General features: G+C 39.7%; 60 protein-coding genes and 1 pseudogene (1 of these 61 running past the window's edge). 11 read left to right on the plus strand and 50 right to left on the minus strand.

The features are described 5' to 3' along the window. Positions 1-432, plus strand: a 432-nt coding sequence (locus PaeCFBP13512_RS16480; protein WP_342671986.1) for a helix-turn-helix domain-containing protein, incomplete at its 5' end; no start/stop codon positions are given. A 157-nt stretch (positions 433-589) separates the two neighbouring features. Here the strand turns inward: PaeCFBP13512_RS16480 and PaeCFBP13512_RS16485 are convergent. From PaeCFBP13512_RS16485 to PaeCFBP13512_RS16495, 3 genes are all read right to left on the minus strand, one after another. Then, positions 590-1,093 carry a GyrI-like domain-containing protein gene (locus PaeCFBP13512_RS16485; protein ID WP_137224656.1) on the minus strand — a complete coding sequence of 168 codons (504 nt, stop codon included), beginning with the start codon at positions 1,091-1,093 and terminating at the stop codon, positions 590-592. A 63-nt stretch (positions 1,094-1,156) separates the two neighbouring features. Further along, entirely contained in the window at positions 1,157-2,098 is a 942-nt protein-coding gene (locus PaeCFBP13512_RS16490) for a helix-turn-helix transcriptional regulator (RefSeq protein WP_137224658.1), read from the minus strand. An 86-nt stretch (positions 2,099-2,184) separates the two neighbouring features. After that, positions 2,185-2,760, minus strand: coding sequence for a GNAT family N-acetyltransferase (locus tag PaeCFBP13512_RS16495; protein ID WP_069326507.1), 576 nt, complete (start codon positions 2,758-2,760; stop codon positions 2,185-2,187). Positions 2,761-2,951: 191 nt separating this feature from the next. Here PaeCFBP13512_RS16495 and PaeCFBP13512_RS16500 point away from each other — a divergent pair, with 191 nt between their 5' ends. After that, positions 2,952-3,833 carry an arylamine N-acetyltransferase family protein gene (locus PaeCFBP13512_RS16500; protein WP_069326506.1) on the plus strand — a complete coding sequence of 294 codons (882 nt, stop codon included), beginning with the start codon at positions 2,952-2,954 and terminating at the stop codon, positions 3,831-3,833. Between the two features lie 96 nt (positions 3,834-3,929). Here PaeCFBP13512_RS16500 and PaeCFBP13512_RS16505 read toward each other — a convergent pair whose 3' ends face one another. After that, on the minus strand, positions 3,930-4,727 hold the full coding sequence (locus PaeCFBP13512_RS16505; RefSeq protein WP_137224660.1) for a class I SAM-dependent methyltransferase: 798 nt from the start codon (positions 4,725-4,727) through the stop codon (positions 3,930-3,932). A 252-nt stretch (positions 4,728-4,979) separates the two neighbouring features. Between PaeCFBP13512_RS16505 and PaeCFBP13512_RS16510 the strand changes: the two genes are divergently transcribed. Then, positions 4,980-5,792, plus strand: a complete 813-nt coding sequence (locus tag PaeCFBP13512_RS16510; protein ID WP_137224662.1) for an SEC-C motif-containing protein — start codon at positions 4,980-4,982, stop codon at positions 5,790-5,792. 42 nt (positions 5,793-5,834) lie between these two features. On the opposite strand, the gene PaeCFBP13512_RS16515 is transcribed toward PaeCFBP13512_RS16510, so the two are convergent. The 5 genes from PaeCFBP13512_RS16515 to PaeCFBP13512_RS16535 form a co-directional block, all read right to left on the minus strand. Continuing rightward, positions 5,835-6,122, minus strand: a complete 288-nt coding sequence (locus PaeCFBP13512_RS16515) for a hypothetical protein (protein WP_137224824.1) — start codon at positions 6,120-6,122, stop codon at positions 5,835-5,837. Between the two features lie 334 nt (positions 6,123-6,456). Beyond that, complete coding sequence (locus PaeCFBP13512_RS16520; protein WP_069326504.1) at positions 6,457-7,509, minus strand: LLM class flavin-dependent oxidoreductase; 1,053 nt, start codon at positions 7,507-7,509, stop codon at positions 6,457-6,459. A 160-nt stretch (positions 7,510-7,669) separates the two neighbouring features. Beyond that, positions 7,670-8,452, minus strand: a complete 783-nt coding sequence (locus PaeCFBP13512_RS16525) for an isocitrate lyase/PEP mutase family protein (RefSeq protein ID WP_137224664.1) — start codon at positions 8,450-8,452, stop codon at positions 7,670-7,672. Positions 8,453-8,478: 26 nt separating this feature from the next. Next, positions 8,479-9,549, minus strand: coding sequence for a bifunctional transcriptional activator/DNA repair enzyme AdaA (locus tag PaeCFBP13512_RS16530; protein ID WP_137224666.1), 1,071 nt, complete (start codon positions 9,547-9,549; stop codon positions 8,479-8,481). Between the two features lie 165 nt (positions 9,550-9,714). After that, entirely contained in the window at positions 9,715-10,056 is a 342-nt protein-coding gene (locus PaeCFBP13512_RS16535; RefSeq protein WP_137224668.1) for a zinc ribbon domain-containing protein YjdM, read from the minus strand. Positions 10,057-10,229: 173 nt separating this feature from the next. On the opposite strand from PaeCFBP13512_RS16535, the gene PaeCFBP13512_RS16540 reads away from it, so the two are divergent. Next, on the plus strand, positions 10,230-10,991 hold the full coding sequence (locus PaeCFBP13512_RS16540) for an AIM24 family protein (protein WP_137224669.1): 762 nt from the start codon (positions 10,230-10,232) through the stop codon (positions 10,989-10,991). A gap of 107 nt (positions 10,992-11,098) precedes the next feature. Here PaeCFBP13512_RS16540 and PaeCFBP13512_RS16545 read toward each other — a convergent pair whose 3' ends face one another. From PaeCFBP13512_RS16545 to PaeCFBP13512_RS16560, 4 genes are all read right to left on the minus strand, one after another. After that, on the minus strand, positions 11,099-12,367 hold the full coding sequence (locus PaeCFBP13512_RS16545) for a PTS ascorbate transporter subunit IIC (RefSeq protein ID WP_137224671.1): 1,269 nt from the start codon (positions 12,365-12,367) through the stop codon (positions 11,099-11,101). A gap of 25 nt (positions 12,368-12,392) precedes the next feature. Then, positions 12,393-12,659 carry a PTS sugar transporter subunit IIB gene (locus tag PaeCFBP13512_RS16550; RefSeq protein WP_069326492.1) on the minus strand — a complete coding sequence of 89 codons (267 nt, stop codon included), beginning with the start codon at positions 12,657-12,659 and terminating at the stop codon, positions 12,393-12,395. Continuing rightward, the gene (locus tag PaeCFBP13512_RS16555; protein ID WP_137224673.1) at positions 12,656-14,722 is read right to left on the minus strand and encodes a BglG family transcription antiterminator; all 2,067 of its coding nucleotides are present in this window, start codon (positions 14,720-14,722) and stop codon (positions 12,656-12,658) included. Before PaeCFBP13512_RS16555 ends, PaeCFBP13512_RS16550 begins: the two co-directional genes overlap by 4 nt. Before the next feature lie 417 nt (positions 14,723-15,139). Beyond that, on the minus strand, positions 15,140-16,285 hold the full coding sequence (locus PaeCFBP13512_RS16560; RefSeq protein ID WP_137224675.1) for a glycerate kinase family protein: 1,146 nt from the start codon (positions 16,283-16,285) through the stop codon (positions 15,140-15,142). A gap of 272 nt (positions 16,286-16,557) precedes the next feature. Between PaeCFBP13512_RS16560 and PaeCFBP13512_RS16565 the strand changes: the two genes are divergently transcribed. After that, on the plus strand, positions 16,558-17,484 hold the full coding sequence (locus PaeCFBP13512_RS16565; RefSeq protein ID WP_241669415.1) for a prenyltransferase: 927 nt from the start codon (positions 16,558-16,560) through the stop codon (positions 17,482-17,484). 80 nt (positions 17,485-17,564) lie between these two features. On the opposite strand, the gene PaeCFBP13512_RS16570 is transcribed toward PaeCFBP13512_RS16565, so the two are convergent. The 5 genes from PaeCFBP13512_RS16570 to PaeCFBP13512_RS16590 form a co-directional block, all read right to left on the minus strand. Then, positions 17,565-18,647 (minus strand): type II asparaginase, encoded by a 1,083-nt coding sequence (locus PaeCFBP13512_RS16570; protein ID WP_441343339.1) that lies wholly within the window; start codon positions 18,645-18,647, stop codon positions 17,565-17,567. Positions 18,648-18,928: 281 nt separating this feature from the next. Beyond that, positions 18,929-21,070 carry a carbohydrate-binding domain-containing protein gene (locus PaeCFBP13512_RS16575; RefSeq protein ID WP_137224679.1) on the minus strand — a complete coding sequence of 714 codons (2,142 nt, stop codon included), beginning with the start codon at positions 21,068-21,070 and terminating at the stop codon, positions 18,929-18,931. A gap of 40 nt (positions 21,071-21,110) precedes the next feature. Continuing rightward, positions 21,111-21,797, minus strand: a complete 687-nt coding sequence (locus tag PaeCFBP13512_RS16580) for a DUF4956 domain-containing protein (protein ID WP_137224681.1) — start codon at positions 21,795-21,797, stop codon at positions 21,111-21,113. After that, positions 21,790-22,557 (minus strand): polyphosphate polymerase domain-containing protein, encoded by a 768-nt coding sequence (locus tag PaeCFBP13512_RS16585; protein ID WP_137224683.1) that lies wholly within the window; start codon positions 22,555-22,557, stop codon positions 21,790-21,792. The genes PaeCFBP13512_RS16580 and PaeCFBP13512_RS16585 overlap by 8 nt, the downstream gene beginning before the upstream one ends. A gap of 235 nt (positions 22,558-22,792) precedes the next feature. Beyond that, the gene (locus PaeCFBP13512_RS16590) at positions 22,793-23,980 is read right to left on the minus strand and encodes a hypothetical protein (protein WP_137224685.1); all 1,188 of its coding nucleotides are present in this window, start codon (positions 23,978-23,980) and stop codon (positions 22,793-22,795) included. A gap of 135 nt (positions 23,981-24,115) precedes the next feature. Here PaeCFBP13512_RS16590 and PaeCFBP13512_RS16595 point away from each other — a divergent pair, with 135 nt between their 5' ends. Both PaeCFBP13512_RS16595 and PaeCFBP13512_RS16600 read left to right on the plus strand, forming a co-directional pair. Next, the gene (locus tag PaeCFBP13512_RS16595) at positions 24,116-24,796 is read left to right on the plus strand and encodes a response regulator transcription factor (RefSeq protein ID WP_137224687.1); all 681 of its coding nucleotides are present in this window, start codon (positions 24,116-24,118) and stop codon (positions 24,794-24,796) included. Further along, the gene (locus PaeCFBP13512_RS16600; RefSeq protein ID WP_137224689.1) at positions 24,796-26,076 is read left to right on the plus strand and encodes a sensor histidine kinase; all 1,281 of its coding nucleotides are present in this window, start codon (positions 24,796-24,798) and stop codon (positions 26,074-26,076) included. The genes PaeCFBP13512_RS16595 and PaeCFBP13512_RS16600 overlap by 1 nt, the downstream gene beginning before the upstream one ends. A gap of 92 nt (positions 26,077-26,168) precedes the next feature. On the opposite strand, the gene PaeCFBP13512_RS16605 is transcribed toward PaeCFBP13512_RS16600, so the two are convergent. From PaeCFBP13512_RS16605 to PaeCFBP13512_RS16635, 7 genes are all read right to left on the minus strand, one after another. Then, positions 26,169-27,971, minus strand: a complete 1,803-nt coding sequence (locus tag PaeCFBP13512_RS16605) for an ABC transporter ATP-binding protein (RefSeq protein WP_137224691.1) — start codon at positions 27,969-27,971, stop codon at positions 26,169-26,171. A gap of 3 nt (positions 27,972-27,974) precedes the next feature. Next, positions 27,975-29,759, minus strand: a complete 1,785-nt coding sequence (locus PaeCFBP13512_RS16610) for a sensor histidine kinase (RefSeq protein WP_137224693.1) — start codon at positions 29,757-29,759, stop codon at positions 27,975-27,977. Continuing rightward, positions 29,756-30,433 carry a response regulator transcription factor gene (locus PaeCFBP13512_RS16615; protein WP_069326481.1) on the minus strand — a complete coding sequence of 226 codons (678 nt, stop codon included), beginning with the start codon at positions 30,431-30,433 and terminating at the stop codon, positions 29,756-29,758. Before PaeCFBP13512_RS16615 ends, PaeCFBP13512_RS16610 begins: the two co-directional genes overlap by 4 nt. A 68-nt stretch (positions 30,434-30,501) precedes the next feature. Then, positions 30,502-30,993, minus strand: coding sequence for a DedA family protein (locus PaeCFBP13512_RS16620; protein WP_137224695.1), 492 nt, complete (start codon positions 30,991-30,993; stop codon positions 30,502-30,504). Beyond that, a complete protein-coding gene (gene pssA / locus PaeCFBP13512_RS16625) occupies positions 30,993-31,520 on the minus strand; it encodes a CDP-diacylglycerol--serine O-phosphatidyltransferase (RefSeq protein WP_137224697.1) in 528 nt (175 codons plus the stop codon). Before pssA ends, PaeCFBP13512_RS16620 begins: the two co-directional genes overlap by 1 nt. Positions 31,521-31,743: 223 nt before the next feature. Next, the gene (locus PaeCFBP13512_RS16630) at positions 31,744-32,769 is read right to left on the minus strand and encodes an endo-1,4-beta-xylanase (protein WP_083243357.1); all 1,026 of its coding nucleotides are present in this window, start codon (positions 32,767-32,769) and stop codon (positions 31,744-31,746) included. A gap of 212 nt (positions 32,770-32,981) precedes the next feature. Next, entirely contained in the window at positions 32,982-33,998 is a 1,017-nt protein-coding gene (locus tag PaeCFBP13512_RS16635) for an SDR family oxidoreductase (RefSeq protein ID WP_137224699.1), read from the minus strand. A gap of 259 nt (positions 33,999-34,257) precedes the next feature. Here PaeCFBP13512_RS16635 and PaeCFBP13512_RS16640 point away from each other — a divergent pair, with 259 nt between their 5' ends. After that, a complete protein-coding gene (locus PaeCFBP13512_RS16640) occupies positions 34,258-35,145 on the plus strand; it encodes a diacylglycerol/lipid kinase family protein (protein ID WP_069326477.1) in 888 nt (295 codons plus the stop codon). A gap of 140 nt (positions 35,146-35,285) precedes the next feature. Here the strand turns inward: PaeCFBP13512_RS16640 and PaeCFBP13512_RS23505 are convergent, their stop codons facing one another. From PaeCFBP13512_RS23505 to PaeCFBP13512_RS16660, 4 genes are all read right to left on the minus strand, one after another. Further along, positions 35,286-35,813: a WGxxGxxG-CTERM domain-containing protein gene (locus tag PaeCFBP13512_RS23505; RefSeq protein WP_137224701.1), complete on the minus strand. Its 528-nt coding sequence runs from the start codon at positions 35,811-35,813 to the stop codon at positions 35,286-35,288. Positions 35,814-35,949: 136 nt separating this feature from the next. After that, positions 35,950-36,495, minus strand: coding sequence for a DUF2812 domain-containing protein (locus PaeCFBP13512_RS16650; RefSeq protein WP_161594291.1), 546 nt, complete (start codon positions 36,493-36,495; stop codon positions 35,950-35,952). Further along, the gene (locus PaeCFBP13512_RS16655; RefSeq protein WP_069326475.1) at positions 36,488-36,814 is read right to left on the minus strand and encodes a PadR family transcriptional regulator; all 327 of its coding nucleotides are present in this window, start codon (positions 36,812-36,814) and stop codon (positions 36,488-36,490) included. The genes PaeCFBP13512_RS16650 and PaeCFBP13512_RS16655 overlap by 8 nt, the downstream gene beginning before the upstream one ends. 249 nt (positions 36,815-37,063) lie before the next feature. Further along, on the minus strand, positions 37,064-37,618 hold the full coding sequence (locus PaeCFBP13512_RS16660) for a hypothetical protein (RefSeq protein WP_137224707.1): 555 nt from the start codon (positions 37,616-37,618) through the stop codon (positions 37,064-37,066). Between the two features lie 96 nt (positions 37,619-37,714). Here PaeCFBP13512_RS16660 and PaeCFBP13512_RS16665 point away from each other — a divergent pair, with 96 nt between their 5' ends. Next, on the plus strand, positions 37,715-38,629 hold the full coding sequence (locus PaeCFBP13512_RS16665; RefSeq protein ID WP_069326473.1) for a phosphatidate cytidylyltransferase: 915 nt from the start codon (positions 37,715-37,717) through the stop codon (positions 38,627-38,629). 86 nt (positions 38,630-38,715) lie between these two features. On the opposite strand, the gene PaeCFBP13512_RS16670 is transcribed toward PaeCFBP13512_RS16665, so the two are convergent. The 6 genes from PaeCFBP13512_RS16670 to PaeCFBP13512_RS16695 form a co-directional block, all read right to left on the minus strand. After that, positions 38,716-39,471, minus strand: coding sequence for a class I SAM-dependent methyltransferase (locus PaeCFBP13512_RS16670; protein WP_137224709.1), 756 nt, complete (start codon positions 39,469-39,471; stop codon positions 38,716-38,718). 148 nt (positions 39,472-39,619) lie between these two features. Next, positions 39,620-40,516: an alpha/beta hydrolase gene (locus PaeCFBP13512_RS16675; protein ID WP_137224711.1), complete on the minus strand. Its 897-nt coding sequence runs from the start codon at positions 40,514-40,516 to the stop codon at positions 39,620-39,622. A 166-nt stretch (positions 40,517-40,682) separates the two neighbouring features. Next, on the minus strand, positions 40,683-40,973 hold the full coding sequence (locus PaeCFBP13512_RS16680; protein WP_069326470.1) for a putative quinol monooxygenase: 291 nt from the start codon (positions 40,971-40,973) through the stop codon (positions 40,683-40,685). A gap of 99 nt (positions 40,974-41,072) precedes the next feature. Next, positions 41,073-41,267 (minus strand): DHCW motif cupin fold protein, encoded by a 195-nt coding sequence (locus tag PaeCFBP13512_RS16685; RefSeq protein WP_193555962.1) that lies wholly within the window; start codon positions 41,265-41,267, stop codon positions 41,073-41,075. Between the two features lie 6 nt (positions 41,268-41,273). Then, positions 41,274-41,768, minus strand: coding sequence for a hypothetical protein (locus PaeCFBP13512_RS16690; protein ID WP_137224713.1), 495 nt, complete (start codon positions 41,766-41,768; stop codon positions 41,274-41,276). A gap of 13 nt (positions 41,769-41,781) precedes the next feature. Then, positions 41,782-42,063 carry a hypothetical protein gene (locus PaeCFBP13512_RS16695; protein WP_137224715.1) on the minus strand — a complete coding sequence of 94 codons (282 nt, stop codon included), beginning with the start codon at positions 42,061-42,063 and terminating at the stop codon, positions 41,782-41,784. A 107-nt stretch (positions 42,064-42,170) separates the two neighbouring features. Here PaeCFBP13512_RS16695 and PaeCFBP13512_RS16700 point away from each other — a divergent pair, with 107 nt between their 5' ends. Next, positions 42,171-42,458 carry a hypothetical protein gene (locus tag PaeCFBP13512_RS16700; protein WP_137224717.1) on the plus strand — a complete coding sequence of 96 codons (288 nt, stop codon included), beginning with the start codon at positions 42,171-42,173 and terminating at the stop codon, positions 42,456-42,458. Positions 42,459-42,553: 95 nt separating this feature from the next. On the opposite strand, the gene PaeCFBP13512_RS16705 is transcribed toward PaeCFBP13512_RS16700, so the two are convergent. The 3 genes from PaeCFBP13512_RS16705 to PaeCFBP13512_RS16715 are packed head-to-tail and all read right to left on the minus strand — an operon-like array spanning position 42,554 to position 43,785. Next, on the minus strand, positions 42,554-42,727 hold the full coding sequence (locus PaeCFBP13512_RS16705; RefSeq protein WP_161594292.1) for a hypothetical protein: 174 nt from the start codon (positions 42,725-42,727) through the stop codon (positions 42,554-42,556). Next, positions 42,688-43,158, minus strand: a complete 471-nt coding sequence (locus PaeCFBP13512_RS16710; protein ID WP_137224721.1) for a VOC family protein — start codon at positions 43,156-43,158, stop codon at positions 42,688-42,690. Before PaeCFBP13512_RS16710 ends, PaeCFBP13512_RS16705 begins: the two co-directional genes overlap by 40 nt. Positions 43,159-43,188: 30 nt before the next feature. Further along, positions 43,189-43,785: a histidine phosphatase family protein gene (locus PaeCFBP13512_RS16715; protein WP_137224722.1), complete on the minus strand. Its 597-nt coding sequence runs from the start codon at positions 43,783-43,785 to the stop codon at positions 43,189-43,191. A 220-nt stretch (positions 43,786-44,005) separates the two neighbouring features. Here PaeCFBP13512_RS16715 and PaeCFBP13512_RS16720 point away from each other — a divergent pair, with 220 nt between their 5' ends. Continuing rightward, positions 44,006-44,488, plus strand: a complete 483-nt coding sequence (locus PaeCFBP13512_RS16720) for a hypothetical protein (RefSeq protein WP_137224724.1) — start codon at positions 44,006-44,008, stop codon at positions 44,486-44,488. 144 nt (positions 44,489-44,632) lie between these two features. Here the strand turns inward: PaeCFBP13512_RS16720 and PaeCFBP13512_RS16725 are convergent, their stop codons facing one another. The 12 genes and pseudogenes from PaeCFBP13512_RS16725 to PaeCFBP13512_RS16775 form a co-directional block, all read right to left on the minus strand. After that, positions 44,633-46,285: a rhamnogalacturonan lyase B N-terminal domain-containing protein gene (locus PaeCFBP13512_RS16725; RefSeq protein WP_137224726.1), complete on the minus strand. Its 1,653-nt coding sequence runs from the start codon at positions 46,283-46,285 to the stop codon at positions 44,633-44,635. Between the two features lie 454 nt (positions 46,286-46,739). Beyond that, entirely contained in the window at positions 46,740-47,636 is an 897-nt protein-coding gene (locus PaeCFBP13512_RS16730; protein WP_137224728.1) for an ABC transporter substrate-binding protein, read from the minus strand. Between the two features lie 210 nt (positions 47,637-47,846). Next, positions 47,847-48,401: a HupE/UreJ family protein gene (locus PaeCFBP13512_RS16735; protein WP_161594293.1), complete on the minus strand. Its 555-nt coding sequence runs from the start codon at positions 48,399-48,401 to the stop codon at positions 47,847-47,849. A gap of 1 nt (position 48,402) precedes the next feature. Further along, positions 48,403-49,605 carry a hypothetical protein gene (locus tag PaeCFBP13512_RS16740; protein ID WP_137224731.1) on the minus strand — a complete coding sequence of 401 codons (1,203 nt, stop codon included), beginning with the start codon at positions 49,603-49,605 and terminating at the stop codon, positions 48,403-48,405. A gap of 246 nt (positions 49,606-49,851) precedes the next feature. Continuing rightward, on the minus strand, positions 49,852-50,454 hold the full coding sequence (locus tag PaeCFBP13512_RS16745) for a TetR/AcrR family transcriptional regulator (RefSeq protein ID WP_137224733.1): 603 nt from the start codon (positions 50,452-50,454) through the stop codon (positions 49,852-49,854). Between the two features lie 241 nt (positions 50,455-50,695). Further along, positions 50,696-52,204 carry an efflux RND transporter periplasmic adaptor subunit gene (locus PaeCFBP13512_RS16750; protein ID WP_137224735.1) on the minus strand — a complete coding sequence of 503 codons (1,509 nt, stop codon included), beginning with the start codon at positions 52,202-52,204 and terminating at the stop codon, positions 50,696-50,698. Positions 52,205-52,255: 51 nt separating this feature from the next. Next, complete coding sequence (locus PaeCFBP13512_RS16755) at positions 52,256-53,794, minus strand: DHA2 family efflux MFS transporter permease subunit (RefSeq protein WP_137224737.1); 1,539 nt, start codon at positions 53,792-53,794, stop codon at positions 52,256-52,258. A gap of 14 nt (positions 53,795-53,808) precedes the next feature. Then, positions 53,809-54,462, minus strand: coding sequence for an HlyD family secretion protein (locus PaeCFBP13512_RS16760; RefSeq protein WP_069326446.1), 654 nt, complete (start codon positions 54,460-54,462; stop codon positions 53,809-53,811). Positions 54,463-54,553: 91 nt separating this feature from the next. After that, on the minus strand, positions 54,554-55,096 hold the full coding sequence (locus tag PaeCFBP13512_RS16765; RefSeq protein ID WP_137224739.1) for a PadR family transcriptional regulator: 543 nt from the start codon (positions 55,094-55,096) through the stop codon (positions 54,554-54,556). Between the two features lie 292 nt (positions 55,097-55,388). Next, a complete protein-coding gene (locus tag PaeCFBP13512_RS23645; RefSeq protein ID WP_441343340.1) occupies positions 55,389-56,558 on the minus strand; it encodes a PTS fructose transporter subunit IIC in 1,170 nt (389 codons plus the stop codon). Continuing rightward, positions 56,559-57,317: pseudogene (locus PaeCFBP13512_RS23650) on the minus strand (fructose PTS transporter subunit IIA); the annotation flags it as partial. A gap of 15 nt (positions 57,318-57,332) precedes the next feature. Further along, positions 57,333-57,671: the final stretch of a ketose-bisphosphate aldolase gene (locus PaeCFBP13512_RS16775; protein WP_137224741.1), read on the minus strand. 540 nt of this gene lie beyond the right edge of the window; only the last 339 of its 879 coding nucleotides appear in the window; its start codon lies beyond the right edge, outside the window — the gene reads right to left on this strand; its stop codon occupies positions 57,333-57,335.

Consider the following 57,671-nt stretch of genomic DNA (forward strand, 5'->3'; position numbering starts at 1 on the left):
AAAACTATAATAAAGAATAGAATAAAAGATTTGAAAAAAAAATCAATAAGTGGGTGGTGTTTAAATATGAGTATGAAAAATATAAATTTTGAAAGTTTTCTTGAAGAAAGTGTTAATCAATTGAATGAGTATACTCAGGGAAATACAGAACATGTCGAGGTTGTCACTTATAAACTACGTGATTTACCCGAAATTGATTTTGCCTTAGTTAAAGAGTTAAGAAAAGATCTAAATGCTACGCAAAAAACATTCGGTGATGTGCTTGGTGTATCTACACGTACAGTAGAGTCTTGGGAGATCGGACGTTCTCTTCCTAATGGATCTGCTACTCGGTTAATGCAACTCATGTTAGCTAACCCTTCTATCAAACAATCTTTTAAACAAACGATTGAGAATGAGAATCTAACAAAAAGAGAAAAATCATTCAGTTAAACAAATTTAAATATTTTCTAAAAATAAGGTTTCAGTGTACTAAATTTATATCTATATAAGTTAACCCCAGTAATGGAAATGTTTAAATATCCTTTACTGGGGTTTTATAATACGAATTGTAGTGGTACAGGCAACTTTTTTACTTATTACATACTTTCTAGGATTGAATTGCAATATAAATCTTCACTTCCGCTTGCTCTGGATTTGCTGTCGATTCATACACTTCAAAATCTCCTGTATATGTCCGCACTTCAGAAGCATGTTCAAAATAATTCCAGATCGTGCCCCATGTCTGAGCTACTGTCTCAAATACAGGCCCTTTCGATGTCGTAAATACCATATACCGGCTAGCAGGGACGGTGATCTCTAATTGCCGTTGTCTGGTGATCGGTTGCTCCAAATGATCGTCTGCTTGTTGCCCGATCACCACCGTATACGCCCCATTAGCATCACTTTCATAATCGGTATACAGCGCATAGGTTGGAGCATGCTGCGAAGATGCCGAAGGATGCTGGGCTTTATCATGTAAGTAGGATGCCCATAACTGCGGTAAGCGAGCATTAGCAATTCCTAATTCATCTACATTCGTAGTGCGTGTACCCATCCCATGTACGACAAAAGCAGGTAAGTCGATAATCGTCGTTGTCGCTACTGTATTCATTATTCATCCCTCTTTCTGTTCTTTGATCTCAAGTATACAGAGGGAATATAGACAACAGTCTGTCTAGTTAGAATAACTGTCGATGACTTTTTGCGCTCGTCCAATTAATTCTGGAATCAGTTCCGTAGGAGTCTGAATACGAACCTGATCTCCAAAGCTCAATAACATATTATAGAACCAATCATCGATTATAAAAGCACCTTGAACTTCAATACGTCCATCCGATTGCAACGAAATCCAATCAGGATCAAACATATCATTTAGACGATAGCGCACTTGAGCGCCAAATAATAACGTTACGTTTTGCCGTTGTTCTTCATAAGTGTTGCTATTGTTCCATTGATACTGATCCCAATCAGGAATCGCCCGTGGATTAAACGAATCCTGTGTACATTCTAATTCTAATATACGAGACAGGCGGAATAAGCGAAATTCTTCGCGTAATGTACAATAAGCATGCAGATACCAGACATATCCTTTTAAAATCAAAGCAAACGGTTCGACAGCTCGTTCACTTTCAATGCCATTTGTATTGAGATAGTGTAGATGTACTTTGTATGTATTCGTGATCGCTTCGCGCAATAGATTCACTTTGTCACGTGTTGCTGGATTTTGCCCCCACGGATTGAAGTCAAACACAATGCCTGCATGTTGAATCGGTGTCTGCATCCGATCTGTCGGTCGAAGTAACGCCTGCACTTTATCCAGTAAAGTCGCAAACATCTGATCATTAAATACAGTAGTCATGCCTTTTACCGCAGAGATCATCGCATCAATCTCGCTTAAGGTTAGAAATTGACGAGCAATCGTATACTGCTCCATAATCTCAAATCCACCTGTTGTTCCTTGATGAGCAACGATTGGAATACCTGCTTGACTGAGCGTATCAATATCTCGATAAATGGTTTTGGTCGATACTTCAAAGCGTGTGGCTAATTCTTTGGCACTGATTCGTTGTCGATTCAGTAACAGTACAGTGATCGCAAGTAATCGATCTATTTTCATAATGTCTCCTTACCTCTTAGCGCTTGGCAATTAAAGCGCGACATCTTCTAGTGCAGTCAAAAGTGATTTTTGCAAAGCAAAATATCTTACGATTTTGTCTTCGCTACATATTCACTTTGTAATAGAGCAAATACTGCAAGATCCACATACTTCCCATTTTCATATTCATGTTGTCTAAGTAGACCTTCTTGTACAAATTCTAACTTTTCCATCAGACGGATCGAGGCTTGATTCTTCGGTTCGATTTTGGCTTCAATTTTATTCAGTTCCATCTGTTCAAATCCGAACTGAATAATACGCAAAGCAACTTCTTTCATAATCCCTTTGCCCCAATACGCAGAAGATAGATCATAACCTAGTTCAGCCCGATGATGCTCTTGTTCATATCCTAGAAATCCGCATGTTCCGATCACTTTGGTATGCTCACGATCTTCAATCATCCAGCGTAACCCTGATTGTTCTGCAAAAATACGTGTATACCATTTCATCTCATCCAGTGCTTCATCCACCGATGTAAATGGAGTAAATGGCATATATTCAACTACAGCTTCATCCGCATACAATTCGTATAGATCATGACTATCTTCAGGCTGTGCTTGTCTTAATACAAAACGTGATGTCTCTAACTGGGGAAACTGTTCAAATGCAAATAAGTCGCTCATAATGATCGGTATACTCCTTTTAGGTGATGTATTGTGTTGGACAAATGCTTCTATGTGTTATCTGTACCGTTACAGTTAGGGGATTTAGGCCGCCCAAGGTATCTCATCTTCTCGTATACTACATATAGTTCTACTCTTCCTATTTTACCATTCTAATTCCATTACATTTAATATAATTGAGGTGAGTATCTATGTACACATTATCTACAGCAGAAATTCAAATGTATCTAAAGCAATTAGGTATCGAAGACATTCAACCCCCTACGTTAACCTATCTCTTCCAACTGCATCAAGCTCATATACGACGCTTTTCCTGGCAAACCGTCGATATTTTCACAGGGCATCCGGCAAGTATAGATCTTGAGCAATCGATTCCTTTACTGTTAAGCGGACGAAGTGGATATTGTTTTCATCTTAACGGAGCATTTAGTACATTGTTACGTTCTCTAGGTTATCAGGTAGACTGGCATCGTGCAGGGGTACAACCTTTAGGGACAGAGCCACGTATTAATTCGTTTCATCTGGGGCTAACTGTTCATATCGAAGATGAGCAAGGCATAACTCAACCATGGATTATTGATGTAGGACTAGGTGATATGCCATATACGCCACTGCCTTTGAGTTATGGTGCTTACGCTCAATCTCCTTTTCAATATCAAGTGGCTGCTTCCAGTATTGATCCCAAAGGATGGCGGTTAGAGCATGATGCTCGTGCTTCGATTGTCGGTGTGGATATTGATCATCAAGTGGTATCCGATCTCGAACCTTTTCAAGCGAATCATGAATTCTACAGTCGCTCTGCGCAGTCTCCATGGTTTGATGTATTTCTTTTGCGCCAGCGTGATGAACATGCCAGTCACGAATTACGTGGATGTATGCTCAAAACAATTGATGTTACAGGGGTTCAGCATACTGAAATTACCAATCAAAAAGACTGGATAGATCAATTACATGATGTGTTCGGTGAGTCATTGAGCCGCTATAGTGCTGTTGAAAAAGATGATATCTGGAAACGAGTACAGCAAGCACATGAACAATGGAAACAGACCAAAGGGTTACCAAGCTATTCGTAAATCATTATCTACAAACGTAGATACTATATCTAAAAAAGACTAAAAAGCCACTCCTGTATCGGGAGTGGCTTTGCTGTTTGTATACATGTATTTTGATTACGAATGCAATTGCTCTGCAACTACGGTAAATGTTTTGGGAATCCCTTTGTCAAACACTTCTGATGATTGATTAGGCAATTCTTCGAGTACTTTGATCATCAGACCGGATGTCGCTACTGCTGTCACAATCTCACCAATCGTCCACTGACGTAAATACACTTTTTGCTCGTCTTTGTCCGCTTGATCGGATTCGGCATACTTGGAATACGAGACCGCTTTTTCTGTTAATGAAGTATCAAAGTAATCGCCTGTTACTTTGTGCTTACGGATATTAGCGGTTGTGCCTTTAGACGTAATCAGCTTGGTTGAGATCGGATGGAAATCTTGTAATACCAATCGTCCACCTGAAGCAAGCAAGCTGGATACCACATGGAATAATGGCTGTAAGTCAGTAAAATAATGCAAAATTCCAAATTCCATAAAGACAATATCATATTGATGGTTAAGCTCATTTAATGGCAATTGCAACACATCCGACACGATATACTGCAAAGGTACGCCTGCGGCACGTGCCAAATCTTGAGCATACTGCTCATTTTCAGCCGAGAAATCAACGATTGTTAGTTCAGCACCAAGTAGCGCTAAAGCCACCGCTTTATTGCCATTAGAACCAAGTAAATTGATGATTTTTTTGCCTTGTATATGTTCTTCCATATGTTTAAAAGCAGTACCGATCCGTTTTTGCGGATCTTGTTTGATTTTCTCAGCCGCTTCTTCAGGTGTACCAAAGCGGTTAACCCATGATTGATACGTACCGTTGTTCCATGCATTCTTATTCTGTTGCGATGATTCCATAACAAACCCTCCATAATAGGCATAACGCGCAAAAATATTATTTTACCTATCGTACCATCTTATTGATGGGTGTAGTTATTTTTATCGCTTTTTATTGAATTTAGATCTAGCGGTGCTGGATGTATATCATCTGTATCATGACTCATTGGCATCGATAACTAGAACTTCATTTCCAATTAGCGATATAATAGTCTATATGTATACCGAACGTTAGCAACAGGAAAGGACGTGACTTCATCTGTGTCCGATACAATGTCTTATTCATTTTCTCGAAATCAACTCTGCTTTTGTGGAAGCGGGCAAAAGCTGAAACATTGCCATAAAACAGCTGCACCGGATAGTCGTGCTGCTCATCTGTATCACCTGTACCAAGAAGTCGATCAGACGATCGAAGATTATCGGACGACAAGTGTACAGCAACCTCCTTGTTCGGCTGGTTGCCGGGCTTGTTGTTCAGATTATGTGCCGATCTCCCAAGTGGAATTTGAATTGTTATTGATCTATATGAAGCGCAATTGGAGTCAGGCTGATATTCAACAAGCTTTTGCCAAAGCCGCTACCGATTGGGAAACATTTCGTATCGAGAATCCACCGATGTATGCTTCATTAGCCCATCCTACCAGTACAACTGAAGAATTGGATGCGATTCGTCATTATGCTACACGTAATAGTTTTGCTTGTCCTTTATTAGATGCGGAAAAAGGGACTTGTCGTGTGTATCCTGTACGTCCCTTTATTTGCCGAACACATGGAAGTTCGCATACCTTTTATGGCACATGGAAAGAGCGTCTTCGTCCTGAAAAAATATGCGAATATATTCCCGGTGGCAAGCCTCATCGCAAAATCACGCCTAATATTGCAGATCGTTGGAGCGAATATGAACGCGTTGCTGATGTGATGATTGGACCGAAGCGCCGTCCGCTACGCCAATATCCGATTATGTACTGGTTAGTGTTATACGCCAAGCATGGTGGCGGTGTCACAACAGATATTGGTAATCTGGATAACTTTGAACTTTCGTTGCAAGATCATAATGATAAAATGGCTCAATATACAGGCAAATAAAAAAAGAGCAACGATAATTAGCTATCGTTGCTCTTTTTTCAATTATTTCTTGTGCGTATACTCTGCGTTAGCTTTGTTTAACATGGATTTCCAATCGCTAAAATCAGTCTCACGATTCACATGGCGATCAAATAGTTCGCCTTCGACATTCTGAATTTCATCTAGCGTATCCGCTTGGAAGTTACCTTTTTTCAAAAATTCTTCAAAGCTTTTCAAACTAGAGTATTTGCTCATAAACGTTGGATTAAACAACATATCTAAAGATACATATCCTTCGCCCTGTGCTTCTTTTTGCCCTTGCAAATCTTTCAACAAATCTTCCATTGACATCGGTTTTTGCTTTTTCAAATGACCACTCCTATATTGGGTTTTAGCAATAGATAACTTTCGTTCGATTGCAAACATCTTGTTATTGTAAGCTATTCCAACAGAAAGCACCATACTTCTACATCTAAAATAGAATGTAGATACTTACTATGACTTCTTCTATAACATACTTCTTCTTATTATACCATTAACCGCTGTAGATACCCAGAAACAGATCGCAGAAATTATCCATCGCTCATTGTACAATAGATAAAGATGATGGTGACAAATAGGAAAAAACCTTCAGCGTCACATATACGGTTACGTATAGATGCTTTACTGAAGGTGATAGGGATCTTTATTTATTGCTTGCTTCCCACTCTGCCACTTCGGCACGAACCAGTGGAGCTACTTCTTTACCTAACAATTCGATTCCATGCATAACTTGATCATGTGGCATCGTGCCGACGGGTGCATGTAAAAAGAATCGAGTAATCCCAACCTGTTTACGCAAATTAATAATTTTGCGAGCGACTGTAGCTGGATCACCTACATAAAGCGCACCTTGCTCACTACGTGCAGCATCAAAGCTATTGCGTGTATAAGGACCCCATCCACGCTCTTTACCAAGTTTATTCATACTTTGTTGTGTAGAAGGGAAAAATTGCTCTACAGCGAGTTCTGTTGTATCTGCAATAAATCCATGGGAGTGACAAGCAACAGACAATGTTGAAGCATCATGTCCAGCGTGCGCTGCTGCTTTGTAATACAGCTCAACCAATGGAGCGAATTGAGCAGGTTGTCCGCCAATAATGGCTAGGACTAACGGTAAGCCTAACATACCTGCACGGATCACAGACTCTGTATTACCTCCACTACCTATCCATACTGGCAATAACTCTTGTACAGGACGTGGATAGACACCTAGATTATGAATAGCAGCACGATGCTGTCCCTGCCAGCTTACTTTTTCAGAAGCTCTAATTTTTAATAGCAAATCTAACTTCTCATCAAACAATTCATTATAATCATCCAGATCATAGCCGAATAATGGGAACGATTCGATAAAAGAACCCCGTCCTGCCATAATCTCAGCTCGTCCATTCGAGATACCATCCAATGTCGCAAAATCTTGAAATACACGCACAGGATCCGCTGAAGAAAGAACGGTAACTGCACTCGATAAACGAATACGCTCAGTTTGCGAAGCCGCAGCAGCTAAAATAACCGCTGGTGAAGAAGCCGCATAATCTTCCCGATGATGCTCCCCTACTCCATATACATCCAATCCCACTTGATCAGCGAGTACGATCTCTTCTACTACTTCACGAATACGTTGTGCATGACTCATCACTTCACCAGTTTGTGCATCGGGTGAAGTTTCTACAAATGTGCTTATGCCTATTTCCATGGAAAAATTCCCTGCTTTCTTATTCTATTTATTTTTATCTATATCGCTATAAATTTGTTATTTACTAACTTTACAAGTAATATCTTTATATTGAACCTTTTTTAGATGAATATCAAGTCTTTTATAACAAATATAGATAAAAAGAAGAATAAAAAAGCAATCATTCATAGGATAATGCGTCCTGACCTATTTTTTGTAACGTATGCATCACTTGCTGATAGGGCGAAGGTCCATAACTAATTCGGGATACTCCCCATGATGATAATTCTTTCAATGAAGGGGTGTCTGTAGTAAACATAATATTGATCGGTAATGGAGAGTGAGTACATAACATTTGAATCGAAGAAGGATCGCTTAATCCGGGTACAAAAAATCCATTAGCCCCAGCATTCGCATACGCTGTAGCACGCATTAAAGCATGTTCTGTATGTTCCTTTTGCATAGAAACTGAAGATAGTGGATCGGCTTGTAAAAAAATATCGGTACGTGCATTAATGAATAAAGGAATCCCTAACTGATCCGCCGCCTGACGTGCAGATACTATACGTGCACATTGCTCTTCTACCGAATATAATCGTTGTTCACCAATAATCTGATCTTCGATATTGATGCCTACAGCGCCTGCTTCGATAATCATTTGTACCGATTGAGAGACGTGTTCAGGTGTATCCCCGTATCCACTTTCGATATCAATCGTGATAGGCAACTGTACGTTGTCCTTGATCTGTTTAAGATTCGCGATCACTTGTGCAAAAGGTACCGCTTGCCCATCTTCATACCCGTGTGCAGTAGCTACTGACCAACTACCTGTTGCAATCACTTTAGCGCCTGTACGTTCAATCACAGCTGCGCTACCTGCATCCCAGATATTGACCAGAATGAGCGGATTTCCTTTCACATGTAGATCATGTAATTGTTGTGCTTGCTGTATTTGCGTAGACATTCAGCAGACTCTCCTTCTATGTTGGTTTATTGTTCTTTACGTTGAGCTTGTGTGACTTGAGTTTGTTCATTTTGCAATAACCATGCTTTACGTGTGAGTCCACCGCCATAGCCACCCAGTTCTCCATTAGAATTAATCACTCGATGACAAGGAACTACAAGTGCCAATGGATTCGCTCCATTCGCTTGAGCAACCGCGCGAAAAGCAGATGGTCTACCTAGCGCTATCGCAATCTGAGCATAAGAACGTGTTTCCCCTGCTGGAATCTTCATTAATTGCTCCCATACTTGTTGTTGAAAAGGAGAACCTAATAACGCTAACGGTGCTGTAAATGTAGTACGTGCTCCTGCAAAATACTCATTCAACTGTTGTCCGATCAAGCGAATCGGTTCGGTCATACCCGGAATAATCGCCGATCGGGTCTTGATGCGTAATCGTTCGACTTCACGTTCTAGTCCTCTACGATCTACAAATTCTAATAGATATAATGCTTCTTCACTTGCTATAGCGATCATTGGCCCGAGTGTCGTATCGATCCAAGAAGCTTTGAGTATACGATCTTCTGTTAGTAAAGTCGGTGCTGCACCCATAATGCGTGCAAAAGCATCTCGAAATCCACTGCTCGACTCATAACCTGCGGATAATTGTGTATCAATAACAGTCTGTCCGGCACGAATATGTTTGAGTGCTAACCCCATACGACGAGCCCGTGCATATTCAACAAATGTCATTCCAAAACGCTTTTTAAATTGGCGACGAGCTGTAGATTCATCTACAGATAATTGGCGAAAATCTTCTTCACGCCAGCGCTTTTCGGGTTCTTTTTCGACGGCTTCAACCAGTAAACGCACCACATCAGACACATGGTTGGGATGCGATAACGGGCGACAACGCTGGCATGGGCGATAGGAAGCGAGTAATGCTTGTTGCGCTGTTGCATAGAACTCACAGTTTTCAAATTTCGGCTTACGCGCTGGACACGTCGGACGACAAAATACACCTGTCGTTTTGACACCGACATAGAACAATCCTTCGTATTCTGTCTTTTTTTCAAGTAATGCTTGGTAATACTCTTGCTGGTATTCAGGTGAGATCATAGAGAGGCTCCTTTACAAGAAGTGGATACGTTGATTATAATTTCCCGACTGTATCTTCATCGCCGAAATTCAGGCATTGATTTTTTTATACGAAAAAAGCTAAGCACAATGCTTAGCTTGATTGCTGTTAAAAGACGACTGTATAATCCTTTTTAAATCAGTAGATTAAATCTTTTTCACAAATTCAGACTTCAATTTCATCGCACCAAAGCCATCGATTTTGCAGTCGATATCATGATCACCATCAACCAGACGGATATTTTTGACTTTTGTACCGATTTTGAGTGTAGAAGAACTGCCTTTAACTTTTAAGTCTTTGATAATCGTGATCGAATCGCCATCTTGTAAAATATTGCCGTTAGCATCTTTAACGACTTTTTCCTCGTCAGCTGGATTAGCTTCAGCGGTTGGATTCCATTCATACGCACATTCAGGGCAGATTAACATATCACCATCTTCATATGTATATTCAGAATGACATTTAGGACAATTAGGCAAGCTTGACATCTTTTCATTTCTCCATTCGTTCGGTTCATTTGACAACCTGTTTATGCTTATATTTTGCCATAGAGTTGGAAGTTGTACAAATCTTTATTCAAGAGTAACTATTATTTCCTTATTGCGCTTTATTTAGTTAAACTAGAGGTATCCTTTTACTATATGAACAGGAGGCGTTACATATGGCTTTTACGATTAATAACCTTACCGATAACAGCAATACGGTGATCAAAGACAAAGTGGGTAGCTTCACAGTCTTGGAGTATATCAAAGATCTCAGTTGTACCTCGGTGGGCGAAGCGACTGCTCAATATTATATGTCCAAAAGCAACATGCACCGCAAACAATTAATGATCGAGATTAACAATAGTGAAATTATGATGCGTGCTGGAGCGATGCAATATACGGTCGGTAATATGGAAATGACGACAGGCGTCAAAGGCGCTGGTGGAGCAGTACGTGGTTTCCTTAGTGGAGCGGCAACAGGTACAGGTTCGATCAAGCCACTCTATAACGGAACAGGTACGATTCTATTAGAACCAACTTACAAATATATCTGGTTAATTGATGTTGATAACGATGAAATTGTCATGGATGATGGATTGTTTCTGGCTTGTGAGACGACACTCAAAATCGGCGTTGTCGCCCGTAGTAACTTTTCTTCTGCTGTACTTGGTGGTGAAGGATTATTTAACATGAGCGCTAGTGGTAAAGGTGTTATTGCTCTCGAAGCACCTGTTCCTGCTGAAGAAGCAGTAGTGATTGAACTGCAAAATGATGTGCTCAAAGTCGATGGAAACTTTGCGATGATGTGGTCGAATACACTCAACTTTACAGTCGAGAAATCAGGCAAAACCAAAATGGGTTCTTTGGCATCTGGCGAAGGATTAGTAAACGTCTATCGTGGTACAGGAACGGTCTGGTTAGCTCCACCTTCTAACTAATACACATTAGACTCTTCTTCATGTGGTATCACAAAAAAGGTAAAGAACGCTTTTAAGCATTCTTTACCTTTTACTTTATGACCAACTTCTAAGATCTACATACTATATTACGCCGCTCCGAAAATCTTCATAAGACCCATAATGATAATTCCTACAGCGCCAAAGTCCGTATCGCCAAAGGTAGAACCACCGAATCCAAACTGTGTCAGGAAGATTAGCAGTATAGCGGGTAAGAAGCTAATCAATAATCCATTGGCAAACGCACCCATCATCGCTCCACGCCGTCCACCTGTTGCATTACCGAATACACCTGCCGCTGCGCCTGTGAAAAAGTGAGGAACCAATCCAGGAATAATCACTTTTAAGCCGACAGCCGGTAAAATAAACATCGATAACAACCCAGCTAAAAAGCTAAACAAAAAGCCGATAATGACTGCATTCGGTGCAAAAGGAAATACGGTCGGGCAATCAAGTGCAGGCTTCGTATTGGGAGCCCATTTCTCGGCAATTCCTTTAAACGCAGGTACAATCTCTGCAATCAACATCCGTACGCCGGCAAGAATAATGTATACGCCTGCTGCAAAGGTTATCGCTTGAATCAGAGAAAAGACGATAAAGTTAGAACCCCCAGACAATTCCGTCTGAATATACTCTTGTCCTGCAAATAAAGCTACAACAATAAAGAAGATCGACATCGTTAGGGATACTGCTACAGAAGTATCTCGCAAAAAGCCTAACGATTGGGGAACTTTGATCTGCTCGGTTGTTTTTTCTTTATTTCCAAACCATTTACCAATCGTAGCGGAGACAAAATAACCGATCGAACCAAAATGCCCGACAGCAAAATCGTCGCTACCTGTAATCTGGCGTACATACGGTTGTAAAATCGCCGGGAATACCACCATACATAATCCCAAAATAATCGATCCTACAATCACCAGTGGTGCACCATTCATACCACCAACGGTTAAAGATACCGCAATGAGACAAGCCATAAATAAAGTATGATGTCCGGTTAAGAAAATGTATTTTAGCGGTGTAAAACGTGCCAGTATAATATTAACGATCATCCCGAAAACCATAATAAGAGCCGTAGACGCTCCGAATTGACTTTGCGCTGCCGCAACAATCGCTTCATTGGTCGGGATAATGCCGGGAACTTGAAAAGCATGCGTAAACATTTGACCAAAGATATCTAGAGCACCTGTTAATACGGTTGCCCCTGCTCCAATAATCACAAAACCCATAATTGTTTTGAGTGTACCGGAGACGACGGTAGCAATAGGCTTGCGCTGTAAAAGAAGTCCGATAAGCGCAAACAGTCCAACCAGTATCGACGGTGTGCCTAGAATATCGTTCATTATTAAATTCATCATATCGGCTCTACCTTCTTCCCTAAAATCAAGCTAGAAGCGGTTCTAATTTGGATTTAATTTCAGGGATACTCATCATATTTTCAAGGGACACGACAGTACGACCCCCATCACTGAGTTGTGCCATAATATCTGCCGCGCCAATAAAGATATCAGCTTGCTCGGATTTGGCTGACGATAGATCGGTGTGATCCACATCTGCTACTTTGCCCATTTCAGTTAATGCTTTCTTGATATTGATCTCCATAATAAAGCTGCTTCCCAATCCGTTTCCACATACGACCATAATTTTCATTCTGTTTCCTCCTTAGAATAGTGATGAATATATTGCATGAGTACATTTTTATCTGGACTGTTCAAAATATCTTCGATATTGGATGGCTCACCAAGCAGATGTGTCAATTGCACCAGTGCTCGCAAATGAGACGAACGGTCTGCCGCCGCCAAAATAATTATCAAACGTACAGGCTTATCTGGGGCAAAATAAACCGCTTCTTCTAAGCGCAAAAAGCTCATGGATAACGAGCGTACCCCTTGATCTGGACGAGCATGTGGAATCGCTACTCCTGGTGTAATCACCACATACGGCCCATTTTGTTCGATCGATTGGATCATCGCTTCAATATATTCTTCTTCGATCGTACCCATCTCTAATAGTGGCTGAGAGGCTACTGCAATCGCTTCTTTCCAATCGCTGACATTCGACTGGAAAGTGATCGTCTTTTCTGTAATCAATTGTTCCAGCACAGGTTTCTCTGCCCCCTCTAGGGAATGCTTATTTGTTCTATGCGTATAGGTATAAATGTGTGCTTGTAAGGCTTTTTCTAATTCATCCGGTTGCAAAATCGTAGCATGCTGACCAATCACTTTGAGCAGTGAAGCAGTATCTACTTTTTCGATCGTGTATCCGTATAATTCTTGCATCACTTGTTGTCGTAGCTTTTGTTTATCTGGAATCTCCATAATCGGTGGAACCACGAACAGTGGCGCAGAGGTTCTCAAATGTACCGTAGAGAACACCAGATCATAACTTAAGTTATAATTCGCCATACCTCGTACCGACAAAGCATCTAAAAACAACAGCTCAGGAAACATTTCACGTAGCGTATACATCAGAATATGACTGATTCCTATCCCGTTCGCACATACGACAATGGCTCGCTTACGATCATCCAGTACCGTCCCCTGCCTGCGTAGCCATCCACCAAAATGAATCGTAAAGTAAGCGGCTTCATCTTCAGGCACTTTGACCCCAATACTTTTTTCAAGTGGAATCAACGCTTTGTGAGTTAAATGATGAAGTTCAGGATAGACCTTCTGAATCCGCTCGGTCATATGATTGATCAATGAAATACCGTACAACATGCGGTAATAGGCAGGTCTTAAATGCACATATAGTTGCTGATACAATAGTTCTTGATCTTGCAGACTGACACATGCCCAACGTTCAAATTCGGACACAATCTCACGAATTAACTGCTGGATGACTTTATCTTCTTGTAGTGGTGAGATATCTCGCGTGCGGTTCATACTAAGCAAATGCAGCGTCGCATACAGACATTCGTTTTGATTCCATGGCTGTCTAAAAGCAGACGATTGAACCATTTGCTTCACCAGTTGATACTCCTGTGTGCCGGTTAACTCTTCCCAACTTTGTTGTACCGGTAAAGTAGAACCTTTGCCAATCAGTTGATCGGTACATAGCATCAGGTAGGTCAGTTCTTGTAGACGCTCATCAGCAAAGCTAATAGCCAGTTGGTGCTCTACATGTTCCAACTGCTGACGGATCTGTTCCAGCTGTTCAGCTTGCTCTTCCCAGATACATTGAATAATCAATAAATGACTAGGGCTATTCAACACTTCTGGCAACCATTCTTCGATTAAATGGCGTTTGCGATGGTTGCTTCCTTTGAGCACATACCCATCTTTTTTTGAGTACTCGATCGACAGCTTATAGGTATGCAATTTCAACTTGAGTCGTTGCAAATCTTTGAGTACGGTATTACGAGATACGCTGGCGATCGACTGAAAGTGATACACCGATAACGATTCCGGACTTAATAGCAACAGCAGTCCGAATACCTTTTCCCGATCTCCTTCTGAAAAGAGATATGAGCGCTTGGTTAACTTTACAGGTACGTCTTCTGCTCGTATCACATCGGTTAAGTAGTAACCCACTTGCCGATCGTACGAGATCACCGAGTAACCGTGATGCACTAACCAATCATTTATTTTGTTAATACTGTATTGCAATTGTCTTCGGGTAAGCTCCATATGAGTTTCCAATTCGACCATCGTAAGCGCAGATGACTGTTGGAGTAATTGTAAGATGCCGGCACTTCGTTCATCTAAAATCATCTTTGTGTTGCCTCCCTTGTGATAACGATACAATAATATATAACAAATCTATACTGTTTTTGAGTCCCTTTATTGTCGACTAATCTGCACAACAATATACACTTCCTTTGCCAAGCAGATTCAAAAGGAACGTATTTACAGGAATTAAAAAGAAGTTACTGCTTATCATATTGATCTCCTTGTCAAAACAACAGTCTTATATATCAAGCCATTCCAACAACAAGAATTTTCACCTAGCGATTGGTTATCCTATCCTTATTTGGAGCTACCTTATTCCGTCATCAGTCTCAACTAGGAATCACTACCACTCCTATCAAAAAACGTTCCCAAATATCTCTACGGGAACGTTTTGGAATCCTTTTATATGTTGGTAATACCTGCTGATTGGTTGATTAGCTCGTGAAATGTTACTTCTCTTTATTGATCACGCAAAGCCAGTATTCTAGCAATATTTTCACAGGTACGTTCTACATTGTGTGGCCCTGCTTGCAATAAAGAAGGAAGATCAGACGCTCCAGGTACAATCCCGAATATGGCATCAATCCCTTCATCGTACAATGTATCAATACCTTCTCCAATATAACCTGCAATGGCAATCACTTTTTTACCTGATGCCTGCGCCGCCCGAGCCACACCGTAAGGTGTTTTACCGAATGTGGTCTGAGAATCGATTCCACCTTCACCTGTAAATACAAAATCAGCTTGTTTTAATTTCTCTACTAAGCCACTGTATTTGATCACGATATCGATCCCTTTTTGCAAAACAGCTTGTGTAAAAATCATCAATCCTGCACCTAATCCACCTGCTGCTCCTGCACCTGAAAGATGAGCGACATCTTGATCCAATTGTTGCTTGACCACGCTAGCATAATGATTTAAATTATCATCCAATTGCTGGATCATCTCAGGTGTAGCTCCTTTTTGTGGGCCAAATACTCGGGAAGCTCCATCTTCACCACACAATGGATTGGTGACATCACAAGCCACAATCAACTGCACTTCTTGCAGACGTGGATCAAGTAAAGAGATATCAATCGTTATTAATCGATTCAGATCACCACCGCCTCGCGCAAGCGGTTGCCCCTCAGCATCAAGAAAGCGCACTCCTAAGGCTTCCGCCATTCCTGTGCCACCATCATTTGTCGCACTTCCACCGATACCAATAATGATCTTGTTCATCCCACGATCTATACACTCTCGAATCAATTCACCGGTGCCGTAAGTCGTTGTTATGAGTGGATTACGAGTATTCTGATTGACATGATGGATACCACTTGCTGAAGCCATCTCGATCACACCTGTACTACCATCGCCCATAATACCGTAAACAGCGGTTACAGGTGTTCCGAGCGGACCTGTCACTTTTTTCTGATACAATTGTCCACCTGAAGCATCGACTAGCGATTGAACCGTACCTTCTCCGCCATCTGCCATCGGAACATGGATATATTGTGCTTCTGGATAGACTTTACGTAACCCTTTTTCCATAGCGATACAGACTTCTTTGGCAGTCATACTTTCTTTGAATGAATCGGGTGCTAATAAAAATGTTGGTTTATTCATCTTCTCACCTCACTACAGTATAAATCTGTAAAGGATCGTCCATTCTTCTATCTGTATTTCTCGTATTGTTTTGTTGAACATACAATTAGTATAGCGCTATTAAATTCAAAAAAATATTGATAAAAAGACGAAATGGATTGTGCAAATAACCTATACATTTTATCATCATCGCTTGAATATTTATGCGTCCAATTCATTTCAATGAGGGTAATAGACAAAGAAGCATATCACAGAATACATATTATCTTTTATCTATGAAAGGAGCTAACTGCTTGAATCCATCGGCGATGTTGTTTTTGAAAAATGGTCTACGATTGTTGCGACCGGTTGCTGTTATTGCTTCTAGTGTCGTCATTATCTTTTCAGGGGTTTTTCCACTGTTTGCTTATTATGATCTGCCTAATGGAGTCTTGAGTGCTGTCTCCTTGTTGTTACTGGTAGGTTGCTTTGTTATTCATGGCGCATTAACCCATGCACTGAATGACTATACCGATTACTTATCAGGGACAGATCAACATAGCCCTGCTTACTTATCCGGAGGTAGTCGCGTTATTCAAGAAGGTCGTATCGCTCCACATACACTCAAATGGATCGGTTATGGGCTTGCAATCGGGTTATTAGTCATTGCTGGAATCCTTGCTTTGTTCGGTTATTATCCGTTAGCGTTATTGCTGGTAATCGGTGTCTGGGGAGCCGCTTCATACTCGCTACCCCCATTACGATTCAGTTATATTCCATTGGCAGGTGAATGGTTAAGCACATTCCCATCTGCTTTTTTCTTAGGATTAGCAGGCGTCTGGATCATGTTAGGCGATTTTCCAGAATGGGCAGTCCAAAATGCAGTTATCAATGCACTCTATTGTATTGCATGGGTAATGATTCACCATATTCCTGATCTACAAGCTGATCAACAAGCTTCTCCAGTGAAGCGAACAAGTGTAGTCTGGTCAGTGGCTATGTTCGGTCCGAAATATAGTGCATTGCCTGCGATTATATATATGATTTTGATCGGATTATGTGGATTATGGTTAGGTACAGACCGGTTATGGGCAGCAATCGGAGTAGTTATAATTGTGATTTTGTCTATCTTTTTTATTATCAAAACAGATACACAGAATGCCGAGCAAGTGACTACTTGTGAGAAAAAATTGTTATTGCTCGCTATGATCAATGCAATATGGTTAGGCATATTTATCTAAATAACAAAAAGAGTCGATACCGTCTAGCTTCATCATTGGTATCGACTCTTTTATTACACATTTCTAATTACGTCCTACTTTTAATAAGCTTCAAAGTAACTTTGAATGGTCGTAGGATCTTTGGTCTGAGTAAGTGCTAGCATCAACAGAATACGGGCTTTCTGCGGATTAAGTGAATCTGCATATAGTGTTCCAATTTCAGCATCCGAATCTAACGGAGTGACAACACCGCTACCTGTACGTGTAGAACGAACTACGGTTACTCCTTGATCAACAGCCCTAGCGGCACCTTCACTTGAACGTGTAGATAACGATCCATTGCCACTCCCTGCCACTACAATGCCTTTAGCGCCTGAAGCTACTGCCGCATCATACAGATAACTACCATTATTTTGATATTCGTATAAAATATCAACCTGTGGTAATTCCGTTATGCCTTTCACATCAAAAATAGTATTGGCTGTGTGTTTGCGTGTAGATTGATTATAAAAGTACACTTTATTGCCTGATACTACACCAAGATAACCTTGTTCTACTGATTTAAATGTATCTGTTCCTGTGGTGTTAGTTTTGGTAATATAACGTGCTGCGCCAATCCGATCATTGAGAGCAATCATCACACCTTTGCCAGTGGCTTCAGGGTTACTCGCAATTTTGACCGCATTGTATAAGTTAAATGAACCATCCGCACTGATCGCTGTTGCTGGACGCATTGCGCCTACAACGACTACAGGCTTATCACTTTTGACAACTAAATCTAGAAAATAAGCCGTTTCTTCTAATGTATCTGTACCATGTGTTACTACAATCCCATCGACATCATCTGAAGCCAGTAACTCATTGATCCGATTGGCTAATTGGAGCAGAACAGCATTGTCTATATCAGGGCTACCCACATTAGCAATTTGTTCGCCACTAATATCTGCTACTTTTTTCATTTCAGGTACCGCATTGATCAGTACATCAATCCCTAGTGCACCTGCTTTATATCCAGTTACATCGGTGTTGGATTCGGAAGAGCCAGCAATCGTTCCGCCTGTAGCAAGAATCTTGATCTTAGGCAAAGATGTTTGTACAGCTGTAGTCTGAGAAGTGGTGCTCGTTTCTGTTGCCGCTGATACCGAATAGCTCATGACAGGCATTAACAATACCGCTGTTAACATCGAAATACACCATTTTTGTTTCCATTGTACTGATAATTTCATATCCATCCCCCTCAATAAGTAGATCATACTAACATCATCGTAAATTTTATGTAACTTAATATCACATTAATGTAATATTAATATTGATTATAACGATATAATATGCAATAACTCAATACTTTTGTATATTTATGCAAATAATATGTTATTTTATATAACACAAAATAAGGATATCAGCTTATTTATCTGATATCCTTATTTTTCATGTTAGGTTATATTCATATACAGTATAAAAAAGATTATTGTGCCGTATCTGATGTGCTATCTGTTGTTGTGTTGTTCGTCATATTTCTAGACGGTCTTTGACCTCCGCCCCCACCAAATCCTGTATTAGCTGTCGTCACACCTGATTCGTTCACCCATGTAATCTGGCTCGCCAATTCAAAATCAACCACTTTAGTACCACCTGTGTATTCACCGTCTGCATATAGTCCATCTGTTGCTGTACCTGTAGATGTTCCACCTGTATAGATAGAATATGAACTACCTTTCACTAGATCCGGTGAGCTGACTACAACCGATTGGTAATCTTTTGTCGGTGCCAAAGTTAATATATTTTTACCTTCGCTATCTTGAATATGAACTAATGTGCCTGCATTTTGAGTGGCAGAATAACTCATACTGATTGCCGCTTGAGTAGAATCATCAGAAGGTGCTTGAGTCATGCCTGAACTTCCGACAGCAACTACATATCCACCTGTCATCTCAAAAGTACCATCATAATCGAGTGAACCATTTCCATTCGTTGTTGGGCCGTTCACGATCACAGTTCCGCCTGACATTGTGATGGATCCATTGGAATCTAATCCATCGCCTTGAGCATCTACAGTGAGTGTACCACCTGTAATATTTAATAAAGCATTTTGAGAACTTCCTTGACCTCCACCGAATCCACCTGGAGGCGCGCTGTTACCTGCTGGATCTGTTGTAGATGTAGGATCTGTAGACGTTGTTGCTGTCGTACTGGACTCTGTTGGAGTTGGTTCTGTTGTTGAAGTCTCTGTCGTTGTGATATTCGCATCACCCGAAGCATTTACACCGTCATCAGAAGCTATGACATTGGTGTCTCCACCAGATACATTAATATTGGTTGCTTCTAACCCTTCGTAACTGGTTGTAATATTGATTTTGCCACCCGAGATATTCAGATCCACATCAGCATGCATAGCATCATCGCCTGTCGCAATTTCAAGTGTACCGCCTGTGACATGTACAGTTGCATTACTATGAACAGCATCATCTGCGGAATCTATTGTGAACATACCCTCATTAATCGTGATATCGCCTGTTGCTTTCAGCCCTTTGGTACTCGTTGATTCGGTAGCTGTTGCATCGGTATCGGTTGAAGATGTTGCTGTCTCTGTAGACGTTGTGGCTGTAGCTTGAGCATCTTGAGTTTGTCGTCCACCGAATCCTCCGCCTTGACCGGGTTGCTCTTCAACTTTTGCTTCCGCTTGAGTATGACCTCCACCGGATACAATATTAAATGTTCCATCGTCGATCACTAATTGCTTTTCAGATTGAATACCATCGTTGGTCGATTGAATATCAAATGTCCCGCCTGCAATAGCAATAAATCCTTTATCGGCATCAGTATTATTCGTCGATTTAATACCATCGCCACCCGCTACAATATGGAATGTACCCTCTTCGATCGCAACCATATCTTTACCTACAATCCCGTCATCTTTTGCTGTGATATTCAGTGTACCGGATACGATTTTTAGATCATCTTTACTTGTGATTCCATCTTTATAATTGGCTTTGACCGATAATGTACCTTCCCCATTGATCGTTAGATCGGCTTTGCTAAAAATCGCTGCGCTAGGCTCATCTGTGGTATCATCTGCTAATGTATACGTTGCTCCATCCGTGATCACATTTTCAGTACCATCAGCTAATGTAATAAATGCGTTTTTAGCTTCTTTGATATAGATTGGCGCGCTATCGTTATCTGTAATCGTTACGCCATTCAATACCAGTATCACATCTTCATCATCCTGCGAATCGACAACAATCTGTCCGTCTGTCAGTTCACCACTAAGCACATACGTACCACCTGCGGTAATTGTAATGATGCTACTGGTTGTAGTTGCGCCATTGCCTGTAATCGTAGCACTGGAGCCTGTTAATTGAATCGCTGTATAGTCGGATGATTTCCAATCGATAGCATCATCGCCACTGTCAAAAGTCACTAGATCCGAGACTTTCAACGCCGTGGAAGAGGAAGCAGTTATTGCTGTTGTAGACACTGTAGCGGTTGAGCTAGTTGCCGCCGCTAATGCCTCGGTGGCTGTCGGTGTGGCTGAACTGCAAGCTGATAATGCCAGTGTACTGAGAAGAACAATGCTCAAGTTTGTTTTTGTTATCCATTTTTTCATCGTAATCGTTCCCTTCGATTGTTGGTTGGAGTGTGGTCATTTAATATGCTTCTGCCGCTGTTGGGCTCATCGTTAAAGACAGATCGAGGTTGCCATTTCTGCACCGGATCGCATCTAGAAATTCTTTCTGGTTGGTGACTTGATTCATCGTAACCAGATAGACCAGTTCATACAGACTTCCAAGCTCGGTCGTTCTAATTTTTTTCAAATCATACTGTACGTTAAATTGGTTGAAGACTTCAGCAAATGCTTCATCATACGCTAAGTTTTCAGGAATCGTGACTTTGAGTGTTTTTTGCAATTTTTTGCTAACGCCAAATTTGAAGCGATTTAACACAAACATCATGACACAGAGGATGATGGTGAATAGTACTGCATAACCGAAATATCCTGTGCCACAAGCAAGCCCTGCTGCCATTGTGAACAATACATAAGCGATATCTTTCGGATCGCCAGGAGCACTTCTAAAGCGGATAATCGAGAAGGCACCGGCAAGACTGAACGCTCTTGCGATATTGCTACCGATCAATAAAATGATGATAGCGACGATGACAGGAAGCAGTACCATCGTTAACGTGAAATTCTGTGAGTACCCGCTCGGGTTGGTTTTCATATACGTAAAGCTAATCAATCCGCCTAGAACAATAGCGACAAATATCGTGAGTAACGAAGTGGTTAACGTTAGGTCTGTTGTTGTTGTAGCCGCAGTCAGTAATGAATCAAGCATAAAGAATGCTCTCCTTTTCAGTTGGAATCGTTTCTACAGGTTGGTTTAATCTTGATTTCAATAGTTGTTTGTATTCGTTGCCGTATTTAGAAAAGCTGGTACGGTACATCTGATGCTCGGACAACTTTTGCGATAACCATAATGGAATTGTTTTTTCAGCTTTGACTTCCATCAGCCATTGTCCTTTGTCCATCAGTTGGTCGCCATAATCGCCTTGTTCTAATTTCAGATCGTAGCGTCGGGTACGGATATTGCTATCAAATGTAATTCGTAAATCACGATTGTGCTTGCTGAATAACGCTTTGCGATCATAGGAGAGGTACAATTTAGGTTCCAGATCATAGATTTGCAAAAAGTAAGTCAGCTCGTTCAATACCTGCTGATTCATATACTCTTGATACGGTGGAGCAATACCGGTACGAACAAATTCATACGCTTCATCTAGCTTTAACGCTGTACGGCGTTTGTTCACCAGTCCCATCACTTTCTTTTTGATCTCTAGATATACTTTGGCATGTTCACCAGGAACACCGTAAGCGCGTAAGCGCAATTTTTCTTTATATTTGGGTTTGGAAAGACTCATCCGAATCAAGGAATCATGCGGTGTATCAAAGTACAGATTGCTGATCGAGTAGAAATCATGTTGCTTGCAATATTCATCGACTTCCATATGTTCCAATAATTCGTTATACAATTTAAAGTAAGACTGAGTGTCCATCAAATATTTACTTTCGTAGCGGTTAAATACTTCGATTGCCATGTGGATCATTTCCTTTCGTGTATACATGTATTAGGTTTTTATTTATTGGTTTGTTTGGTTGTAGTGGTGTGCCTCGCTTGCTTATATTTGAATCTTACAGCCCTAACCTTTAGTGAATCTTAAATGTTTTACATTGCGAAAACATTTCTACAAAACATAAAAAAGCCATGACGCATATAGCGCACATGGCAATAATGAATAATGTATATAATTCGCTTCTATAAGAAGAATAAAGTCAGCCTTGTTTTATTTTTAATATAAATCGCTGCTTGTAATCGATCCATGCACAATCTTCTGTCCATAATGTACATCCCTGATCATTATAGATATAGAATTGTCGATCTTCACTTCCCAGACGCTGATCTATTGTAATGATTCCTTCTTCTATCATCGTAACCACTCCTTGAGGTTGCAAAATCTCAGTAATCTGCTCGCCTGTATGTAACTTATACAATCGAGTCGATGTATCCGACTTACGAGTAGCATAAAAGATTTGGTTCAGATGATATAATTTGTTATACACATGTGGATAACTAATATATTCAGTCTTTTGGTTATCCACAGTGTATAACATCACTAGAGAATCTTCTGTATCAAATCGTTCTACTAAAATGATTAATTGCTGATCTAATATAAGTAAATCTGCAAAAGCTTCATGACTTTGAGAAGAATGTATAACAAAATCACTCAAGTCTATATCACTAGATTGAACGTTGGAGATAAATTCATCGACTGCAATCACTATTAATTGCTCTACTTCTGGACGGTTATATTCCCAATCTATTTTTCGTTCATGTACCATATGTTCACCTGTCTTGATTAGCAGATATTCTGTTCCATTGCAGTTGAATCCCATAATACAATCTATATTTCGAATCATATCATTAGGTACAAAAGGAATCATCGTCTGCTCTAGTGCATCGATCAATGCATAGTTATAACCTCTTTGTTGACCTGGCAACAAATAAGCAATTAGCGCATACCGCTCATTTAGTGAATAGAAATGATGTACAGACCATACACGATTGATCGACGGTTCATAAGCATCACTGATATCTTGGGTGAATACAAGCTGATCGACTTCTGCTTCAAGATCACGTTTATAACAGTACAGCATACGATAATCATCGCTATAGGCTAGATAGAATAAAGTACTTGTATTCTGACTGCTACTTAGATTTAATACTTTATATTGCGGAAAATAATATGTACTTACTTCACCTGTTTGGGCATCACAACTTAGAATTCCTTTATATAGAAACAGATCTTCGATATGTAGATCAAAATCAAAATCGTCTGGAGACATATCTACGTATTTCTTAATCGTAAATAATTGTATCGTCTGGTACATGAAATGAAGCTGTCTATACTCATATTCTTTAGGCATGTTTATTGTAACAGTACGCATTGTTGGTTTACTCATATAAGCCCACTTTCTTAGATATATTCAAATTTGGCGCAGATCTGGTCGATACAGTAATAAGGTTTAAGATTGGCTAAAGCTTTGACCATTATTATTAATGTATCATAGAACAACAACTAAAGGGTGATCACCATTATGCGAATATTAATAGTAGAAGATGAACTGCATTTAGCAGAAGCATTAACACAAATTTTGAAAAAAAATCATTATTCTGTTGATGCGGTACATGATGGACGGACAGGGCTAGATTATGCCCAGACCGGTATCTATGATCTGCTCTTACTGGATATTATGATGCCTGAAATGGACGGCATAAGTGTTCTCAAAACGTTGCGTCAGCAAGGAGTCGCAACACCTGTTATTTTGCTAACTGCCAAAGGAGAAATTACAGATAAAGTGATCGGACTGGATTATGGCGCAGACGATTATATCGCCAAGCCTTTTTCAGCAGAAGAATTACTGGCACGTATTCGGGCTGCACTCCGCCGTAAAGGAGAAGTTTTACCGGAAGAAGGGCTTATATTTGGAGATATTCAATTAAATACAGCCAATCTCAAGTTATCCGTTAATGGCAAAGAAATGAAGCTGAATTTGAAAGAAAATGAGTTGCTCGAATTGCTTATTACCCGCAAGCAAGGAGTGACTTCCAAAGAGCAGATTATTGAAAAGTTATGGGGATTCGATTCTGATGTAGAGTACAACAATGTGGAAGTGTATATTTCTTTTTTACGTAAAAAGCTCAACTTTCTGCACTCTCAAGTCAAGATCAGTACGATTCGTGGGGTCGGTTATGTATTAGAAGAGGTGACTTCCTGATGTTCAACAAGCTTCGTAATCGATTTCTGATTGTTAATCTCGTCACGATCTCGGTATTAATGCTACTTGCATTTGCTTCGATCTATACGATTACCTACCGCAATGCTCAAAATGATATTCGTAGTGAATTATCTCGAATTGCTACTATTTATCCTCGCAATGCTGGTAATGGACAGATGCCACCTAATCAGGGTGGCATGCACAATACAGGCGGTATGAATAATAACGGTCAACCTAATGATAATACCTTTACAGAACGCTCGTTATCTTTTTCCATTGAGACGGATAGTAATTGGAATATGACAGCCGCTCATTCTCCCTTTGAAATGGATAGCACTTTGTATCAATCGGCACTAACTGAAGCCAAAACAATCAACAAAGATAATGGACAATTTAAGCTAGATAATAGTGATTGGGCATTTATCAAACAACCTACAGGTTCAGGGTACAAGTTGATTTTTCTCGATATTACCGCTCAACAAGATATTTTACGAAATCTGATCTATACCTTTGCGGCTGTCGGCTTGATCATGTTAGTCGCGTTATATTTCACCAGTCGATTTTTTGCGAACCGTTCGATTCAACCTGTCAAAGAAGCTTTTGATAAACAAAAACAGTTTATTGCGGATGCTTCTCACGAACTCAAAACACCACTGGCTATTATCAATACCAATGCAGATGTTCTTCTATCCAATCGTGAAGAAACGATCGAAAGTCAGGCAAGATGGCTAGAGTATATCAAGTTAGAAACAGAACGTATGGCTCGCTTAACCAATGACCTTCTTTATCTCACCGAAATGGAAGGTTCTCGTACACAGATGGTCTACACGCCTTTCGATCTTAGTGAAACGACAGAGCGTATTATCTTAACGATGGAAGCTGTTATTTTTGAAAAAGAACTCACTCTTGATTATCATATTGAACCGAATCTTAGGATCAACGGTAGTCAGGAGCAAATTCATCAAGTAATTATGATCTTACTGGATAATGCTATTAAATACGTCAATGCTCAGGGTACGATTACTATTGCGCTCAAACGCCAACCACATGAAGTATCGCTGACAGTGACCAATACAGGCGAAGGTATCGCACCAGAGCATCTTATCCGTATCTTCGACCGCTTTTACCGTACAGACACTTCACGTGCTCGTAAGCAAGGTGGCTATGGCTTAGGGCTTGCTATTGCCAGTTCTATTGTCGATCAGCATAGTGGAAAGTTGTATGCGACCAGTACAATCGGCGAATCGACTACATTTCATTTACAATTTAATGCGATCTAACCAGTCAATTGAGTCATCTAGATATACACAATAATAATCGTATTCATTACTTATCACTAAAAGCGATCACTATAAAAGTGACCGCTTTTTTATTAATCTATCAAACGTTGAGGCTCATGACTTCGAGTTTGCCGGAACTGTTTATTTGTCCATTCTGCGTAAGAAGAATGAGTGTTTAGTAATTCTTCATGTCGTCCTGTACCTGTAATCTGTCCAAACTCCACAACGACAATCTGATCTGCATTCGTAATCGTTGAAAGTCTATGGGCGATAACGATCGTTGTACAACGGCTCATCAAATGCTCTAAAGCTTGCTGAACTTCATGCTCCGAATCACTATCCAGACTCGCTGTTGCTTCATCAAGTAGCAGAATATCTGGCTTACGCAGTAAAGCACGAGCAATAGCAATCCGCTGTTTCTGACCGCCTGACAATCGGATTCCTCTTTCACCGACTTCGGTATCATAACCTTTAGACAATGAGGTAATAAAATCGTGGGCATATGCCTGTTGGCTTGCCTCTATCATCTCTGCTTCTGTTACCGTATCTATACGTCCATACATAATGTTGTCCCGGATCGTTCCATCCACTAACGGACTTTCTTGAGAAACATAACCGATTTTACTGCGAAAAGAAGCAATATCGAAATCGGCAATCGATCTTTCACCATAAGTGATCAACCCTTTATCAGGTACATAAAATCGTTCGATCAGCGAAAATATAGTCGTTTTCCCACTACCACTAGGGCCCACTAATGCAGTCACTTGTCCAGCATGCATACATACATTAATCCCTTTCAAAATAGGTTCTTCAGAGGAGTAAGCGAACTCCACATTGTGAAAGACAATATCTTGCGTAAGGATAGGCATAATAGCACCTTTCTCATCATGTTCATCTTCAACTTCTGCTTCCAGAATCGGTTTTAAGCGTTCTACTGCTCCTGATACTTTCTGCAAGTTAGAATAAAAAGTAGCGAATGTATTAATCGGAAGCATAATCTGAAATAAAAGTAATACAAAAGATACAAGCACTCCTGTGCTTAAAGCGCCCGAAGATACACGCATACCTCCATAAGCAACAACAGTCGTAAGTAGTACAATCATAATCATCGACATTAGCGGTGAAAGAACAGCATAGACTTTTGCTTCTTTCATACTCAATTCAAATAAATGATCTACTTTATCAAATCCATTTTTTTCTTCACGCTTTTCCGCATTTGAATACTTCACTAATCGAATTTCTCCAATAACCTGAGTCAATACGGAAGCAAACTGTCCCAACTGCTCGTACATATTCATCGAAATTTTGTACATTTTTCCGCCTATTGGCATAATAACTGCTGCACCCAGTGGAGCGGCTAGCAGAACAACCAACGTCAAACGCCAATCTAGCCAGAACAGAATGACCAGTGCGCCAATGACGGTCAGTACATTGGAGAAAAAAGAAATCAGATGTTCTGTAATCAACGTACGAATCTCGTCTGTATCTCGGCTGATTCGGCTCATCACATCTGCTGATCGGTGATTATCAAAAAAGTGAACAGGCAATGCTAACGTTTTGCTCCATAATCGCTTACGTAACATTGTAACTGTGCGATTGCCTGCATAAGCTAACATATAATAGGAAACCCCTGTCGTTAATGCTTCCATCAGGAATACGCCAACAAGTAGGATAATCAATAATCCATTAATTCCACCTGTACTAAATTGGTCAATAAATCTGCCTGTCATCACTGGCCAAACGAGACCAATCATTGAAGATGCAATACTGAGAAGCGCAGCGATACTCAGTATTTTTTTAGGCATGCCCGTCGTACTTAACAATTTGTACAAATAGCGAAGCATTGACTTGTTGATGGGTCCTGCGGGCAATTCTTTTTCAAACGGTGCTTCCATAGTTCAATATCCTCCCACAACCGGTTTACTTCGTGAGTATTTTTTAAAAGTTAACTCAAAAATAACACCGTCTTCTACGTTTCTCACATTATACTCACACTCATGTAATTCCAAAATTCGTTTAACAATCGCTAGTCCTAGACCTGTACCTCCACTTTTCCGATCTCTGGAAGCTTCTACACGAAAAAAGCGTTCCCAGATTCGCTTTAGATAATCGTCTGGAATTTGATCGCCTTTGTTATAAATAGAATACAGACACGTTTGTTCTGTTCCCAAAATATGAATTTCTATCGTGCTACCTTTTTCGGCATGGCGGATCGCATTGGTCATCAAGTTCAACAACACTTGCTCGATCTTGACTGGATCAACATTGATTTCTGTCTCCTGCTTGTACACAAGATGTGCAGAAAGTTCTTTTTCGTCCATTTGATAAGTCAGCTTCTCCAACATGTCTTGAGTAAGTTCACTGAGTAGTACAGGCGACTTATACAACTTCACTGCTGATGATTCTAAGCGCAAAAGGTCAAGCATATCTTGAACCAGTTGTTCCATTTTGGCGCTTTCCTCCAAAATAACTTCCACATAATGCTCCTGACGGCCCACACTAATTCCATCACGTATTCCTTCTGCAAAACCGCGTACAATACTGATTGGGGTTTTCAATTCATGTGAAGCATTGGCAAAAAAGTCCTTTTGTAGTTGCTCCATCTGTTTATTCTGTATAATTTCTTTTTTTAATTGAACATTGGCTTTGTTAAGCTCATCTAACGTCATATTTAATTTGCCGGATAATTCAAATAAAGTCCCAGATAAATTCCCTAATTCATCTTTGCGTGGTAAAGGCTTCTCGCCTGTAAAATCAAGTTCTTTCATTTTGTGTGCTTGTTTGTTTAGCATAAGAAGAGGACGGGTCACCAGACGAGAATACAGTACAGAAAGGAGTAAAATTAGAATAAAGCCTCCAGCGCCCAAATAAGCATAAAATAATCGAAGTGCACTATTTGTTTCTTTGATCTCCTGAAGTGAAGTCACAAGAAAGAGTAATTCGATGTTGCCGTTTTGTTCACGTAACGGCTGGATTAAAATACCACTTCGGCTTCCACTAAATGGATTTTTCCACTTGAGTTCTACCTGTTCCATTCTTTTCAAGCGATCTATATACGTCTGTTCTAATGGGAAAAATTCATCGACAGTTACATAAAGAAGCCCTAATCGCTGTTCTGTTTTGACTACACTAGGTAAGCTGATAGAAATGATTTTGCCCTGAACGGCATCTTCTGAACTTTGCTGTTCATTTACACCTACATCTTTTCCATCACTTGTTTGAATATAGTAAGGATAGAATGTTCGACTGTTTGAACTTTCACCAAATTCACCATACATTTTGAGTTCTGTTCCAACAGCAAGATTCAATTTTTTAAATTCTGCTCCGTACGCACTGACGATGTAGTATAAGGAGACATCCACTTCTGTGCCGTCTTTTTGAATCAAGCGCATACGATAAGGATCATTGACTGTCATATTCCCATCAAAATCCGTCAGTGCAAAGTTCATCTCTCTTTTATGCGATTGCAGGATGGAAGAAGAACCTGTCTCACGAAGCGCAGTAGGATCTTTTTGATATATTGAAGTCAGCTCAACTGCATTCTTTTCGAGCTGAATCATTTTTTGATGTTCATAAAACTCTGGAAACACCAAAATTTGGCTAACCAGAACAATCACATAAAACAGAACAAAAATAGATGCTGTAGCTAAAAATAATTTAGTGGTGATCCCTGTTCTTTTCATACGGATTCCTCAAATGTATATCCCACACCAAATACCGTACGTATACAATCAGCGGCAACGCCCATCTTACTACGTAACTTTTTGATATGTGTATCTACAACCCGTTCATCTCCTTCATATTCCGCTCCCCAAATCGATCTCAATATCGTATCCCGAGGAAGAACAATACCTTTATTGCGAAGTAATAGCTGTAAAATTCCATATTCTTTAGGTGTTAAGTCAAATATGCCGTCTTTTCGTTCTAATCTATGAGTTAAGGTATTCAGTACCACGTCCAAACCGATTGGAGTATGAGCAGAAACAAGCTGACCATCGACTCTTCGCATTAGTACCTCTGCTTTGGAGACTAACACTTTAGGGCTAAACGGCTTGGTGACATAATCATCCGCTCCTAATTCGTAACCTTCTATTTGCCTTTCATCGCCAGATACTGCGGTTAGAATAATAATCGGTACATTGGAATATTGCCGAATTTTCCGACATAGTTCCCAACCATTCATTTCTGGCATCATAAGATCAAGAATGACTAGATCAGGCATCTTCTCTTCAAATACATACCATCCCTCTACTCCATTTTCTGCTTGAAATACGATCCAATGTTCATTACTAAAATAATCTGATATTAATTCACGTATACGATGTTCGTCTTCTACGATTAAAACCTTTTTAGTCAATATAATGTACTTCCTTTCTTCAAAAGACATAAAATAAGTATCAAGCTATTTGAAATGTGTAGCGCACTTTATCCATTGTTTGCATATCCTAATACTCTACCTATTAGAATAAAAATCAAGCACCAAAATAAAGCTCCTAGAGAAGCGAATAGACTATACTTACGTAGTGGCATTTTGGTAATTCCACACAAATAACAAGTCACATGTCTAAACCCTGGAATAAAATAACCAAACATAATAGATAAAGGGCCATATTTATTCATCCATTGCTCAGCTTTCGCAATTCGATGTGGTTTCAAACCGACCCACTTCCCATAGCGATTAAGAAAAGGACGACCTGCTTTTTTTCCAATCCAATAACTGATCATCATCCCGCTCATCGCTCCTGCAAAACTAAAGAAAAGAGCATAAGGGAACTTCATCGTTCCAATCGTAGTTAAATAACCAACGGTAGTCATTAGCAATTCATCAGGCACTGGTAGCCCAACGATTCCTAAGGTTAACAGACCGTATATCGCCAGATATCCATAATCTGATAAAAATTGAAGCATTGTAGACATTAACAGTCCTCCATCGCTTCAGGCTTTACTTTTTTGAGACTCGGAAAATAAAATGGACTGACCATCAGTATGCCGATCAATACTATTCCAACCATAGCAACTAAAGGATATACATAAATAGTGAGAAGTATAGACAGTACAGCAGCTACGGGTGTCGGCATGCCTACAAAAACAGTCATATGACTTTGCCTTACATTAAAGCGTGCTAGTCTGAGAGCACTGCAACATACATAAAATAAACAGCAGACTGCACCAACGACATGTATCTCATGTAGGGATACGACATATGCAAAAATAGCAGGAGCAACGCCAAACGTGATCAGATCTGCTAATGAATCCAACTCTTTTCCGAATTCGGATGTTGCATGAAGTATTCTTGCACAGTACCCATCAAGGAAATCACAGACTAAGCCTACTACGATAAGCAGTACTGATATTTCAAATTGTTCTTGAGATATTAAAAGGATAGCGGCAAAACCTGATAGCAAATTGCCCAGCGTAAACAGGTTAGGAAGCATTTTTTTCATCGTGATCACACTCCAGCTCGTTTAATAAATATCAAACCTTTCTATATCCACTCGGATGACCCTAGTTTAATGTATCTTGAAGTTGTGTTTTTTTTAAGTCTTTGGCACAACAAAAAAAAGAGTGTCAAAGACTTCTCATAGAGAAGGTTTTGACACTCTTTAATAATTGGATATATACGTATTAGATAGGAATATACATTTCCGTTAAAAACAGATCCCTTCTTTATTGAGAAGGCACTTCAGCTGTCTCTAGATTATCTTTTTCGAGCATAATGGATTGTCCATCTGTAATCCCTTTACCGAAAAATTGTTTTAACCATTTCAGTGCAGGACGCTCTGTGCCATTCGCATTCAATAAATGGGTGTTAGGCTCCCATGTCTGTCCTTCAATGTATCCCCATAAGGTAACTCCTTTAACCGAAGGATGGTTCCAAAGTACAGGGAATTTTTCTTTATAACGAGCCAGTTGGGTTGCGTCGTCACCAGTCATATCCAGTTCAGATACGTAAATCGGTAACCCTGTAGACCCTAATTTATTCAGTACTGTCGTCATAGTACTGGTCGAAACATTATTCATATTAAAATGGTGACATTGAATACCAATACCGTCGATTAACCCGCGGCTTTTGAGAATATTAATAATTTTCACATATTGATCGGCTAGATTAGGATCGCTAATGACTCCATATTCATTAATTAACAATTTGGAATTAGGAAATTGTTGCCTTGCTTGTTGGAAAGACCATACAATCCAGTCCCAGCCTGTCGATCCACTTCCACCGATTGCATTACTATAAGATGGCTTGGCATGAAAGGGTTCGTTGACTACATCAACAAAAGCAGATTTTGAATACTTTTGACCTGCTAACTGAATCCACTGAGTCACTTCCGCTTTCTGATCTGCGGCAGACAGACCACTCACCCATGCAGGTTCCTGACTTCCCCAGACTAATGTATGAAATTTAAAAGGATACCCTTTGCTTTGTGCATAATTGTAAGCCATATCCGCTTGTCCCCAGTTCATCGCATTCCGATTACCTTCGACAGCTCCCCATTTCGTCGAATTTTCAGGAGTGACTTGATTCCAATAATTGCCGTAACTTGCCGGTACATTTCCTGCAATAATATTACCTAGAAATTTACTCCCGCTGGTTAGACTGGCATAACTGTACTCTGCAAAAGTCGATGTACACAATACCCCTGTTAATGCGACCGTTCCAATCACTTTCCATAGGCTTGATTTTGACATCTTATTTCCTCCTTTTGACTCCATAGATAGTAGACGTATGTTCTCATCACAAAAATTACCAAAATTTTATATAAGCGCTTACATTTGTAAGTGTAACAACTTATCTCTGGATTTTCGCTATAAACATAAGGAAATAATGTAATATACCAAATAACGATATAACAAAAAAAGAGAAAGCAGTAGATATGCTTTCCCTTTAATGAAGTAAAATGTTAAGAACGAACCGATTGGACAGCCTGATCCAAAGCTGTAATCACTTTATTACACCATATATCAAATTCAGGATCTTCTTTTTGCAATTCAGGGTGACTTAGAATGTGATCGACGACTTGCTTCACCCCTTGATCGAAACGAGTTGTAGCTACAAAATCTGGCACTAAGCGTTTGAGCTTACTATTGTCAAAAACCACAGAATTGGCTTTATCTCCAAGTAGGCTTCCACGATAATCTTCAGTACTGCAAGCATCCAAGAATGTAGAAGACACATACACCGCATTAAGCTTCACACCTAGTGCATCGGCAACTGCATGATAAATCTGATTCCAGGTTAACGATTCATCCGATGTGATCTGCACCGCTTCCCCAATTGCCTGTATATTTCCCATCAATCCGATAAATCCTTTGGCAAAATCGGTATTATGCGTCATCGTCCAGAGCGACGTACCATCTCCATGAATAATGACCGGTTTATTTTCGAGCATTCGCTTAGCGACTTGCCAGCTTCCTTCGCTACCGTGCACACCCATTGGAATCGAGCGTTCATCATACGTATGACTTGGACGCACAATCGTGATCGGGAATTGCTGTTCACGATACATTTTCATTAGATAATCTTCACAAGCTATTTTATTACGAGAATATTCCCAGTATGGATTGGACAAAGGAGTGCCTTCATTAATACGATAATCCGCAGGAGGAGACTGATAAGCAGAGGCTGAACTGATAAAAATAAACTGCTTCGTTTTGCCTGCAAATAGACGATAATCCCGTTCTAATTGAGTAGGTTCAAACGCAATAAAATCAGCCACAACATCAAATTCTAGATCAGCAATCAGTTCTGCGACTTGTTGCTCATCATTAATATCTGCTTGCAAAATATGGGCATTGTCAGGCAAATCTTGATTACGGTTCCCCCGATTCAGCAAATACAATTCACAATCGGTAGTTAATAATTGCTGGGTAATCGCTGAACTGATAATACCTGTGCCTCCAATAAATAGCGCTTTCATAAATACACCTCCGTGACAAAGTAGCCTATCTATACAGTAATAACCCTAAATCTCCTTTACGATACCATTTCTCAGATAAGCAAACAAATGATATCGCTCTATAAACGATAGCTATTATTTTTCAAAATTTGAGGTGAAAAGGTCATAATGCTGTATCATCCCTACTATTTTGGGTAATGGTAATTGATGTCGAATTATTTTTTATTTTTGCAAAATTGCTTAAATGCACTTATATAAATTGTAGAGGAGAATCCATCTCATGAAGGCAACGATCATTATTAATCCATCTTCGGGTAAAGAACAAGCCTTAGAATATGTCAAAAAGGCAGAGGATATTCTTAGTGAGCAAGGATATCATGTCACAGTAAATGAGACTGCCAAAGAATTAGATGCGACTCAATTCTGCACAGACGCTTGCAAAGAATGCCATGATCTAGTCGTGTCGATCGGCGGAGATGGTACACTGCATGAGACCATCAATGGACTTATGGATCAAGAACACCGTCCGAAGCTTGCTGTGATTCCACTGGGAACGGTGAATGATTTTGCACGTGCTCTTCAGATTCCACTTAATCCTGATCAAGCGATTGAGACACTACGCTCTTCCAATGTTAAAACGGTAGATATGGGTCAATTGAATGATCAATTATTTGCAAATGTAATTGCTGCGGGTTCATTGGCAGAAGCTTTATCGTCTGTCCCTTCTGAAGATAAATCCAAATTAGGTGCTTTTGCTTATTTTAGAGATGGTATGAAAGAGTTAATGAGCAATTCGGCATCTCCTTTAAAAATCGAATATGATGGTGAAGTGTGGGAAGGAGAAGCTCCTCTTTTTCTAGCCGCACTCACGAATTCTGTCGGTGGTTTTGAAAGTATGGTTCCTGATGCTGAAGTAGATGATGGATTATTGCATTGCTTTATTATGACCAATCTCAATATGTTCAATACGTTAACCGCCGGATTATCTTTATTGCTTGGTAATCTGAAAGGTCATAAAGATGTTATCTATTTTACGGCTAAACATGTAAGAGTCAGTTCAACCGAACCTGTAAAAACGAATGTCGATGGTGAGGAAGGGCCTTCTTTACCTGTTGATCTACGTATTATCCCGGGTCATATTCGTGTCGTTGTCCCAGAAGAAGCTTAATGTCAACATGGTCTTAAGACGATCCAATACATGTTACAACATATACCTCTACAAATAAAAATCACCGATGACGTATACGATGTCATCGGTGATTTTGTGTAGAGAATATGATTTATTTGATCAATCTATTCATGGCTCTGTTAAAGAGGGCGATTGGTATCACGCGGGTCATGACGGCGTCCTCTAAGTCCTAATAATCCAAGCAGACCTAGCAATCCTAGCCATCCCCAATCCATATCGTTGTCATCGTCGTCCATATCTGTTGTCATCGGTGCATCAGTGGCTGTCGTTCCTGAAGTACCTGTCACACCAGTGGTACTACCCGTTGTTCCTGTGGTGTCTGTTCCTGTCACACCTGTTGAATCTGTTCCCGTCGTACCTGTAGCGTCTGTTCCTGTCGTACCTGTAGCGTTTGTTCCTGTGACTCCGGTCGAATCCGTTCCTGTTGTTCCTGTAGCGTCTGTTCCTGTCACACCAGTCGAATCGGTCCCTGTTGTTCCTGTATCGTCTGTTCCCGTCATGCCTGTTGAATCGGTACCTGTTGTTCCTGTAGCATCTGTTCCTGTACTACCACCAGTCGTTCCCGTACTTGAAGCGAACGTTGGTGTCGCTCCAACTGTTAATACAATTAATAACGAGAGAAAAGTCATCTGAAATTTTTTCATCATGGTGTTGTATCTCCTTCGATTAATGTATTTTGTTGTTAGCCTATATTTAACCTCCTCTTTGAGCTTTAAACAGATTTTTTATATTTTTTTACATATTTATTCATAAACTGGTTGCTATCTCATTTGATGTTGAATACTAATTCTTTAGAGACTTCGACTTTCCTTGCAGTCTACGATTCTGTGTAGCAAGACGATTCACCCCATACAAAAATAGTATAAAAATCAGCAGATACACGACTAGAATAGAAGTACGAATTTGCCACATTGGTTGTACCACCATATTCATGATGAGGATCGGAATGAGTACCAGTCCTACTGTAATTAATGTTTTCTTAATTCGATTGTTCCGTTGGATGATTGAATCCACATCTGAATAAATTTCGGGACGTAGTTCAGGTTGATCTGCTGGATACGATTTGCGCCATAAATACCAGTTATCCTTCGCATACATCTGTTCCCAACCTGCATCTTCATAGAGCTGCTTATAATCTATATCTACATTATTCTGATAATCGAATACATAACGCATCGTACGCGGGGAACCTTTGACAAACTGGAATCTCATTAAGTTGCTTTTCACTTTCACTAAATGCCAGCCTTGCCCTTCCTGCGCCTCGATCCACTTCTCAATCTTCTCTGATTCCCAGCTCCACCACCAACGGAATACTTTTTTGTTATTCATTATTGTTTCCCTCCATTTGGATAGCATTATGATACAGCTCACTGATCCGAGCGATTTCCTGCTGAAGTAGCTCTCTGCCTAGCTTTGTAGCTGTATATGACTTACGGCGATTTTCCTCACCGACGACTTCAATCAATTGATCCTTTTCCATACGAGATAGACTGCCATAAATAGTGCCTGCGCCAAGTTTAATTCGACCGTTCGTTAATTTCTCGACATCTTGCATAATCCCATAACCATAATGAACTTTTTGCAAAGTCAGCAGAATATAAAAGGCAGTCTCCGTCATCGGGAGATAACTACGTGTTATTTCGTTCATCATTTCCTCCACCTTTTCACCACAACTATATCGCACCTCGATATAGTCTAATACAGTCACTATATCACGCCACGATATAGTAATTCAATAGTAAACTCCATTATAAGCACATCGAAAAAGCCTACAGCTTCTATTTTTCACATTCATCGCAACAAAAAATCCACATTCTAAACCTGTGATGTACAAGTCTAAACTGCGGATTCTTACTTTTATCTATTCTTATTTGTGGGTATACAGACTGTATGAGAACTAGAGGTTTTCTTTGGGTGTCGCTTCATATTCACTTAACTTTCCTTCATAGATCAACTGCAATCGTTCACTTTGGCGAAAATCATCCGGGGTGACCAGAGCGGGAAGCTGATTCCAAATTTTGATACCGGATCGTTGCAAGATTTCTGCGACAAATTGAGAGCAAAAATACGAATTACTGAATTCAACAGGTTCTTTGAGCGTAATGCTGATCACACCTAGAATATTATATAAATACTTCTGATGCTTACGAATAAATAATTGCAATACACGCTGCATTTTCTCGACTTCACGCTCGGTCACACGAAGTTCATAGATCACACAAGTGGTATTCGGGTATTTGCTGTATGTACCTGTCTTAATATCTTCTTTCACAAAACCACCATTCAGTGGATTACTAGGATGCTTCCGTCCAAAGCTATACAACTCCGATAATTCACGGTCAAACGAAATCGAAGCATGGTTATACGGTGCTTTGGTATACGTCTGGATCACCTTTGTAAATAACGTTCCAGTATTGGTCAATAAAATAAAAACCGATTGCTCTGCTGCCATCACAAAATTTCCCCTTATCAAGTTACCTTTATTCCTTCATAATAGCATATGATCCCTTTTATGGAATCCTAATTCAAGGTAAGTTGGTGCTGATTCATGAATAGTTCGCTAATAACGTTAATTCTTATTTTTGCTGCTCTATTAGTCATCCATTTTATTTACATCATCGTAAGCAAAATTCAAAAAAATCAAGATTATAGCGTGATCGGATTACGGATCAAAACGTGGTGGGGAATGTTCTTTATATTCTGTCTGGCTACGTTATTTAATCCTATTGTATCGCTTCTCTCACTGATGGTTCTTACGTTTTTTGCACTGAAAGAATACTTTTCGATGATTCGCTCACGCAAAGCAGATCGGCGCTTATTTTTATGGGCATACTTAGCAATTCCTATTCAATTTTACTGGATTTATATTGGTTGGTATGGCATGTTTATTGTGTTTATTCCGATTTATGTCTTTTTATTGCTTCCACTTCCACGCTTGATTAATAAAGGTACAGGCGGATTTCTACGAAGCGTCAGTTCAACCCAATGGGGATTGATGCTAATGGTATTCGGACTTAGTCATCTGGCTTATTTTCCATTTGCCACACCACAATATGGAGGAAGATTAGTTTTATTCCTCGTGTTACTTACACAACTTAATGATGTTGTGCATTATGTCGCTTCAATGTATATCGGTAAACGCAAAATTGTACCTACATCCAATGCCAGCTTAACATGGGAAGGCTTTGCTTGTGCTTTTATCGTCACAGCGATTACTTCTTACTTTGTAGCTCCTGTACTTACACCGCTTGGTGCTAACTTTGGTCTGGTTACGGGGATGCTGATTAGTTTGAGTGGATTTTTTGGAAGTCTAACCGTTTCTGTCCTTAAGCGTGATTTGTTAATCGGTGATGATCCAAAAGTAGACAACGAAAAGCAAAGTTATCTCAGCCGAATCGACAGCTTAACCTATACAGCGCCTGTCTTTTTCCATGTGGTTCGTTATGTGATGGACTTTATGTAATCTAGCTATTCTGTAATAAAATACATCAGCAAAAAGCCTCCATTTTAACGATGGGGGCTTTTTTATCTATATCGCAAAAGAACGGGTTAGACTTCTCCCCAGAACACCTCAGTCTCATAATCAAAAAAGACAACACCTTCGTGCTGATTGTGATCAAAAATACGCTTTAATTGCTCGATCATATCGTTATACCGGGGATTATCAGAGCTAGGAACATACGAAGAAGATTCTAACCGACCACGTAATCCTTCCCAATCAAACACTTGACGATTGCCAAACTTTGCGAGCTCCATCGTATCTTTTTTGAAAAAAGGTTCTAATTTCTCTGCTGAAATATTTTTATGATTGACCTTCGTATAATCGGTCCCATAATCATGCAATAATTGCTCATACTGTTCCAAAAATGAAGTCCCTGTCGTCAATCTAGAATTCCAGATCAAAATGACTTTACCTTCTGGCTTGAGAATACGTTTAAATTCTGACCGGGTCGCTTGCTGATCAAACCAGTGAAAAGCCTGCGCGCACGTAATGTAATCTACTGAATGATCCGGTAACCCTGTGGCTTCTGCCGATCCTTCACTGACTTCAAAGTTAGGTTCTTCTACTAATGTAGCTACAGCGACTTCGCGCATTTCTGTATTGGGCTCTACGCCGATCACAGGGTTACCACGTTCTAATAACAACTCTGCAAAAATACCTGTACCTGCTCCAATATCAGCAATTGTATTTTCTCGCTTCATACCAATCACATCATAAAGATAATCGATAGCCACTACCGGATAACTAGGACGGTATTTCACATACGCATGGACTCGATCTGAAAATCTTTCTTTGCTATTCATTGTTATCACGCTCCTATAGTTTCATCTAATAAAACTATGTTTCATTTAAATATTATAAATCAATCGCCCTTTGATTGCCAGTCAGCAAAAAGAGACGTTCCTCAGCTTAATCAGGAGTCGTCTCTTTTGATGTCACACCATCTAAAAATTATTGTTTAGCTGTAAATGCTTCTTTTAACTTGTCACTCATGAGGTGCCAGGCATCTTCGGCTACAGCCAGATCACCATTATGGGTAAATCCATGCGCCGCTCCTGCATATTGCTTGGCGGTGACGGTAACACCTGCTGCTTCTAACTGCTTGGCATAACCTACCGTCTCTGCTGCCAATGAATCGCGTTCTGCGGTGATGACCAATGCGGACGGAAGCCCTGTTAGAGAAGGTGCAAATACAGGCGAAGCTAACGGATTACGGGCGTCTTCTGGATGTTCCAAATAACAAGCATTAAAGATACGAGAGATATCATTTGGGATCGCTTCTGGAAATTGTGGTTTTTTCGCTGGATCGGTATCGAGATCAAGTGGTGCATAATCAATTACCTGATACACAATATTCAGCTCATTCCCACGTTCTTTGTTCAACAGACAGATCGCTGCCGCTAGATTACCACCGGCACTATGCCCGCCGACCGCAATACGAGTTGCATCGATATTCAGCTCTGTAGCATGTTCGGCTATCCATTTCACCACTTCATACGATTGGTAGACAGGCACAGGAAACGGATATTCGGGCGCTAACAAATACTCGACATTCACCACGATACATTCTGCCCGATCCGCAATCACACTACACCACGGATTATCCATTTTAGGATTCCCCATCACAAATCCACCACCATGAAAATTAACGAAAACAGGTAATGGATCAGCCAGCTCACGATCAGGGATATGCACGGTTACAGGTGCATCTTCATAAGAAGTAGGAATCATTCGCGACTCCTGCTTCACCTGCGGGGTATAGCTCGGTTGTAATGTAGATCCATTGACATTATTGGTCGATGCTTCTCTTACTTTCTTCACCATTGCTAGTTGTTGTTGTTTATCCATTATGTTTCACTCCTATTCATAGGGTACTTCTTCTCATCATAAAGAAGTTGCAGGGGTATAATCAAATGTAGCGCTTAGACACCCATTCTCTGCTATAAGCTTTAGGTGATATCGACAAACTAAAAAGTGATCTCTATAAATAGAAATCACTTTCGTGTTGTTGCTTTTATTGTTCTACTTTGTGCAAACGGAACGCTTCACGAGAATCGACCAGAGACGCAATATTTTCCCGATACGATTTGAAATGAGGCGTATTCATATGAAATTCAAGCGCCGCTTCATCTTCCCAGATTTCATAAAATACAAACACCCCGGGTTCAATCGATTCATGCAATGTATATTGAATACAACCACTTTCATTACGAGAAGGCTCCAACATTTTGACCAACTCTGCTTTCAATTGCTCTTCATGCCCTGCTTTTGCTTTCAAAATCGCATTATTTACAAGATTCGTCATGGATCTGCTCTCCTTGTGGTTCATTTATTTTTGAGGTGCTATGTATTATCATACCCGTTTTGGAAGAAGATCAAAAATAATGTGAGATTATTAAATTGTTTAATCGACTATAAACAGTTTGGCTCCGGTTACAGTAGAAGAACGATGCGGTTCTGCTTCGTCAGCTACCGTATAGCTCATACCTGCTATTAATTTAAATGTTCGTCCATCTTCTAATAAGGTACCTAACTCTCCTTCAAGCACCAACAGCACATGTCCTCGATAACACCAGTGATCAGCAACATACTTAACGATGTTATGCTAGAGTTCGTCAATAAAATATCCATCACTGTGCCAATGATCGTCTTTTTGAGCAAACATAGATGGAATAGCAGAAACAGGATCGCCAAAATCTTTATGTAATTTTTTTAAAACATCTTTCCACTTTTGCGCCTCAAATACATCGTTAACAAAGTCATATTCACTGGGCAGGTAAATAGCATATGGAGATATGTTTCTCAATCTAGAACAGAACTCTCTTAATTGTTTGGTTATCTTTTCATCAAGCAAAAATAACTTCCAACTTATTAAATGATCATACTCCAAAAGATATTTACCTATGATCAATTCCTGACCATGAGATCCAATCAACTTTATATATCCAAAAAAATAGTAATTTTCTAAAAGACTCATATTCTCATTATCTATGTACCAATACCACTGCTTATTTTTATCAGTTTCAAATATATGGTTTATCACCTTAATTAAATCTTCTGTATCCATATGTTCACGATTAAAAATAGCTGTAAAGTTCATATATGTAATCTCCTTAAGAGGAATTTGTAGATACCAGCAATTGCTTCACTTTAGGCAACATCTGCTCTAGTCTGGAGCTATCAAACCACTCTATTTTTTTCAATAGTTCAACAGCTAATTCAAATTGCTCAGAAGCATATGCGTTGTATTCTGGTGGATAGATATCCTTTTTATGTATTAGATCATCTATGATTTGAAAGCAAGTTACTTCTACATCGTCAACCTTCATATCTTCAAACAATTCTTGGCAATCTTTCAATTCTTGTATTTCATTTATAGAAAATAGTATTTGCATCAGCAAATCTCCTCGTTTAAATTCTTTTTTTAATCATTTAAAATTATAATGGTATCTTTTATAATATAGGGACTATCAGCACTTTAATATCAAAGGAGAGTTCAACGATGCAATTTACAGTGAATGCTACGCTAATTATCGAAATTGAAGATGTTGAGGCGATGTGTTGTTATCGGGATAGAGATGGGGATACGTTTGAAGATTCATTACGATTTGAAATCCAATTACAAGAATTGATTCTGTCTCCAGATTGCATAGTAGATATTCAATTTCCAGCTGATATCTTTATTGATCCCTACTATGAATCTGAAAAAATTATACAAGCCGTCCATTATGTTATTGAAGAAATTCACACTTCATCCGCTTCTAGGGCCTCCTTATCTATCCATACATGAAGAACTTTATACATAACACAGTTCCGCTTGCTTTATCCATACTTCCTTACTAAACGCTTCAAAATCTCCTGTCGCTTCACATTTTTCTAAATAGGCTACCTCTCTGCAATTGCTTCTTCATCGTCGATCTCTAACAAATATAACTGAGTCGCTTCCAAGCCAGCACCGCATAACAACTGCACATCAATCATAAAAAATGAATCTATATTCAGATGCTTGGCTTGCCAGATCAATCTTGTGTCTTCGATCTGCCATGAAGCGTCTCCCATTCTTCCCACGACATAATTTCCAAATCTGCTCTCGGCTGATCCTCCAACATCGCTAACAACTCCACCGAATGACCATCTGGATCTTGGAAATAAATAGATACTGCTGGCATAAACGGAAAGACAGATAACTGCTCTGCGCTTTCTCCAAAAAAGTTCGTCGTCGCAATCCCTAACCCTTCCAAATAGCTACGTGCTTGAGGCATATCTTCTAACGCAATGCGAAAAGCAAAATGCTGACGTTGGATAAGTGATGATGGATAATTTTCCCGAATCCCAAGCATCGATTCCCCGGGCTTCCCTACCCAATAGAACTTCGATTTGCGAAAAGGATCATGGTGTAGTGGAATAATATGTAGTAGTTGCTCGTAAAATTCTGCTGATTTTTTGTAGTCACTGACATTAATATGCGTTTCAAAAATTCCTTGAATCATCTGAAAATCTCCTCTCGATATAAACAAATATTACAGATGTGATGTATTAGCAAAATCGATTAATTTAAATTGACCCTGTTGAAAAGATACGATTGTAATCGAACATTCTTTCACAAGACTTGTTTGTACATTAATAAAATCGGGATGAACTTTCTGTAATTCACTTTCAATAATAACATTTATTAAAAAATCAGTAATCAAACCTCCGTGCGTTACAATAACACTACGACTTTCTGGATATTGTAAAGATATATCAGATAAATAGAAAGCTAATCGATCACCTGCCATCCTAGCTGAATCTCCTTGAGGTGGCACATAGTCTCTTTCTTGAGTACATTTATCCCACAGATCAACAAACTCATCAAACGTTTGATCGGGTATATCACCCCAGTTCGCACGCTCACGCAAACAAGAATTTTCTATAATGGGTATATGATTAAAATGACTAATAATACGAGCTATATGTTTTGCTCTTTGAAGAGGGCTTGAGAAAATTTGATCTATATTCAACTCTTTAAAATAATGTGCAGTCATTTCAGCTTCTTTTATTCCTTGCGAAGTAATATCCACATCCCCAATTGATTTCTCCTTTATGGCATGTCTCACGATATAAAATAGATTGCTCATCTTCATTCCTCCTTCGAGTATTATTAAGTTTATTCTAAAAAATGCTTTTTTCTAACTAGTATGAAGCAAAATATATGTTACGATGAAATATATGTGTAACGATTAGTATGAGATATTTACCTGTATTTTATCAATACCGTTTTAGAAAGGAGAAAATAGTTATAATACATAATCTTAAGAAACAAACAACTATTTTTATCGAAAAAAGAAGGTATATGATATGAAATTTAGTAAGTTAATTTTCCTATTACTAATACTACTATTTTGTATATCTGCTTGTAGTCCACAAGGTAGTATACATCAATTATCAAATGCAAATAATAAATCGGTTACTGATAAAAAAGTAGTTAATCAAGAAATGAAAGATCATCAACCCTCTATTCCACTTTCGTTTGAAACTGTACTTGTAGGAAAAAATCCTACATCTAATTTTTTGATCGATGCTGAACACAACTATTTTCAATTGAAAATCATCAACAAAAGTAAAGTCTTGATTACTTTTAATCTTGTAAATAATGAAAATGGAAAAGAAGTTTTTACAGATCAAGTAAAGCCAAATAAAGTGTTTACTTGGAACAGTAATACCGCTTATCTGAAAGGACTGGATTCAGGAAAATACACTATCCAATACAGATCGAATGGTAGCAATATGAATGGGATAGCATACGGACAGCTTAGCTCAACACCCGAGGGATTACATTAAATAAGATAACACTTTGAAATACATATAATAACGAAATTCTATCTAATATTGTATATCATCAAAAAGAGGCTTCAAGTTCCACTGCGAACTTAAAGCCTCTTTTTGATCGTTCATACATCTCTTTCTATATCTTAATTCAACGACTCAATTAAGCAACTCTACCACATCATACACCCACCCTGCACTAAGCCAATTTCCAAGATCACTGGAACCGCTAATCGGAGTGATTGAGATCGTATTCGTGCCTGCCACTAGAGCAGAAGCAGGAATCGTCCATGAAAATGTGGTGTTGTTGCCACGATATGTTCCAATCGTAAAGCTACGTGAATTCGGTTGTGTCGATGCTGCGGGATTACTTAATATTGTGTTGTTCACAGTCACACTAGGGCGACCATTATTATATGCGGCAGTGATTCCAATATTCAGCACATGTGGTAAAGATGCTTGAGCCGCTGTCAGCGTAAATGTAATTTTAGTCGGTGAATTTTGCCCTCTGAATTGAATGGCAGGGAATTTGTTGGTTGCACCACCGACCGCATACGTCACAGGGCCCCAACTTGCATTACGGCTATCCGATGGATGACGAACAGCAATCGTCTGTCCATTCAGAAACTCTAGTGGTGTGCCATCCCATGTGCCTATACGCCATAATGCTGGTTTACTTGCAGGATCACCTGAAATTGTTCTTGTATTGATCGTTGTTGTGTTACCTGCGGTGACATTGACACTTTCTTTATACACGCCTAACTCTCCTTTGTAGACGGTCATCGTATACGTTCCGGGGATCATATCACGGCGAACTGCCGCTCCACTCGACGATGCGGTTGTCCAGTATTGAGCATTATCATTTGCAAATCTGATCGTATACGTTGAACCGCTCACCATACCCGATAGTCCATTTAAGACAACCGCTCCACGACTGGATACCCAACCCGTTAATCCCAGTCCAGACATCCAGCTAAAGTCCGGTACACTTGGCGTTGAGCCTGTAGTAAAGATCAGCGCATACGGACCATGCAGACCAAGCCGCCAATCTTCGGTCTGCTCATGACCGGAGTTCATATAGTTGTAGACTTCAGTATCTCCACCGCTCTGAAATTGAATATCCCGGAAAAAAGGTCCGCCTGAACTTTTTTCCTGATTTCCATACGCCATAAAGACACCTACACCGTTACCGGTCACTCCACGCACACTCAAGTCTTTGGCTTGATCGTTGCCATAATATTTGGATACCGTCTGACCGTTGGATAATCCAAATACATCCTGACTTTCAATCGCCCCTGTATTATTGCGGATATTTGAATGGGCTGGAACACCGGTCAGTACATTTCCATTGCCTCTGAAAATATAACGCAGTTCGCCGACTGAAGGCTCTGCTGTTATGTACGTCGCCATATAGATAATATTTTCGCCACTACGGGACACATAATAATGAGTTAATGTGCTCGTCTTGGTAATGATCGTTACTGTAGAACCTGAAGGAGATGTACTCCATGTCACATCTGCCCCTGATCCCAGACCTGAACTGATATGAGAACCTTTGCCTGCTGAACTACTGAGTTCGATTCCATTCATTTTGCTAGATGTGATATCTCCATTGTCTTTGTTCACCGTATAGACTAGCCCTGCACCTGTATTTACAACAATCGTTGATCCATTATCTGTTACACCGATCGCCGCGGCATGTCCTGTGGAAGCAGGAAATACACTCGATACTCCTACTAATACGATGACAACAACTAACGTCAACCACTGACGCCATCCCCAATGTCTTGCTTGTAATTCAACTTTGTACATAATCATTATCCCTCCATCATTTGAGTTGAAGTTATTTTGATAACGCTTACAAAATACTGAACGACAGGACATTACTTTTCGGAGATGATGTTTAGTGATTATGATTTATTAGTATAATAAGGAATAAAAAGTAATTTTCTATATACTACATGAAGTTAATATTCTTTTGAATGGATTTTCGGAATTGTTATACGGTAACTCTGTTTTTTCATCTGCTTTGTGTAATAAAGGTAGTTATTGTGTAGATCTGTAGATACACGAGGTAGCGTAGCGATTTCGAGTCATTATTTGAAATAGCGATTTGCACTCATCATGTTAAATACAAAAAAAGCCTTCATGCTTACAACGAAGGCTTTTCTGTGTATAAGTAATGTATTACTTGTATGGCTGCTCTTACATGACTGATGATTTGATGTCTACTTATTGTAAATCTGTTATTCAGGTAAAAGATAAATTATTTTTCACTTAGCAGCTTCTCTAATTGTTCTAATGCCTGCAAATTACCTGAAGCGGAATAATCTAGCCACGGTTGCTCTGTGATCATATATACTTTTTGATTTTTCACAGCTTTGAGTCCTAGCCAGATCGGATCTGTTTGTAGCTTTTCAAATACTTGATCGCTGCCTTCGTCTACAGAAGATACTAATACAAAAATAGCGTCTGCATCCAAATCAGGCAGGATTTCTTTGGAGATATTTTCCCAGTTTTTATCGATTTTTGTGACATTTGGGGAAGGATTTAATTTCAAATCTTCGAACAAAATAGGGCCAAGCGGACGATCCATACCATAGATACGGAACCCTTTAGCAGATACTCGCATCGCTAACACTTTGCCATTGCCAATTTCTTTTTTAAATAATGCAGATACTTCTTTTGCTTTAGCATCATACGCTGTAATAAATGACTCTGCATTGTCTGTGCGATCTACGATTTGGGCGATAGCACGTAAATGATCTTGCCATCTTCCTTCATCTAAATTAATGACATGGGTAGTAGCAATCTGCTCTAATTTATCCAGTCCAAGCTTATCTGCAAATTCAGCATCGATAAAAATCTCGTCCGGTTGTAATCCAATTAATGCTTCCATATCCGGTTCTTTGGTAAAACCTAAATACTGTATGCCTTGATATTGTTCACCTGTAATCGGCAAATAATCGCTTGTGGTCGTTGCCGCAGGTTTGATGCCTAATGCCATCAGATCCCCTGTTAGAAAAATAGAAATTGACGCTATCTTTTTGTTCTCTGTAGTTTCCGTCGTGCTTGTTGTTTCAGTGACTGCTGGTGTTGACCCGCAAGCACTTAACACCCATATCATACAGATTCCTAATGTGATCCCTATCCACTTTTTCATACGTAACCCCTTTATCTATTGATTTCTCTCTCTGTGGAACGATTGACATATGTATCTCTATGTATGTTCAATCGGTTCAACAGTAACTATATTCTCATTACTCAATTGATAATTATTATCAATTAGATTGAATTTTATAGTAGCTACTATACGTTGTCAATGGAAATGATTGTTACCATACTATCTGTTATCTCAAATAGGGTCTATTTTTCAAAACAAAATCAGTTTTAACCCTATGACTAAAATCACTACACCTATCAACCTTAATCGAATAGCCCCTTTAGGTTCTTCCAAAATAAGCAAACCTCCGACAGCTCCGATCACATGCAAGCCAATCGTTGTGATTAGGAATCCTATAATGTAGACTGCTGGACTCAGCAATTGAGGAATTTCAAGACCATGCGCATAACCGTGTGCAAATCCAAAAAGAGCGACTCCACCACTGGCAATCCATACCGATTGTTGACGATTCCAGACGATCGCTAAACCTAGCAAACATACCGAACAAGCGATATAGACTTCCAGATGTGTCCATAACCATCCTTCTAATCCAACCACTCCACCTAGCATCATCATCAATACAAAGCAAGAAGGCACGATATAGATTGCTCGCCCTCCAATCTGCGCACTCCATACACCAACAGCTAACATAGCGACCAGATGATCCACTCCTGTTAAAGGATGCAAAAAACCACTACCACCAAATCCATGAGCTTCTACAACCCCTGCTGGCAACCATCCTAATATAAGGACACATATAAACATCCTAATCATGTACAATCATCTCTTTTTGCTTGCGATGATCTTTTACAATCACAATCAGACTTAGAATCGCAGGGATCATTGGAAATAGAGCTGTATACATGCCTGAAAAATATTCATACCCTACACCTTCTTGTACCATCCTTACGATAGGAAATACAAGCAAATGGGTAGGTTCTCCCAGAATCATACCGACAATCATAAACCACAAAATAAAATTACCAAACGCTTGTCTTTTCCACAGACTGTAAGCCCCTAATACCCAGAAGAAAGGCCCAATAAAAGTAATCAAATAATCGAAATCCTGATCAGACCATGTCTGTCCAGTAATTGAAGCTATTCCTTGATTAAAATGAGTCAATACTTCTTCTCCCACATGAATATAAAAAAGCGCTTGTAACAATAAATACAGCGGTACTAATGTATACGGATCAGCCGGTAAATTCGCAGTTGTTTTGCGCCAACAGATCAATCCACCCATCATAGAGCCGATAATTATACCGACAGGTAATAAGCTACCGGTTTGCGCATAAAAAGTCATTCCATAGATCGCAATACAAGTTACGATTAAGATCGTCCATAGATTTTTTTTACGTCGACTTAACGGTTGTATCGGTTTATGCGGTATCACTTGATCTTGTGGTCGAATAAGCTTAAGTATTCCCGTACCGCCTAGATAAAATAACAACATCGCTACCCAGACTCCGCCGAGATAATAATGTGCATATAACGAATAATGTCCTAATTCTACGATGAGTTGAATAATAGATTCGACAGCGACATAACCATATCCCCACCAGGCAAAAAATGCACCTACACGATACCCTTTGCTTAAAAAGTAACCACCCAATAACAAAATAACAATCGGTAAGCCCACCATCCAGACAAACCAAGTCGTATGACTCATTACAAAATCTTGAGCAAATCCAGCGGAATAATGTATAGCTATAAAGCTTGCATATTTAGATGTATAACGGAAAGTATTCAGTGCAATCAACAAGACAATACAGATGATATAGATAGGTAATAGCGAATCGATATGAGGTACAGCACGATGCGAATAGGTTAACCACCCAATTAGAGCAAGTACAGTCACCAATGTATATTCTGCCCCTATGGCCCATCCCACATGAATCAGTAATAGAACTGACAACGTAATCGATATTGAGATAACGATCAACAGACTTTTAGTATTGGAATTGTCCATTTTATGACCTGCTTTCTTTGATATTGGATATAGATCTCGTAAAGATAAACAACATGTTGTTGCTTAAATTGTAACAATCTGGCGTTCATATTCAACAAACAATAAAGCCAGAATCGTTGCTTAACCTACACTATTTTATATAGTGATGGCTATCTCTCGGATAACGCACAATACGGGCTATACTGACGATAAACAACACAAAAAAAGCCACTCCATCTAAAGGAGTGACTGCTGTTTGGAAGATGATCAGATCGAAGTTTTTTGTAACGTTTGCAAAGGACCTTCTACAAACAAATAAGCCATTTGTGTAGCCATAAATGCTGCTGAATAGGGCATCACACCTGTTAACCATTGTGTAATCAATCCTACATTGGCTGTCGCCACATACGTAATCGCGATATCTTGAGTGATCTGTTGCTGAGGATCAGAGGAGAAATGTTGTCCGATCACTTCATTGAGATTGGCTTTGATAAGCTGGATAAGCTGAGATTGAAAAGAAGGTAACCCTTTATCACCAAGCATCACTTTAAAATAAGGCCGATGCTGAGAAATAATCGTAAGCACACGTAAAAATAAAGCTTCTAACGAATGAATATCTAAGTTTACTTTTTTCATTTCTTTTAATTTCACTTCAGTTTGGAGTGAAGTGAGCATATCCGTCATACTTTGATCCAATAGATCGTATTTATCTCGATAATGCTGGTAAAAGGTAGCCCGATTAATTCCTGCTTCTCGTGTCAGACTTTGCACTGTTATCGCATCGAATCCTACTTGTTCGATCAGCTTGATCAATGCTTCTCGCAACCAACTTTGTGTGCGTACGACACGTAGATCATTAACATTCACCATATCTATTCACCATCCTTGGTGTTTAAGTGGAGTCGTTGACATATGGATTATCTTAAATGTAGACATCGACTCCTTCATATCATATCTCTAATGTACACTTATTAGAAAAGAGAATGAAATACAAGCCACTCCCTCGAATGCACTTCATATACTTACACAACAAAATTTACACGAAAAAAAAACGCTCTACAAAATCATAGAGCGGTTTTTTAGTATAAATTAATGTAGTATGCTGAATTGTTTAATCTGCACTTACCGTAACCGTACTCTGATCACTAAGTAATGCTATATTGTTCTGAATGACTTTATCGCCATCTTTCAATCCGCTGGTAATCAATGTCTGCGAGCCCATTTCACTACCTACTTTTACTTCTTTACGAATCGCTTTGTTATTGACAGCCACATAGACATAAGAGGTTTTTCCGTCTTTTTGAATCGCTTTGGTCGGCACAATTATACCTTCTTTGGCATTTTTTCCGATAATGCTGACATCTGCAAGCATGCCCGGTTTGAGTTTATTGTCTGCATTAGATACAGCCACTTGAACCGGATAACCATTTCCACTGCTATCGATAGAGTTAATATTTTTCACTTTACCTGTCGTTAAAATGTTCGATGAATTGACTCGTACCTGTACACGATCGCCTGCTTGGATATTATTGATCTGATCTGCTGGTACATAGATCAGCATATTCACCGTACTGAGATTTGCGATCACAAGTGAAGGTGCGGAAGGAGCAACCATTTCACCTGTTTCGGCATTTTTAGTTGTAATAATGCCATTAATTGGCGAAGTGACAACAGCATTTTTAAGATTATCTTGAGCGATATTGACATTCAAGCGAGCTTGAGCTACTTTTTGCTCACTAGCTGATATGCCTGCTGTACTTTGAGCAACATCTAGCTGGCGTTGAGCGTTGCTGTAACCGCTATTGGCATTTTCATAACTGCTTGTAGCATTCTGATAGGCACTTTGAGCAGTGGATAATCCTTTTTGCGCTGTACCTAGCACATTTTGAGCGCCCACTAATTGTTCTTCTGCATTCGCTTTAGTATTTAGAGCATTTTGATACGCCGTTTGCGCTGTAATTACCGCTGCATTAACCTGCTCCAATTCAGCTTGTGTAGCTAGACCACTGTTAAATAACGATTGTGTACGTGATGCTGTTTTTTGTGCATTGGTTACATTTTCTTGTGTTTGTCTAATGGTATTCGTAGCTGTAGAAATAGCCGTTTGCGCTTGTTTGAGTGCAGTCTGCGCTTGATTTACCCCTGCTTGTGCTTGGTTCATCCCTCCAGTCGCTTGATCGATTGCGCTTTTGGAAGAAATCACACCGCCTTTTGAACTCACTACACCTGAATTGGCAGAGACCATACCGGATTCACGCGAATCTTTAGCAGTTGTAACACCTGCCGCCGCCGCTTCTACATTCGATTGAGCGATCTTCAGATTATTGCGTAGATCATCGTCTTCTAACTTGAAAAGAACCTGACCTTTTTTCACTTCTGTCCCAATATCAACCGAGATGACTGACACTTTACCGGATATTTTGGGCATAATATTAACTGTAGCTGATGGTGTTACTGTGCCTGTATAAATTTCGCCTTGTCCGATCATGCCTTTTTGCGCCTGACTGACTTTGACCGTGACATTCATATCTTGAACAGCTTCACTACTGGAACAACCTGCTAAAATAACCGTACTTAATAATAGCGCTGTTGCTGTAACTTCCCACTTTTTGATGTTCATCGCTTCTTTCCTTTCTAGAGAACGGTTCTGTCTATATGGATAGGTGAGGCTTTAAGCTTTGGCCAAAATCACTTCTTCTTTCGCTGGTTTTGGCTTACGTTTGCCAATAAATAATAAGATTAATGGAATCGAGCAGAATAGCGGAATCGATGAGATCACAAAAGTATCTGCAATCCCTCGCGAATACGCATCCAGTGAAATCATGCCTGTTAACGAAGAGACCCAGGAGCTACCCAGTGTCGATTGCAAGGTCTGAGCACCATCTGCTGTGATCGATTCTGCAATATGTTGACCGTGTAAAGCGGTTCGACTTTGCATAATAAATGTTAAAATGGCAATCGCAATGGAACCTGCAATCGTCCGAATCAGGTTGGATGCCGCCGAAGCATTGGCTACTTTTTCCGGTGCTACCGCATTCATCCCTACTGTAGATAAAGGCATGAGACACATACCGATTCCGATGCCACGTAGAACGGTGACCATCTCGAACCAAGTCCGAGAAGTCTGTGGAGATAGGCTATACATATGAAAAGTCATCAGACTGGTTAACGTTAAGCCCACCAGACCTATTGGAACAATGCCTATCTTATCCAGTAGCTTCCCTGCAAATGGCATCACTATCGCCATCGCTAACGCTTGAGGAAGTAAGATTAAGCCTGTATCGATTGCTGAGTAAGACTGTACACTTTGCAAAAAGACAGGTGCCAAAAATGTTCCGCCATACATTCCCATCATGACAAAGCTAGACGTAATCACACTAATCGTAAATTTATAATTTTTGAATAAAGATACATCGATAACAGCATTGTCTTTGCCCCATTCGACCACGATCAAAAAGATTAATGACCAGACCGAGATAAACAGTAATCCGACTATTTCAAAAGATGTCCATCCTTTTGATGAACCATTCGATAGAGCATACAATAAAGTTCCTGCACATGTGCCTGCTAGTATAAATCCCAAAATATCGAACTTAATCGGTTCGCTTTTGGGTGGTTCTTTGATCAATAACATGACCATGAGAATAGCGAATAATGCAATCGGTACACAAGCGATAAAGAGGAAGCGCCAGTTAAACCATTCGATCAAGTATCCGCTTAGTGTAGGGCCTATCGCTGGAGCAGCCATGGCCGAAATCCCCCAGATCCCGATTGCCATCCCAACTTGCTCACGTGGAATAATTTTATAAATAATCGTCATACTCAGTGGAATAATAACGCCGCCACCAAGACCAGCAATAATACGAGCAATAATCAACGACATATCATTCCATGCGAAAATGCAAAAAGCGGTTCCTAGCGTAAACAGGGCTAATGCACCGATTAAGAACTTTTTATAGCCTACTTTGCGTTCCATAAATCCTGTAATTGGCACGATAATACCTGACGCTAATGTATAGCCGGTGATGACCCATTGAATCCGGGTTGTGGTTGAGCCTAGATCGGTCGTTAATTGCGGAATCGCTACATTGATCAGGCTGTTATTTAGTACAGCGATAAAAGCACCAAGAACAATAGCGAAGAAAGCAAGCCAGCGTTCTTTGGAAGAGGTATCCAAGGAAGGAGCAGCAGCCATTTCATTAGAAGCCACATCGACTCCCCCTTTTACTGTGTATAGATTTTAATTTCAACATTGGTTCCGGGAATCAGTGTCATGCCGTCCGGTACATTCAATGCTATTTCAACAGGGATTCGTTGGGTCACTTTGTTAAAGTTACCACTGGTATTGGTAGCAGGAATCGCAGAAAATACAGCATTGGAAGCTTGTCCAATTTTGCGAATTTTGCCTTGTATCGTGGCTCCTTCAATCGCATCAAGCGTAATATCAACCCGTGCACCTAACTTAATCCGGCTAATATCTGTTTCTTCAATATTGGTGGATACATATAGATTTTTCATATCTGCCATAATAGCGATCGCTGTACTCGGTGATCCCATTTCTCGTTCTTTGGATTGTACTTTGAGCACCGTACCATCAATAGGGGCACGTACCACTGATTTACTAATATCACTTGCTTCTAGACCAGATACATCTTGTTCAGCGATCGGTTCATTCTTTTTGAGAATATCGCCTTCTTCGACATCAATATGATCTAATCGAGCAGTCAGCTGAGGCATCACTTTATACTGATCTGCACTAATTCGAGCATCATCTGTTTTGACGAAATGACTTCCTTGATACCAGTAGTAATAGCCCAGTGCACTACCACTTACGACCAGTAGTACCAGTAAAATAATTAAAATAATCTTCTTCTTCACTTACTCCACCTCAGCAGTCTAAAAGTTGGGAATCTCTATTCAAACCATCATCGCGATCTGTACTCACCTATGCTCTAGAGCATGTAATACATCAAGAACGATGTTTTTCAAGTAACGATAGTAATTGTTTAAATGCTTTTAATTCGACTTTCTTTTTATCCAATGTATATGCACCCATAAAATCAACCATTTCGTGTTGATCAGGATCGACATAGTCGGGCAAAGGATGATATGAATTTGCTTGTAAATAGTCTATTCGCTTCTCCAAATTTTCGATGGTTTCCAATGTCGAATAGATCAGTTTGTTCACATCTACAAGCTGAATAAACAACAGCGAAGCAAATAAAGAACGAACATCTTCAGGATTTTTAAAGCTTTTATAAATCATTTCTTTTAAATGTTCTTTCCCTTTTTCAGTAATCGTATAATTTGTTTTTTCAGGACGATTATCATTTTGAATCGTATTCACTTTTTGAATATAGTCTTTCTTTTGCAAGGCTTCGAAATTGTAGTACAAATTACCATCGGTGACCCGTACCAGACCTTCTGTGCCGTTATTAATAATTTTTTTGATATCATACGGGTGATAATCCTGATCATGAAGCTTTCCCAAAATAAAAATCTGTATAGACAATTAAAAGCATCTCCTTTGTTCCTATTCATTTATAACAGTGTATTTATCTATAGGTTTGATTCTATCGATGCTTTGCTTATCAAAAATTACTTTGCGTAGATTACTCTGTACAGAGTAATAAACAAGATTATCTTATGTAATTTTTTAAACGTTGTCAATGGTTTTCAAGATTTATGTAGGTATGTAATGTATTTTTACAAAATAAAGGTTGTTTTTACGCCAAAAAGAGTAAAATCCTTTCAACATTCTGAAGGATTCTACTCTTTTTAAAATGTAAATATATTGGTTATTCTTATGCTGATTTCATAGTTGGTGCTAATTCACTTTTCTCTACTTCTGTTTGGTCATTGTTTTTCGATTGATAGACTGGCTTTTTTAACAAGCCAATGATACAAGCGGTAACGACAGAACCAACAGCAATACAGAGGATATAGAGCAATGGATTACTGGCTGCTATCGGAATCACGAAGATACCTCCATGCGGAGCTTGTAGTGAAATACCCAGTGCCATACACATTCCGCCACCGATCGCTGCACCAACAATATTAGCAGGAATAATCCGTAATGGATCATTGGCGGCAAAAGGAATAGCGGCTTCGGTAATAAAAGAAGCACCCATGATATAAGCGGCTTTGCCTGCATTGCGTTCTTCGATGGTAAATTTGTTTTTGAACAATGTCGTTGCTAATGCGATACCTAGCGGCGGAACCATACCTCCAACCATCAGAGCAGCAGACGGTTCAAATATCTGATTGGCAAACATAGCGAGTCCAAAAGCAGATGCGGTTTTGTTAATCGGCCCACCCATATCCGATGCCATCATACCTGCAAGTAAAGCACCTAACAATATCGCATTCGTCCCTGTTAAGCTATTGAGCCATCCCTGTAACGATACGTTAATCCAAGCCATCGGTGTATTCACGACAAAGTACATAATAATCGCTGTTACAAATGAACCGACTAAAGGTAAAATCAACACAGGCGACAGACTTTGTAAGGAATCAGGAATCCCTCTCACTAATCGTTTGATCGCTAAAATACTATATCCTGCGATAAATCCTGCTAACATCCCGCCGAGGAAGCCTGAACCACCGAGTGTGGCAAGCATTCCGCCAATCATCCCCGGTGCTAGACCTGGACGATCTGCAATACTATAGGCAATATACCCTGCTAATACAGGAACCATTAGAGCAAAGGCTGCACTACCACCTGCTGTACTCAAAAAAGCAGCAAACGGATTATAATCAGGGCTTGTTGGATCAGCGGCATGAATACCGAACATAAATGAGAGCGCAATCAATATTCCGCCAGCGACGACGAATGGAATCATAAAGGAGACACCATTCATAATATGACTGTAGATTTTAGGCTGTTTGAGACGTGTTTTTTCTTTTGCTTCTTTGAGGTTGGATTGACCACCATTTTGAGCGACACCTTTACCTGCTATCGCTTCTTCAATCAAATCTTTAGCATGATGAATACCGTTTTTGACCGACGTTTGAACCACTTTACGGTTACCGAAAACGCTCATATCGACTTTGACATCGGCGGCAACTACGATTCCATCCGCTTGCTCAATATCTTCCGCTGTTAATTCATTTTCGACACCTGTTGATCCGTTTGTCTGTACTTTGATCTGTACTCCCAATTCTTGAGCGGCATTTTTTAATGATTCTGCCGCCATAAAGGTATGAGCAATTCCTGTAGGACAACCGGTAACGCCGACGATTTTTTTGCCTGCATGTTTTTTATCACTATGCAGAGCGGCTGTATCTTGTTGTTCGGCTTGTTCAAATAGTCGCACAATCTCTTCACGATCACGTGCCAGAATGAGCTTCGCTCTGAACAATTCATCCATCAGAAAAGTGGAGATTTTGGATAACGTCTGCAAATGTTCAGAAGACGAATGTTGATCAACCGCAATCATAAAAAACAGATTACATGATTCTGTGCTGTAATTAATACCGCTTAGTGATCGACCCATAATAATTGCGGGCGCTTTGACTCCTGCGGACTTGGCATGTGGAATAGCAATCCCGAAGCCCACTTCAGTCGGTACCTGTTCTTCACGCGCCCAGATATCTTTTTTAAATTGCTCAATATCGCTCAAATAGCCGTTATTATTTAACTTTTGCGCTAATTCATCTATCAATTCTGCTTTGGTGGTAGCGGTGACATCCAATATGATATTTTCCGGTTGTAACACACTAGAAATCTTCATGATTGATCACTCCTCTTATAGCTCTCCCAATTTATAAAGGGATGCTTTACCTGTTGATCCGAAAAGATCCATTTTTTTCTTCACCAATTCTGTTGCCGCTTGAGTCGCTTCAGGCATTAAGAAATCAGGTTCATAAGCATTAGGATTCGCATCGAGTGTTTTTCTTAATTGATTGTAAAAGGCACGTTTCATATCTGTAGATAAATTGATTTTGGCGATACCGTGCTTCACCGCTTCTCTGATTTCTTCATCTGGATTATCTGAACCACCATGTAACACTAATGGAATTTTCACTTTTTCATGAATCTGTTGGAGTCGATCGATTTTGATCGAATGGTCTTTCGTTTGCGGATA

It is taken from the genome of Paenibacillus sp. CFBP13512 (assembly GCF_005233705.1).
Taxonomy (GTDB): domain Bacteria; phylum Bacillota; class Bacilli; order Paenibacillales; family Paenibacillaceae; genus Saccharibacillus; species Saccharibacillus nuruki.

Bases quoted from the DNA above. Each gene is read 5' to 3' on its own strand.
- PaeCFBP13512_RS16655 (WP_069326475.1), bottom strand. From the start codon at position 36,814: ATGAACGAAATAACACGTAGTTATCTCCCGATGACGGAGACTGCCTTT.
- PaeCFBP13512_RS16555 (WP_137224673.1), bottom strand. From the start codon at position 14,722: ATGATTTTAGATGAACGAAGTGCCGGCATCTTACAATTACTCCAACAG.
- PaeCFBP13512_RS16670 (WP_137224709.1), bottom strand. From the start codon at position 39,471: ATGAATAGCAAAGAAAGATTTTCAGATCGAGTCCATGCGTATGTGAAA.
- PaeCFBP13512_RS16710 (WP_137224721.1), bottom strand. From the start codon at position 43,158: ATGATTCAAGGAATTTTTGAAACGCATATTAATGTCAGTGACTACAAA.
- PaeCFBP13512_RS16750 (WP_137224735.1), bottom strand. From the start codon at position 52,204: ATGAACATCAAAAAGTGGGAAGTTACAGCAACAGCGCTATTATTAAGT.
- PaeCFBP13512_RS16640 (WP_069326477.1), top strand. From the start codon at position 34,258: ATGAAGGCAACGATCATTATTAATCCATCTTCGGGTAAAGAACAAGCC.
- PaeCFBP13512_RS16540 (WP_137224669.1), top strand. From the start codon at position 10,230: ATGGCTTTTACGATTAATAACCTTACCGATAACAGCAATACGGTGATC.
- PaeCFBP13512_RS16595 (WP_137224687.1), top strand. From the start codon at position 24,116: ATGCGAATATTAATAGTAGAAGATGAACTGCATTTAGCAGAAGCATTA.
- PaeCFBP13512_RS16495 (WP_069326507.1), bottom strand. From the start codon at position 2,760: ATGAGCGACTTATTTGCATTTGAACAGTTTCCCCAGTTAGAGACATCA.
- PaeCFBP13512_RS23505 (WP_137224701.1), bottom strand. From the start codon at position 35,813: ATGATGAAAAAATTTCAGATGACTTTTCTCTCGTTATTAATTGTATTA.
- PaeCFBP13512_RS16610 (WP_137224693.1), bottom strand. From the start codon at position 29,759: ATGAAAAGAACAGGGATCACCACTAAATTATTTTTAGCTACAGCATCT.
- PaeCFBP13512_RS16740 (WP_137224731.1), bottom strand. From the start codon at position 49,605: ATGGACAATTCCAATACTAAAAGTCTGTTGATCGTTATCTCAATATCG.
- PaeCFBP13512_RS16570 (WP_441343339.1), bottom strand. From the start codon at position 18,647: ATGTTAACAGCGGTATTGTTAATGCCTGTCATGAGCTATTCGGTATCA.
- PaeCFBP13512_RS16535 (WP_137224668.1), bottom strand. From the start codon at position 10,056: ATGTCAAGCTTGCCTAATTGTCCTAAATGTCATTCTGAATATACATAT.
- PaeCFBP13512_RS16575 (WP_137224679.1), bottom strand. From the start codon at position 21,070: ATGAAAAAATGGATAACAAAAACAAACTTGAGCATTGTTCTTCTCAGT.
- PaeCFBP13512_RS16580 (WP_137224681.1), bottom strand. From the start codon at position 21,797: ATGCTTGATTCATTACTGACTGCGGCTACAACAACAACAGACCTAACG.
- PaeCFBP13512_RS16620 (WP_137224695.1), bottom strand. From the start codon at position 30,993: ATGTCTACAATGCTTCAATTTTTATCAGATTATGGATATCTGGCGATA.
- PaeCFBP13512_RS16525 (WP_137224664.1), bottom strand. From the start codon at position 8,452: ATGTCTACGCAAATACAGCAAGCACAACAATTACATGATCTACATGTG.
- PaeCFBP13512_RS16545 (WP_137224671.1), bottom strand. From the start codon at position 12,367: ATGATGAATTTAATAATGAACGATATTCTAGGCACACCGTCGATACTG.
- PaeCFBP13512_RS16715 (WP_137224722.1), bottom strand. From the start codon at position 43,785: ATGAGCAATCTATTTTATATCGTGAGACATGCCATAAAGGAGAAATCA.
- PaeCFBP13512_RS16720 (WP_137224724.1), top strand. From the start codon at position 44,006: ATGAAATTTAGTAAGTTAATTTTCCTATTACTAATACTACTATTTTGT.
- PaeCFBP13512_RS16550 (WP_069326492.1), bottom strand. From the start codon at position 12,659: ATGAAAATTATGGTCGTATGTGGAAACGGATTGGGAAGCAGCTTTATT.
- PaeCFBP13512_RS16530 (WP_137224666.1), bottom strand. From the start codon at position 9,549: ATGATCTCACCTGAATACCAGCAAGAGTATTACCAAGCATTACTTGAA.
- PaeCFBP13512_RS16665 (WP_069326473.1), top strand. From the start codon at position 37,715: ATGAATAGTTCGCTAATAACGTTAATTCTTATTTTTGCTGCTCTATTA.
- PaeCFBP13512_RS16560 (WP_137224675.1), bottom strand. From the start codon at position 16,285: ATGAATAAACCAACATTTTTATTAGCACCCGATTCATTCAAAGAAAGT.
- PaeCFBP13512_RS16590 (WP_137224685.1), bottom strand. From the start codon at position 23,980: ATGAGTAAACCAACAATGCGTACTGTTACAATAAACATGCCTAAAGAA.
- PaeCFBP13512_RS16500 (WP_069326506.1), top strand. From the start codon at position 2,952: ATGTACACATTATCTACAGCAGAAATTCAAATGTATCTAAAGCAATTA.
- PaeCFBP13512_RS16675 (WP_137224711.1), bottom strand. From the start codon at position 40,516: ATGGATAAACAACAACAACTAGCAATGGTGAAGAAAGTAAGAGAAGCA.
- PaeCFBP13512_RS16505 (WP_137224660.1), bottom strand. From the start codon at position 4,727: ATGGAATCATCGCAACAGAATAAGAATGCATGGAACAACGGTACGTAT.
- PaeCFBP13512_RS16725 (WP_137224726.1), bottom strand. From the start codon at position 46,285: ATGTACAAAGTTGAATTACAAGCAAGACATTGGGGATGGCGTCAGTGG.
- PaeCFBP13512_RS16680 (WP_069326470.1), bottom strand. From the start codon at position 40,973: ATGACGAATCTTGTAAATAATGCGATTTTGAAAGCAAAAGCAGGGCAT.
- PaeCFBP13512_RS16485 (WP_137224656.1), bottom strand. From the start codon at position 1,093: ATGAATACAGTAGCGACAACGACGATTATCGACTTACCTGCTTTTGTC.
- PaeCFBP13512_RS16490 (WP_137224658.1), bottom strand. From the start codon at position 2,098: ATGAAAATAGATCGATTACTTGCGATCACTGTACTGTTACTGAATCGA.
- pssA (WP_137224697.1), bottom strand. From the start codon at position 31,520: ATGAAAAAAATGCTTCCTAACCTGTTTACGCTGGGCAATTTGCTATCA.
- PaeCFBP13512_RS16520 (WP_069326504.1), bottom strand. From the start codon at position 7,509: ATGGAAATAGGCATAAGCACATTTGTAGAAACTTCACCCGATGCACAA.
- PaeCFBP13512_RS16690 (WP_137224713.1), bottom strand. From the start codon at position 41,768: ATGAACTTTACAGCTATTTTTAATCGTGAACATATGGATACAGAAGAT.
- PaeCFBP13512_RS16515 (WP_137224824.1), bottom strand. From the start codon at position 6,122: ATGTCAATGGAAGATTTGTTGAAAGATTTGCAAGGGCAAAAAGAAGCA.
- PaeCFBP13512_RS16745 (WP_137224733.1), bottom strand. From the start codon at position 50,454: ATGGTGAATGTTAATGATCTACGTGTCGTACGCACACAAAGTTGGTTG.
- PaeCFBP13512_RS16630 (WP_083243357.1), bottom strand. From the start codon at position 32,769: ATGTCAAAATCAAGCCTATGGAAAGTGATTGGAACGGTCGCATTAACA.
- PaeCFBP13512_RS16635 (WP_137224699.1), bottom strand. From the start codon at position 33,998: ATGAAAGCGCTATTTATTGGAGGCACAGGTATTATCAGTTCAGCGATT.
- PaeCFBP13512_RS16730 (WP_137224728.1), bottom strand. From the start codon at position 47,636: ATGAAAAAGTGGATAGGGATCACATTAGGAATCTGTATGATATGGGTG.
- PaeCFBP13512_RS16700 (WP_137224717.1), top strand. From the start codon at position 42,171: ATGCAATTTACAGTGAATGCTACGCTAATTATCGAAATTGAAGATGTT.
- PaeCFBP13512_RS16695 (WP_137224715.1), bottom strand. From the start codon at position 42,063: ATGCAAATACTATTTTCTATAAATGAAATACAAGAATTGAAAGATTGC.
- PaeCFBP13512_RS16660 (WP_137224707.1), bottom strand. From the start codon at position 37,618: ATGGCAGCAGAGCAATCGGTTTTTATTTTATTGACCAATACTGGAACG.
- PaeCFBP13512_RS16650 (WP_161594291.1), bottom strand. From the start codon at position 36,495: ATGAATAACAAAAAAGTATTCCGTTGGTGGTGGAGCTGGGAATCAGAG.
- PaeCFBP13512_RS16605 (WP_137224691.1), bottom strand. From the start codon at position 27,971: ATGGAAGCACCGTTTGAAAAAGAATTGCCCGCAGGACCCATCAACAAG.
- PaeCFBP13512_RS16510 (WP_137224662.1), top strand. From the start codon at position 4,980: ATGTCTTATTCATTTTCTCGAAATCAACTCTGCTTTTGTGGAAGCGGG.
- PaeCFBP13512_RS16705 (WP_161594292.1), bottom strand. From the start codon at position 42,727: ATGGGAGACGCTTCATGGCAGATCGAAGACACAAGATTGATCTGGCAA.
- PaeCFBP13512_RS16600 (WP_137224689.1), top strand. From the start codon at position 24,796: ATGTTCAACAAGCTTCGTAATCGATTTCTGATTGTTAATCTCGTCACG.
- PaeCFBP13512_RS16585 (WP_137224683.1), bottom strand. From the start codon at position 22,557: ATGGCAATCGAAGTATTTAACCGCTACGAAAGTAAATATTTGATGGAC.
- PaeCFBP13512_RS16735 (WP_161594293.1), bottom strand. From the start codon at position 48,401: ATGTTTATATGTGTCCTTATATTAGGATGGTTGCCAGCAGGGGTTGTA.